The sequence below is a fragment of the Paenibacillus intestini genome, assembly GCF_030803945.1.
Classification (GTDB): Bacteria; Bacillota; Bacilli; order Paenibacillales; family Paenibacillaceae; genus Paenibacillus; species Paenibacillus polysaccharolyticus.
In genome coordinates this window covers 288,358-346,028 of the sequence record NZ_JAURUN010000002.1, presented here as the reverse complement: position 1 = coordinate 346,028, position 57,671 = coordinate 288,358, and the positions used below count along the sequence as shown (strand labels likewise).

At 45.9% G+C, this 57,671-nt stretch carries 55 protein-coding genes (1 of these 55 running past the window's edge); all 55 read left to right on the top strand.

Features of this window, described 5'->3' with window-relative positions; all coding sequences use genetic code 11:
* Positions 1–884 carry the 3' end of a chemotaxis protein CheA gene (locus J2T16_RS06765; protein ID WP_253495433.1) on the top strand. 1,195 nt of this gene lie to the left of the window's left edge, so only the last 884 of its 2,079 coding nucleotides appear in the window; its start codon lies beyond the left edge, outside the window; its stop codon occupies positions 882–884.
* A 42-nt stretch (positions 885–926) separates the two neighbouring features.
* Positions 927–1,388, top strand: a complete 462-nt coding sequence (locus J2T16_RS06760) for a chemotaxis protein CheW (RefSeq protein ID WP_090923852.1) — start codon at positions 927–929, stop codon at positions 1,386–1,388.
* Between the two features lie 9 nt (positions 1,389–1,397).
* Positions 1,398–2,018, top strand: a complete 621-nt coding sequence (locus J2T16_RS06755) for a chemotaxis protein CheC (RefSeq protein ID WP_221790553.1) — start codon at positions 1,398–1,400, stop codon at positions 2,016–2,018.
* On the top strand, positions 2,011–2,508 hold the full coding sequence (locus tag J2T16_RS06750) for a chemotaxis protein CheD (protein ID WP_090923851.1): 498 nt from the start codon (positions 2,011–2,013) through the stop codon (positions 2,506–2,508). Before J2T16_RS06755 ends, J2T16_RS06750 begins: the two co-directional genes overlap by 8 nt.
* 3 nt (positions 2,509–2,511) lie before the next feature.
* Positions 2,512–2,952 (top strand): hypothetical protein, encoded by a 441-nt coding sequence (locus tag J2T16_RS06745; protein WP_090923850.1) that lies wholly within the window; start codon positions 2,512–2,514, stop codon positions 2,950–2,952.
* Positions 2,953–2,967: 15 nt separating this feature from the next.
* Positions 2,968–3,756 (top strand): FliA/WhiG family RNA polymerase sigma factor, encoded by a 789-nt coding sequence (locus J2T16_RS06740; protein WP_090923849.1) that lies wholly within the window; start codon positions 2,968–2,970, stop codon positions 3,754–3,756.
* A 59-nt stretch (positions 3,757–3,815) separates the two neighbouring features.
* A complete protein-coding gene (locus J2T16_RS06735; protein ID WP_221790551.1) occupies positions 3,816–5,225 on the top strand; it encodes a flagellar assembly protein A in 1,410 nt (469 codons plus the stop codon).
* A 51-nt stretch (positions 5,226–5,276) separates the two neighbouring features.
* Positions 5,277–5,591 carry a hypothetical protein gene (locus J2T16_RS06730; protein WP_221790549.1) on the top strand — a complete coding sequence of 105 codons (315 nt, stop codon included), beginning with the start codon at positions 5,277–5,279 and terminating at the stop codon, positions 5,589–5,591.
* A 63-nt stretch (positions 5,592–5,654) separates the two neighbouring features.
* Positions 5,655–6,236: a hypothetical protein gene (locus tag J2T16_RS06725; protein WP_221790547.1), complete on the top strand. Its 582-nt coding sequence runs from the start codon at positions 5,655–5,657 to the stop codon at positions 6,234–6,236.
* 2 nt (positions 6,237–6,238) lie between these two features.
* The gene (locus tag J2T16_RS06720) at positions 6,239–6,829 is read left to right on the top strand and encodes an endolytic transglycosylase MltG (protein WP_154886353.1); all 591 of its coding nucleotides are present in this window, start codon (positions 6,239–6,241) and stop codon (positions 6,827–6,829) included.
* A gap of 243 nt (positions 6,830–7,072) precedes the next feature.
* Positions 7,073–7,771 (top strand): 30S ribosomal protein S2, encoded by a 699-nt coding sequence (rpsB, locus tag J2T16_RS06715; protein ID WP_024630243.1) that lies wholly within the window; start codon positions 7,073–7,075, stop codon positions 7,769–7,771.
* Positions 7,772–7,894: 123 nt separating this feature from the next.
* A complete protein-coding gene (gene tsf, locus J2T16_RS06710) occupies positions 7,895–8,545 on the top strand; it encodes a translation elongation factor Ts (protein ID WP_056700641.1) in 651 nt (216 codons plus the stop codon).
* Between the two features lie 231 nt (positions 8,546–8,776).
* Positions 8,777–9,505: a UMP kinase gene (pyrH, locus tag J2T16_RS06705; protein WP_090923844.1), complete on the top strand. Its 729-nt coding sequence runs from the start codon at positions 8,777–8,779 to the stop codon at positions 9,503–9,505.
* Positions 9,505–10,059 carry a ribosome recycling factor gene (gene frr, locus J2T16_RS06700; protein ID WP_090923843.1) on the top strand — a complete coding sequence of 185 codons (555 nt, stop codon included), beginning with the start codon at positions 9,505–9,507 and terminating at the stop codon, positions 10,057–10,059. The genes pyrH and frr overlap by 1 nt, the downstream gene beginning before the upstream one ends.
* Before the next feature lie 89 nt (positions 10,060–10,148).
* A complete protein-coding gene (gene uppS / locus J2T16_RS06695) occupies positions 10,149–10,916 on the top strand; it encodes an undecaprenyl pyrophosphate synthase (RefSeq protein ID WP_090923842.1) in 768 nt (255 codons plus the stop codon).
* 16 nt (positions 10,917–10,932) lie between these two features.
* The gene (locus J2T16_RS06690; RefSeq protein WP_221790546.1) at positions 10,933–11,727 is read left to right on the top strand and encodes a phosphatidate cytidylyltransferase; all 795 of its coding nucleotides are present in this window, start codon (positions 10,933–10,935) and stop codon (positions 11,725–11,727) included.
* A 72-nt stretch (positions 11,728–11,799) separates the two neighbouring features.
* The gene (locus tag J2T16_RS06685; RefSeq protein WP_221790544.1) at positions 11,800–12,939 is read left to right on the top strand and encodes a 1-deoxy-D-xylulose-5-phosphate reductoisomerase; all 1,140 of its coding nucleotides are present in this window, start codon (positions 11,800–11,802) and stop codon (positions 12,937–12,939) included.
* 113 nt (positions 12,940–13,052) lie between these two features.
* Positions 13,053–14,324, top strand: a complete 1,272-nt coding sequence (gene rseP, locus J2T16_RS06680) for an RIP metalloprotease RseP (RefSeq protein ID WP_221790541.1) — start codon at positions 13,053–13,055, stop codon at positions 14,322–14,324.
* Positions 14,325–14,386: 62 nt separating this feature from the next.
* Positions 14,387–15,841: a proline--tRNA ligase gene (proS, locus tag J2T16_RS06675; protein WP_221790539.1), complete on the top strand. Its 1,455-nt coding sequence runs from the start codon at positions 14,387–14,389 to the stop codon at positions 15,839–15,841.
* 148 nt (positions 15,842–15,989) lie between these two features.
* Positions 15,990–20,312, top strand: a complete 4,323-nt coding sequence (locus tag J2T16_RS06670; RefSeq protein WP_221790537.1) for a PolC-type DNA polymerase III — start codon at positions 15,990–15,992, stop codon at positions 20,310–20,312.
* Positions 20,313–20,579: 267 nt separating this feature from the next.
* Positions 20,580–21,041 (top strand): ribosome maturation factor RimP, encoded by a 462-nt coding sequence (gene rimP / locus J2T16_RS06665; protein ID WP_090923836.1) that lies wholly within the window; start codon positions 20,580–20,582, stop codon positions 21,039–21,041.
* A 123-nt stretch (positions 21,042–21,164) separates the two neighbouring features.
* Positions 21,165–22,262, top strand: a complete 1,098-nt coding sequence (gene nusA, locus J2T16_RS06660; RefSeq protein WP_090923835.1) for a transcription termination factor NusA — start codon at positions 21,165–21,167, stop codon at positions 22,260–22,262.
* A 27-nt stretch (positions 22,263–22,289) separates the two neighbouring features.
* On the top strand, positions 22,290–22,598 hold the full coding sequence (gene rnpM / locus J2T16_RS06655; protein WP_090923834.1) for an RNase P modulator RnpM: 309 nt from the start codon (positions 22,290–22,292) through the stop codon (positions 22,596–22,598).
* Positions 22,591–22,920, top strand: coding sequence for a L7Ae/L30e/S12e/Gadd45 family ribosomal protein (locus tag J2T16_RS06650; RefSeq protein ID WP_154886347.1), 330 nt, complete (start codon positions 22,591–22,593; stop codon positions 22,918–22,920). Before rnpM ends, J2T16_RS06650 begins: the two co-directional genes overlap by 8 nt.
* Positions 22,913–25,492 carry a translation initiation factor IF-2 gene (gene infB / locus J2T16_RS06645; RefSeq protein ID WP_221790535.1) on the top strand — a complete coding sequence of 860 codons (2,580 nt, stop codon included), beginning with the start codon at positions 22,913–22,915 and terminating at the stop codon, positions 25,490–25,492. The genes J2T16_RS06650 and infB overlap by 8 nt, the downstream gene beginning before the upstream one ends.
* A gap of 25 nt (positions 25,493–25,517) precedes the next feature.
* Positions 25,518–25,883: a 30S ribosome-binding factor RbfA gene (rbfA, locus tag J2T16_RS06640; RefSeq protein ID WP_090923831.1), complete on the top strand. Its 366-nt coding sequence runs from the start codon at positions 25,518–25,520 to the stop codon at positions 25,881–25,883.
* A 19-nt stretch (positions 25,884–25,902) separates the two neighbouring features.
* Positions 25,903–26,880 (top strand): DHH family phosphoesterase, encoded by a 978-nt coding sequence (locus J2T16_RS06635; RefSeq protein ID WP_090923830.1) that lies wholly within the window; start codon positions 25,903–25,905, stop codon positions 26,878–26,880.
* Positions 26,874–27,797: a tRNA pseudouridine(55) synthase TruB gene (gene truB, locus J2T16_RS06630; RefSeq protein WP_154886344.1), complete on the top strand. Its 924-nt coding sequence runs from the start codon at positions 26,874–26,876 to the stop codon at positions 27,795–27,797. The genes J2T16_RS06635 and truB overlap by 7 nt, the downstream gene beginning before the upstream one ends.
* A 69-nt stretch (positions 27,798–27,866) precedes the next feature.
* Entirely contained in the window at positions 27,867–28,805 is a 939-nt protein-coding gene (locus J2T16_RS06625) for a bifunctional riboflavin kinase/FAD synthetase (RefSeq protein WP_418792738.1), read from the top strand.
* Between the two features lie 158 nt (positions 28,806–28,963).
* Entirely contained in the window at positions 28,964–29,233 is a 270-nt protein-coding gene (gene rpsO, locus J2T16_RS06620) for a 30S ribosomal protein S15 (protein WP_056700672.1), read from the top strand.
* A gap of 259 nt (positions 29,234–29,492) precedes the next feature.
* Positions 29,493–31,595, top strand: a complete 2,103-nt coding sequence (pnp, locus tag J2T16_RS06615) for a polyribonucleotide nucleotidyltransferase (RefSeq protein ID WP_336122382.1) — start codon at positions 29,493–29,495, stop codon at positions 31,593–31,595.
* A gap of 180 nt (positions 31,596–31,775) precedes the next feature.
* Positions 31,776–32,771 carry a polysaccharide deacetylase family protein gene (locus J2T16_RS06610; protein ID WP_499017991.1) on the top strand — a complete coding sequence of 332 codons (996 nt, stop codon included), beginning with the start codon at positions 31,776–31,778 and terminating at the stop codon, positions 32,769–32,771.
* Positions 32,772–32,867: 96 nt separating this feature from the next.
* Complete coding sequence (locus J2T16_RS06605; RefSeq protein ID WP_090923826.1) at positions 32,868–34,148, top strand: M16 family metallopeptidase; 1,281 nt, start codon at positions 32,868–32,870, stop codon at positions 34,146–34,148.
* Positions 34,114–34,557 carry a dUTP diphosphatase gene (dut, locus tag J2T16_RS06600; RefSeq protein WP_090923825.1) on the top strand — a complete coding sequence of 148 codons (444 nt, stop codon included), beginning with the start codon at positions 34,114–34,116 and terminating at the stop codon, positions 34,555–34,557. The genes J2T16_RS06605 and dut overlap by 35 nt, the downstream gene beginning before the upstream one ends.
* Before the next feature lie 184 nt (positions 34,558–34,741).
* Entirely contained in the window at positions 34,742–35,641 is a 900-nt protein-coding gene (dpsA, locus tag J2T16_RS06595; protein WP_090923824.1) for a dipicolinate synthase subunit DpsA, read from the top strand.
* A complete protein-coding gene (locus tag J2T16_RS06590) occupies positions 35,638–36,234 on the top strand; it encodes a dipicolinate synthase subunit B (RefSeq protein ID WP_123064494.1) in 597 nt (198 codons plus the stop codon). Before dpsA ends, J2T16_RS06590 begins: the two co-directional genes overlap by 4 nt.
* A gap of 303 nt (positions 36,235–36,537) precedes the next feature.
* On the top strand, positions 36,538–37,755 hold the full coding sequence (gene dapG, locus J2T16_RS06585; protein WP_499017988.1) for an aspartate kinase: 1,218 nt from the start codon (positions 36,538–36,540) through the stop codon (positions 37,753–37,755).
* A gap of 47 nt (positions 37,756–37,802) precedes the next feature.
* The gene (gene dapA / locus J2T16_RS06580) at positions 37,803–38,681 is read left to right on the top strand and encodes a 4-hydroxy-tetrahydrodipicolinate synthase (RefSeq protein ID WP_339838048.1); all 879 of its coding nucleotides are present in this window, start codon (positions 37,803–37,805) and stop codon (positions 38,679–38,681) included.
* Between the two features lie 512 nt (positions 38,682–39,193).
* Positions 39,194–40,843: a ribonuclease J gene (locus J2T16_RS06575; protein WP_373323207.1), complete on the top strand. Its 1,650-nt coding sequence runs from the start codon at positions 39,194–39,196 to the stop codon at positions 40,841–40,843.
* 258 nt (positions 40,844–41,101) lie between these two features.
* A complete protein-coding gene (locus J2T16_RS06570) occupies positions 41,102–41,866 on the top strand; it encodes a ClpP family protease (protein WP_339839376.1) in 765 nt (254 codons plus the stop codon).
* Entirely contained in the window at positions 41,863–42,093 is a 231-nt protein-coding gene (locus J2T16_RS06565; RefSeq protein ID WP_090923819.1) for a YlzJ-like family protein, read from the top strand. Before J2T16_RS06570 ends, J2T16_RS06565 begins: the two co-directional genes overlap by 4 nt.
* A gap of 90 nt (positions 42,094–42,183) precedes the next feature.
* On the top strand, positions 42,184–44,967 hold the full coding sequence (locus J2T16_RS06560; RefSeq protein WP_336122383.1) for an FtsK/SpoIIIE family DNA translocase: 2,784 nt from the start codon (positions 42,184–42,186) through the stop codon (positions 44,965–44,967).
* Positions 44,968–45,146: 179 nt separating this feature from the next.
* On the top strand, positions 45,147–45,980 hold the full coding sequence (gene sleB, locus J2T16_RS06555) for a spore cortex-lytic enzyme (RefSeq protein ID WP_090923817.1): 834 nt from the start codon (positions 45,147–45,149) through the stop codon (positions 45,978–45,980).
* Positions 45,981–46,106: 126 nt separating this feature from the next.
* Positions 46,107–47,390, top strand: coding sequence for an EF-P 5-aminopentanol modification-associated protein YfmF (gene yfmF / locus J2T16_RS06550; RefSeq protein ID WP_221790523.1), 1,284 nt, complete (start codon positions 46,107–46,109; stop codon positions 47,388–47,390).
* Between the two features lie 2 nt (positions 47,391–47,392).
* Positions 47,393–48,673: an EF-P 5-aminopentanol modification-associated protein YfmH gene (yfmH, locus tag J2T16_RS06545; protein WP_339838053.1), complete on the top strand. Its 1,281-nt coding sequence runs from the start codon at positions 47,393–47,395 to the stop codon at positions 48,671–48,673.
* A 91-nt stretch (positions 48,674–48,764) separates the two neighbouring features.
* Entirely contained in the window at positions 48,765–49,496 is a 732-nt protein-coding gene (gene ymfI, locus J2T16_RS06540) for an elongation factor P 5-aminopentanone reductase (protein WP_090923945.1), read from the top strand.
* A gap of 141 nt (positions 49,497–49,637) precedes the next feature.
* Positions 49,638–49,901, top strand: a complete 264-nt coding sequence (locus J2T16_RS06535) for a DUF3243 domain-containing protein (RefSeq protein ID WP_090923814.1) — start codon at positions 49,638–49,640, stop codon at positions 49,899–49,901.
* A gap of 197 nt (positions 49,902–50,098) precedes the next feature.
* The gene (locus J2T16_RS06530; protein ID WP_090923944.1) at positions 50,099–50,866 is read left to right on the top strand and encodes a DUF3388 domain-containing protein; all 768 of its coding nucleotides are present in this window, start codon (positions 50,099–50,101) and stop codon (positions 50,864–50,866) included.
* A gap of 66 nt (positions 50,867–50,932) precedes the next feature.
* Positions 50,933–52,015, top strand: a complete 1,083-nt coding sequence (locus J2T16_RS06525) for a helix-turn-helix domain-containing protein (RefSeq protein ID WP_154886337.1) — start codon at positions 50,933–50,935, stop codon at positions 52,013–52,015.
* Positions 52,016–52,088: 73 nt separating this feature from the next.
* A complete protein-coding gene (locus J2T16_RS06520) occupies positions 52,089–52,253 on the top strand; it encodes a hypothetical protein (protein WP_167375816.1) in 165 nt (54 codons plus the stop codon).
* A 149-nt stretch (positions 52,254–52,402) separates the two neighbouring features.
* The gene (locus J2T16_RS06515) at positions 52,403–52,894 is read left to right on the top strand and encodes a YajQ family cyclic di-GMP-binding protein (protein WP_090923812.1); all 492 of its coding nucleotides are present in this window, start codon (positions 52,403–52,405) and stop codon (positions 52,892–52,894) included.
* A 317-nt stretch (positions 52,895–53,211) separates the two neighbouring features.
* A complete protein-coding gene (gene pgsA / locus J2T16_RS06510) occupies positions 53,212–53,799 on the top strand; it encodes a CDP-diacylglycerol--glycerol-3-phosphate 3-phosphatidyltransferase (protein WP_090923811.1) in 588 nt (195 codons plus the stop codon).
* 109 nt (positions 53,800–53,908) lie between these two features.
* Positions 53,909–55,165, top strand: a complete 1,257-nt coding sequence (locus J2T16_RS06505; protein WP_154983872.1) for a competence/damage-inducible protein A — start codon at positions 53,909–53,911, stop codon at positions 55,163–55,165.
* Between the two features lie 240 nt (positions 55,166–55,405).
* Complete coding sequence (gene recA, locus J2T16_RS06500) at positions 55,406–56,470, top strand: recombinase RecA (RefSeq protein WP_336122386.1); 1,065 nt, start codon at positions 55,406–55,408, stop codon at positions 56,468–56,470.
* A gap of 185 nt (positions 56,471–56,655) precedes the next feature.
* Positions 56,656–57,426, top strand: coding sequence for a regulatory protein RecX (locus tag J2T16_RS06495; RefSeq protein ID WP_418792740.1), 771 nt, complete (start codon positions 56,656–56,658; stop codon positions 57,424–57,426).
* Positions 57,427–57,671 lie beyond the last annotated feature (245 nt).

Below are 57,671 nucleotides of genomic sequence, written 5' to 3'. Positions count from 1 at the left end.
ATCTCGTCATTACAGGTGCTGAAACAGAGCTGGACAGAACGGTTATTGATGAAATCGGAGATCCGCTTGTGCATCTGTTGCGTAATGCGGTTGACCATGGTGTTGAATCGATCTCGGAGCGGGTTGCGGCTGGAAAACCGGAAATGGGCACAGTTAACCTGCGAGCTTTCCACAGTGGTAACCACGTGTTTATTGAGATTGAAGATGATGGTAAAGGGATTTATCGTGACAAACTCCTGCAAACAGCGATCAAACGAGGCGTTGTGACGGAGGAGCAAGGTGCGAAAATGAGCGATGATGAAGTCAATCAATTGTTGTTCGCCCCTGGATTTAGTACAGCTGATAAAATCTCGGATATTTCAGGCCGCGGAGTAGGTCTGGACGTTGTAAAATCAAAAATCACTTCGCTTGGCGGTAATGTAACGATTACGTCGACTCCAGGCAAAGGGACTAACTTCTCCGTACAGCTTCCATTGACACTGTCTATCATTGCAGCCATGCTGGTACGACTTGGTTCAGAGAAGTATGCAGTTCCATTGTCTTCCATCGTAGAGACCGCGATTGTACAGCGTGAGCAAGTTCGTAATATCCATGGTAATAAAATGATTACGTTCCGCGAGTCTTTGATTCCTTATCTGTCATTAAGCGAAGTTTTCGGAGTGCCGGATTTCAACGATGCGGATGAGAAAGAAACTGAGATTGTTGTGATTCGAAAAGGAGAGCGTCTGGCAGCTGTCGCTGTTGAAGAATTCATTGGTCAGAGCGAAATAGTTCTGAAGTCTATGGGCACGTATCTTCCTGCGATTGAAGGAATCTCCGGTGCGACGATACTTGGAGATGGACAAGTGGCTTTGATTCTTGATCCAAACGCATTTATTAAATAAGCATAGTGATGGAGTTTTAAATCGAATAGGGAGGTTTTTTACATGGAAGAAGAGTTGAAGGTCATCGTCTTTAAATTGGGAACCGAAGAGTACGGAATTGAGGTAGACAAGGTTCAGACTATTGAGCGCATGATGCCCATTACCCGCGTTCCCAAAACACTTTCATTTGTAAAAGGAGTTATCAACCTGCGTGGTGTTGTTATTCCGGTTATTGATCTCCGCGGACGCTTCTCCCTTGCGGAAACGGAATATACAGATCAAACGCGGATCGTCATTGTTGGTGTTGACGATATGCAGGTTGGTTTTATCGTTGACTCTGCCAATGATGTTATCGACATTAAAAGCAGTTCGATCGATACTCCGCCTGAAGTGGTTGGTGGCGTGAAAGCGAGATATCTTCGTGGTGTTGCAAAATTGGATGATGGCCGCTTGTTGATTATGCTTAACCTTAACGAAGTATTAAATAAAAGCGAGATTGTGCAGCTGGAAAGTGTTGAGGGCTAGCACGTGGAGATGTTTAACCGATTTGAGGGTTTCCAAATGGATGTGCTCAAAGAGGTCGGTAATATTGGAGCAGGCAACGCCGCTACGGCGTTGTCTCAACTCCTTAACAGACCGATTGATATGGGCGTACCCACCGTTCAGATGCTTCCATTTGAGGAGATTGCTGAAAAAGTGGGTGGTGATGAGCGCATTGTAGTCACAATATTTCTTCGTGTAGAAGGTGAAGCGCCTGGTAATCTCTTCTTTATGATGACACCAGAGGCTGCTAAATTGTTGTTGAACCGCCTCGCTGGTTTTGAGCTGAAAGAAGGTTTGGCGTTCACTGAAATGGAACATTCAGCTCTATCTGAGATCGGAAACATTCTGGCTGGATCTTACCTGTCTTCTCTGGCGGATTTCACAAAGTTATCGATGTACCCAACGGTGCCGGGGCTTGCGATTGATATGGCGGGAGCAATCCTTAGTTATGGACTGTTGCAATTTGGAGAGATGGGCGATGCGGCATTGTTAATTGATACTTCTTTCTTTGAAGGTAGAGATCAAGTAGAAGGGCAATTTTTCCTGATTCCTGATCCGCCGTCATTTGCAAAGATTTTTGAATCGCTAGGGGTGCCACTGGACCATGATTGAGGACAAAAGCATCGTTAAAGTCGGTATGGCGGATCTGAATATCGCTCAACTTCCTGGCGTAATCCGTACAACTGGCTTAGGGTCGTGTGTGGGGCTAACGATGTATGACCCACAGTTGAAACTCGCTGGAATGGCACATGTCATGCTTCCGAGTTCAGAGATTGCCCGGGAGGGTAATTTGAACACGGCCAAATACGCGGATACAGCATTGCCAGAATTGCTTGAGAAGATGCTGAAAATGGGCGCGTCTCAATCGCGAATTGTATCTAAGATGGCCGGAGGTTCGCAGATGTTTGCTTTCTCGGGTGCAGGAGATACAATGCGAATTGGACCGCGAAATGCAGACTCCTGTCGAGAAATGTTGGAACAGCTCAAAATTCCACTTTTGGGCGAAGATACAGGAGGAAATTACGGTCGAACTATCGAAATGAATTGTGAGACAGGACTTTTAACTATTCGCAGCGTACAAATGGGTGTAAAGGAATTATAATACATGATAGGAAACTACCGCATTAATCTTGGAGCAGGCATAGTCGGATTCGTTCTGACTTTTTTTGTAGCATTCAGCAGCAATGTGTTGATGACCAGTTTAATACGCGGATTAATTGGATTCGCAGCCTGGTATGTTCTTGCATATGGTCTGCGTTGGGGATTGGGCATATTGTTTAGCCCTCATGTAGAAAATGGATCTGGTTATGCTTCAGAGGGTACTCAAGATCTAAGAGGTTCACAGGTGGACATCAAACTCGAAGACGATGGACAAGAGCTGAATGACTTGCTCAAGAACGGACAGAGCGACTCCGCCGGGGCTAATCATCCGCCATCTGAGACGAAAGCTCCAACGGGATTTGCTCCCTTGGATCCGCCTAAACTTGTCCGGACCAAGGACCCGGAGGAGTTGGCGCAGGCCGTTCGTCACCTGACAGACAAATAAGGAGGGTGAAAGCAATTGAACGAGCGTAAAGCTTCACATTTGAACCATTCAGATCTGTGGGAAAAGTGGAAAGAATACGGAGATCTTGAAGCAAAGAAATTGTTGATCGAAAAATATCTTCATATTGTTAACTATGTGTCAGGCCGTCTGGCCGTTGGTTTACCCAAAAACGTTCCGAAAGATGACTTGGAAAGCAACGGGGTAATGGGTCTAATTGATGCACTGGAAAAATTCGATTATGAACGAGGCTTGCAATTCGAGACATATGCTTCATGGAGGGTTCGCGGAGCCATACTCGACGGATTGCGTCAAGGAGACTGGGTTCCCAGATCTGTACGTGAAAAAGCGAAACGGATAGAAGATGCCTACCAGCAATTGGAGCAGACCTATTTGCGTTCTGTGAGTGATGAAGAAATGAGCCAGTATCTGGACGTGTCAACAAAGGATTTTCAACATATGCTTCAGGAGGTAGCAGTTATGTCGCTCTGCTCGCTGGAAGATCCGATCCGGGAAGAAGAGTCAGAGACACGTCTGTCTTTAATGGTAGATGAAAAAGCCAAAAATCCGGATTATAAAGTCAATGAATTTTATTTAAAAGAAGCGCTGGTCCAAGGGCTTGAGAAGCTGACAGTGAAAGAACGAACGGTGGTCTCCCTTTTATATTACGAAGACCTTTCTTTAAGTGAAATTGCAGAGGTCATGTCTCTTTCGCCGTCTCGTATCTCCCAACTACATTCCAAAGCTATATTGCGGCTTCGCGGCACACTGGATAAACAAAAAGATCTACTGATGCGTAAAGACTAGAGAGCAGAAGTTAAGATTCGTATAGGGAGTGGACAGGCTAATAAGGAGGAAGATCTGCGTTGACACAACGGACTGTTATGGAAAAATCACTAAACGTTGTTTTATCCGATGATAAATGCATCGCCTATCTTGAATATTACAACGAAGAAGAAGGCTTTTCCTGTACCACGGAAGAGCTTGAACAATTTGTGGAGAGCAAGGGCGTTAAGCATGGTCTATTGCGAGAAGCATTACTAGTATTTGTGAATAACCCGTCTGCCTACCTGAAAGATAAATGCAAGATAGCCGAAGGCGTTTCTCCTGTACAAGGGATTGATGGATATATTCAAGTTTTGATTGGTAAAGAAGATGACAGAGAGCAACGGCCACTTGAAGCAGAAGATGGAAAAGTGGATTACAAAGAGCTGATACAGTTAGACAATGTGCGCAGTGGTCAGATCATTGCAAAGCGTATCGATCCTGTAGATGGCACACCAGGTAAAGCAGTGACTGGTGAAGAAATCCCTTTTCGTTCCGGAAAAGAAGCCCGATTCAAAGTTGGAAAAAACGTTGTTGTCAGTCCTGACGGTTCTGCGATGTATGCTGCAATTGACGGCCTGGTGAGCAGGACAGATGGAAACAAGCTTAACGTATTTCCAGTGTACGAAGTCAATGGTGATGTCGATTATAAGCATGGAAATATTGACTTTGTAGGTAATGTCGTGATTCGAGGCAATGTACTAACTGGCTTTAAGGTAAAAGCGGCAGGTGACATTCGTGTCGTCGGAGGTGTCGAAGGAGCAGAGCTGGAGGCAGGTGGCTCTATCGAAATTACCGGTGGCATCATCGGTTACAACAAAGGTTTAATTCATGCCGGGCATCATGTGAAATGCACATTCATTCAAGAAGGCAACGTTGATGCAGGTGAAGATGTACTTGTATCCCAGAGTATTATGCACTCCAATGTCCGTGCGGGTCATGCTGTAATCTGTGCAGGAACAAAAGGACTTATCGTTGGCGGCTCAACACAGGCCGGAGAGCACGTATCTGCGCGTGTTATTGGTAACACGATGTCTACAGTCACCTCGATTGAGGTTGGCGTGTTACCAAGACTCCGTAACGAAATGAATGAATTGCGTAAAGAAATGAGAGAACAGATGGACTCCTTGGATAAAACCAAGAAAGCATTGACTCTACTTGATCAGCTGGCTGCAGCAGGACAACTAACGCCAGACAAGATGGCGATGAGAATCAAATTAAACTCAACTCAAAAAGCGGCTCTTCATCAGAGTGAAGAAATGAAAATGCGTATCTTGGAAATTGAAAAGGTACTTGAAGATACAAGCAGAGCTCGTGTTGATATTTTGAAGATGATCTACGGGGGCTCTAAAATAGTTATCGGCAGATATACGAAATTTATTAAAGATCCCGTTAGCCGAATGTCATTTTATTATCAGGACGGAGATATTACCATGGTGCCGTACGTTTAAAACCAGCAACATCCTTTTGAGGAAATCCATTCGAAACCGTGAGGTGAGCGTATGAGTTTCAAAGCAGTGGAGTTGCAGATTGCGGTACCGCGAACGAGTGAAGCAGGACGATATCAAAGTGAAGCCCAGCAGAGACCGGTTACTGACCAGAATCTGCTCGCCGAACAGACGAATAAAGAAGCCAATGAGGCACGGCAGCGCAGTGAAGCCATGGCTGAGACATCGCATACTTCGGTACGAGATGGTCATGCAGACGGGCGAGACCAGCATAGTGGGACTGATGGACGGGAGACGATGGATGAGCAGGAGCACTTGAAACTTGCTGAACATCCCTACAAAGGTAAACATATTGATCTGTCTATGTAAAAGACTACAAACATGCTGGAAGCTTGCGCCCGAGGGTGGTCGTAACAAAAGGAGAGAAGCAATTTGTCACCATGGATCATTATTGTCATATTAGGAGCTTGCGCAATTGCTTATGCTTTCATAATGCCTCGTAAGGACAAAGTACAGCAACCATCGCATCAGTTGGTGCAGGAGATGGAGTCAACGCTTGAACATTATATGACAGAGATTGAACAAGATAACGATGCTCTTATTCAACGTGTGGCTGAACTCAAAGGTGAAGCCACCGCAGCAGATCATCGGATGCAGTCACAGCTTCAGGAATTACAACAACGGCTTGACCAGCTGGAGCAGCAAAAGGTTAAGACAACTGAACTCAGCACTGCAGAGAACATAATGGGCCAGAGATCAGAGGGTTTACAAGCACAAAGCCTCATGGACAGTGTCAGGGTTGAAACGAATCAACAAATTGCATCAGCATCAAAGCTACAAGATAACCCGCAGCAAGAAGAAGATCAGAAGGGTGAATCGATTAAAGATCGTTACACAGAGCTTTTTAGGCTACATGATGAAGGAAAGTCTATGGATGCTATTTCTAGACAAACAGGCATACAGCTTGGTGAGGTGCAATTAATACTGCAGCTTGCAGAGCGGGAGGAGAGCTGACCATGGACAAGCGATCTTTGTGGATTGGTATAGGAAGTGGCATGATTACAGGAGCAATCTTGCTTCAACTAGCTACGGTGGGGCAAAAAGCCCTGTCTGACAGTAATTTGGAACCGGTACAACGTGACAATTGGACGAAAGAACAATTGGAAACAGCAGCAAAGAGTCTGGATATGAAACTGGTTGGTACTCAGGACGAGTTATATACTGAAGCCGAATGGGTGTCAAAGAAAAAGCAGGAAAGCAGCCAGATGCAAGGGAAGTCAGCTGAAAAACCACAGCAAACCACCTCTGCTGCAGAACCGACAGAACCAACGCAGCCACAGACAGATCAACCCAAGACGAATACACCTGTGACGCCAACTAAACCTAATGGACCGGCCGTAACATTTAAGGTTCGTTCTGGAAATAGTTTGGTTATGGTTGCCGAAAATCTGAAAGAAGCCGGTATTGTGGACGATGCACAAGCCTTTATCAAGGCAGGGAAGTCTCAAGGTATTAATAAAAAAATTCAAGTGGGCACGTACTCTCTTGAAAAGGGTGAGAGTTTTAAGTCGATTATCGCCAAAATTACCAAAGAACCGTCAAGCTGAGCGTACATGCTCGGACTGGACGGTTCTTTTTGATGGTAGGTGGATTATTTTTGATATAATGTAACTATAAAATTTAGATTCAGATAATGTTGCAACAGACTGACACTTATGATATATTAGATAACGGTGTTAAAACACACGCTGTGCTAATTTTGTTGAGGGTGCTTTCCTAATGGAGAGTCTTAGCGAAAAATGATGCTGGCGGAGGACACAATAAAAAACCATATTAGGAGGTGTGTGAAGATGGCAGTAATCTCCATGAAGCAGCTTCTCGAAGCTGGGGTACACTTCGGTCACCAGACTCGTCGTTGGAACCCAAAAATGGATCGTTATATCTTCACTGAAAGAAACGGAATTTACATCATCGATTTGCAAAAAACGGTGAAAAAAGTCGAAGAGGCTTACAACTTCGTTAAAGGAATCGCAGGCGAGAATGGTACTATTCTTTTCGTAGGTACTAAAAAACAAGCTCAAGACTCCGTTAAAGAAGAAGCTGAACGCGCTGGTCAATTCTACATTAACCAACGTTGGCTCGGCGGTACCCTGACTAACTTCTCTACTATTCAAAAACGTATTGATCGTTTGAAACAGTTGGAAGCTTGGGAAGAAGACGGTACTTTCGCTGTTCTGCCTAAAAAAGAAGTTATCTTGCTTCGCAAAGAAAAAGATCGTCTCGAGAAATTCTTGGGCGGTATTAAAAATATGAAAGGCCTGCCTAGCGCCCTGTTCATCATCGATCCACGCAAAGAGCGTATCGCTGTTGCTGAAGCTCGCAAATTGGGTATCCCAATTGTTGGTATCGTTGATACTAACTGCGATCCAGACGAGATCGATTATGTTATCCCAGGTAATGACGACGCGATCCGCGCTGTTAAATTGCTGACAGGTAAAATGGCTGATGCCGTTATCGAAGCTAACCAAGGCGAAGAAACTTCCGCTTAATAGTTTTCGAACATAACATTCATGAATTAAATGAAAAGGGTGGTTGGTAGGTGGATAACCTCTCACTGCCCTTTTTTTAGAGTGTACGTGTACGTACAATACTTAATCTGGAGGGAATTTATAATGGCAGTTAATGCGAGTGCAGTAAAAGAACTTCGCGAAAGAACGGGCGCTGGTATGCTCGATTGTAAGAAAGCACTGGAAGAAGCAAACGGTGATGTAACGAAAGCGGCTGAATTGTTGCGTGAAAAAGGTCTTTCTGCAGCAGCAAGCAAAGCAGGTCGTGCAGCTACTGAAGGCGCTGTAGAATCTTACATCCACGCTGGCGGACGTATCGGTGTCTTGGTTGAAGTTAACTGCGAAACTGACTTCGTTGGTAAAACGGATCAATTTAAGGATTTCGTTAGAGACGTAGCTATGCAAATCGCTGCAGCTAATCCTAAATATGTTACACGCGAAGAAGTTCCTACAGATGAGTTGGAAAAAGAAAAAGAAATCTTGAAAGCTCAAGCTCTTAACGAAGGTAAACCAGAAAAAATCATTGAGAAAATGGTTGAAGGCCGTATCGGTAAATACTACGAAGAATATTGCCTGATGGAACAAACTTTTGTTAAAGATCCAGATAAAACAATTTCCCAATTGTTGAATGAAAAAATCAGCCAAATTGGTGAAAACATCTCCATCCGTCGTTTCGTTCGTTACGAACTGGGTGAAGGTTTGGAGAAAAAAGTGGATAATTTCGTAGAAGAAGTTATGTCCCAAGTTAACAAATAAGACGTTATCAAGCCGACAAAGCAGGATTGATTTTCGAAGATATAAGAATGATGAAACTTCGAAGCGTAAACTCCCTTATATCTCAGGAAAACAATGACTGAACGGCAATTTGTTTTTCCTAAAAGAGCGGAACACTTCTGTGTTCCTTTCTTTTTAAGCAGGAGTCCATGCGCGAGAAGTTTTGTTGGTTGGACACTGGAAGGTGTTCAATTCAAAGTGGAGGGTGAACAATTGGAACAGCCAGTATTTAAACGTGTTGTCTTAAAGGTGAGCGGAGAGTCTCTTTCCGGTCAAAACGGCTATGGCATTGATGCAGTAACGATCTCATCCATTGCCCAGCAGGTAAAAGATGTAGTTGCGCTTGGCGTACAGGTTGCGATTGTATGCGGCGGAGGAAACATCTGGCGCGGTATTGCTGGCAGTGAAAACGGGATTGATCGTGCAACTGCGGACTATATGGGTATGCTCGCGACGGTGATGAACTCTCTGGCGCTGCAAGACGCACTTGAACAGATTGAAGTGCCAACTCGTGTGCAGACATCAATTGCTATGCAGCAGATTGCTGAGCCGTACATTCGTCGTAAAGCCATTCGTCATCTGGAGAAAGGCCGTGTCGTTATTTTTGCAGCAGGTACAGGTAATCCGTTCTTCTCCACGGATACAACAGCAGCACTGCGCGCAGCGGAGATTGAAGCAGAAGTGATCTTGATGGCCAAAAATAAAGTGGATGGTGTCTATTCGGCAGATCCATTCAAAGACAGCACAGCTGAAAAGTTTGAGCAGTTGACATACCTGGATGTACTTAACAAAAACCTTGGCGTAATGGATTCAACGGCGTCCTCGCTCTGCATGGATAACAACATTCCGTTGATTGTATTCAACATTACTGAACAAGGTAACATCAAACGTGTTGTTCTGGGCGAGCGTATCGGAACAATCGTTAAAGGGAGTGTAGATTAATGCCACAAGCAGTTAAACAACATGCTGAAGAGCGTATGGAAAAAGCAATTCAGGCATTGCGCCGTGACCTAGCTACGTTGCGTGCAGGTCGTGCAACGCCTGCTCTTCTGGATCGTGTGCAAGTTGAGTATTATGGTGCAATGACACCTCTGAACCAATTGGCAAATATCAGTACACCGGACTCCCGGACACTGATGATTCAGCCTTGGGACAAATCAGCGATGAGTGATATCGAACGTGCGATTATGAAATCAGACCTGGGTCTGACCCCGGCTAACGATGGCAGTATGATTCGTCTCGCTATTCCGCCGCTGACGGAAGAGCGTAGAGCTGAGCTTGTCAAACTAACCAAAAAGTTTGGCGAAGAAGGTAAAGTTGCGATTCGTAACATTCGCCGTGATGCGAATGATGATATTAAGAAAATGGAAAAGTCCGAGATTTCCGAAGATGAATCCCGGAGACATCAGGACGACATCCAAAAGTCGACTGATAAATTTATCGCTGAAGTCGATAAGGTACTTGCTGCCAAAGAAAAAGAAATCATGGAAGTGTAAGACAAGCGCAGCCCCTCCAATACGGTGGGGTTTTGTCTCTTTTTCCAAGCTTCAGATGAAGAAACTTCAGGGATTTTGGAGGAACAGGAATGATCAAACGGGTTCGGTCGTGGTGGAATGGGGCTGACAAGCAGGAAACGCTGACTATATCCGAGGATAATATCCCGCAGCACGTCGCCATCATTATGGACGGCAATGGACGATGGGCCAAACGTCTGGGTCTCCCGCGTATAGCTGGACACCAGAACGGCATGAAGGCAGTCAAACGTGCAACCATCGCGGCGGATGAACTGGGCATCAAATATCTGACGATGTACGCTTTTTCGACAGAAAACTGGACGCGTCCAAAAGAAGAAGTGGATTTTCTGATGAGACTTCCGCAAGAGTTTTTGGCTATTGAGTTAGAAGAACTGATCGAAAAAAATGTACGTATCCGTATGATGGGACATGAGGAACATCTGCCTTCACATACGGTTAATGCTTTGCGGGAAGCTATTCGTCTTACGGAGCATAACACTGGTCTGGTGTTGAACTTTGCAATGAACTATGGAAGCCGCCGGGAGATGACGGAATGTGTGAGAGACATTGCTCTGCAGGTAAAGTCGGGGGAACTGGCTGCAGAAGATATCACACCTGAACTTATTGACAAACATATGCTGACCGCAGATATGCCAGATCCGGATCTGTTGATTCGAACGAGCGGAGAACTGCGACTGAGCAATTTTATGTTATGGCAGCTTGCATATAGCGAATTATGGTTTACGGATATATACTGGCCCGAATTTGGCAAACAGCATCTGCTTGAAGCAGTAGCCGAATATCAGCGCAGAACAAGGCGTTACGGCGGTTTGAAATAGATGGAGGATGAAGCCGTTGAAACAGCGATTAACGACTGGAATTATTGCAGGTGTGTTGTTTTTGGGTTTTTGTATGCTTGGCGGGCCTTGGTATCACGGATTGGTCTTGCTTATGGCTCTCATCGGTTATTATGAATTTGTGAAAATGACCGGGGTGAAGCCGTTTTCGGGTGTAGCCCTAATCGGATATGCTGGAATTGTTTCTATGGTATTTCCTTGGGAAATGGTATGGGATGTAAGACCGTTATCCTTGTTTCAAATTTCGTGGATCATCATGCTCATTTTGATGACCGCTTCGGTTGTCACTAAGAACAGATTACCAATTAATACAGTCGCTATGCTTTTCATCGGCGTGTTGTATATTGGAACAGGATTCTATTACATCGCAGAGTCTAGACATTTACATCATGGTTTATTCTGGACATTCCTTCTGCTAGGTTCGATCTGGGCAAGTGATGCCGGAGCATATTTTGTAGGTAAGTGGATTGGGAAAAACAAACTTTGGCCTTCGATCAGTCCAAACAAAACTGTGGAAGGCGCACTCGGCGGCATTGTTATTGCGATTGCCACCGCGGTGGTGTTTGCCTTGGTATCAGATGGCTTGCTCTCCTGGCAGAGAGCAATTCTCATCGGGATTGCTTGTGCGGTAGTTGGTCAGATGGGTGACTTGATCCAGTCAGCCTACAAACGCGTTTACAACATTAAGGATTCAGGCAATCTTCTTCCTGGGCATGGTGGTATTCTGGATCGGTGCGACAGTTGGATTGTGGTGTTTCCATTTGTACATATACTGATGCTACTGCCTTATTAGAAGAAGACGGCTTAAAGATGACTAAGGTGGCTCGCCCACAAGCATTGGATTCGTTAGAGGTGAGGTGCATTAATGAAAAAAATAGCGATTCTTGGTTCGACAGGGTCGATTGGGACACAGACATTGGATGTTGTTGATATGCATCCAGAACACTTTCAAGTGGAAGCACTAGCTGCAGGGGGCAATACAGATTTGCTGATCGAGCAAGCTAGACGTTATCAGCCTAAAAAGATTTCGGTAGGATCAAAAGAGTTGGCTGATAAGATTGCTCCACATGTACCAGCAGGTACGAAAGTGTATTACGGTTCAGAAGGTCTCATCGAGGTTGCTGCAGGAACAGATGCAGACACGGTTGTTACGGCTGTTGTAGGAAGTGTTGGGCTGGAGTCTACGCTTGCAGCGATCGAGTCCGGAAAACAGATTGGACTTGCCAACAAGGAGACTCTGGTTACAGCTGGACACATCGTTATGGAAAGGGCAGTAGCCAAAGGAGTTTCTATTTTACCTGTTGACAGTGAACACTCGGCAATTTTCCAGTGTTTGAATGGAGAGAATCGCTCCAGTGTGGCTGGAATTACATTGACTGCATCAGGTGGTTCATTTCGACATCTTACACGTGAGCAACTACAGCAGGTGACTGTAGAGGATGCACTCAAGCATCCAAACTGGTCCATGGGTTCAAAAATCACGATTGACTCAGCAACGATGGTTAACAAAGGCCTTGAAGTCATTGAGGCACATTGGTTGTTTGGTCTTGATTATGAACAGATTGATGTACTACTTCATCCAGAGAGCATCATTCATTCTTATGTGGAATTTGAAGACACAAGTATCATTGCGCAGCTTGGTACTCCGGATATGCGTGTCCCAATTCAATATGCTTTGACCTATCCTGACCGTATGCCTTCTCCGGCAAAACGGTTGTCTCTTGCCCAAATTGGACAACTTCATTTTAGGGAGATGGATATGGATCGTTTCCCGTGTTTAAGAATGGCATATGAATGTGGTAAAATGGGAGGGACTGCAACGACGGCTTTTAATGCAGCCAATGAGGTTGCTGTAGCACGTTTCTTGCGGAAAGAGATTTCATTCCTTAAAATAGAAGATATCATTGCCTCAGTGCTAGAAGCGCACCAAAATGTGGACAACCCTGATCTGGAGCAAATTGCTGCCTGTGATCAGGATAGCCGCAAGCTTGCTTCCGTGCTGTAATCTCTTTTTTTGAGGTAAACGGAACGAAGCGATTCTCTTGTGCGGGATTAGAGAATAATGATAGTCTAGAGGGACAGACTGCGGTACGTGCCGTGAAGGAGGATGAATAGGGATTGGAAACCATACAAGTGGTATTTCTAACGGTGCTTATGTTCTTTGTCATCGTAACGGTGCATGAATGGGGGCATTATTATTTTGCCAAGCGCGCCGGCATTCTTGTACGGGAATTTGCGATCGGTTTTGGTCCCAAATTATTCTCATATAAAAGAAATGAGACGCAGTTCACACTGCGCTTGCTGCCTTTTGGCGGATATGCACGGATGGCAGGAGAAGACCCGGAACTGATTGAGATTCAAGAAGGACAGACCATAGCGGTACGAACTGTGGACGATCAGGTCAAAATGATCTATTTGGACCAATTGGATAACCGTAAAAATGTGATTCGCGGTGAAGTGATCTCCATTGATATGGAGATCGCGCTTAAGTTACAACTGGATGTGGATGGCGAAGTGCAGCATTATCAAATACATCCACGAGCAATGTTGGTCAGCCGAGGCAAGCAGACACAAATTGCGCCTAAAGATCGACAGTTCGGCAGTAAAACGGTTGCTCAACGCGCTATGGCAATTTTTGCAGGTCCACTCATGAACTTTATTCTTGCTTTTGTTCTGTTCGCTGTTTATGCACAGATGGCAGGCGTTCCGGTGGAAAATCCAAAGAATTTGCAGATCGGTGAAGTGTTTAAAGGCGGAGCGGCAGATCAAGCGAATCTACAAAAGGGCGATATCATTGAAACCATTAACGGTACAGTTATCGGTACGGATTCTAAGAAGATGGTATCCATGATTGCTGAGTCCAAAGACAAGCCGATGGAATGGACTCTGCGCCGGGGGAACGAGACATTTAATGTCACGATTACACCTCGTGCGGTAGAAGGTCAGGAAGGCGGAAAGGTAGGCATTGCGCCTGTCTTGCCGACTCGTTCTGTTGGATTCGTGGAAATGTTCAAGTTCTCGGGAGTAGCTATGGTGGATACGACCAGGGTTATCTTTGAAGGATTCAGACATTTGATTAATCAGTTTAGCATGGATGACATTGGTGGACCTGTGCGTACGTTTGAGGTAACTGGTCAGATTGCCAAGCAAGGTATCGAGCAATTAACAAGATGGGCGGCGATTCTAAGCCTTTATTTGGGAATCTTCAATTTGCTCCCGATTCCTGCGCTTGATGGAAGCCGTCTCGTTTTCCTCGGAATCGAAGCGTTGCGTGGACGTCCGGTTGACCCTAACCGGGAAGGTATGGTGCATTTTGTCGGGTTCGCGATGCTCTTTGTGCTAATGCTGGCTGTAACATATAATGATATACTACGTTTAATTAACGGATAATTACGGTTTGACTATGTTCTGAGTATTCAGTACTAGTCGTTATGGGAGGACGCTGGAGTCTTATGTCAAAGGAAAACGATAAACAGTTCGTGACAGAAATTACACCGCAGGGTGAGGATTTCTCTCGCTGGTACATTGATGTTATTAAAAAAGCAGATCTGATGGACTACTCACCGGTTCGTGGCTGCATTGTATTTAAACCGGACGGCTTCGAAATTTGGGAGCATATCAAGGATGAGATGGATCGCCGTTTCCGCGAAACGGGCCATCGCAACGCGTACTTCCCAATGTTCATTCCCGAAAGCTTTTTCCAAAAGGAAAAAGAGCACGTAGAAGGGTTTAACCCTGAGTTGCCTTGGGTAACTGAAGCAGGCGGAGAAAAGCTCGAAGAACGTTTGGCGATCCGCCCAACTTCCGAAACGATCATTGGACATATGTACTCCAAATGGATTCAGTCCTATCGTGATCTGCCAGTATTGATTAACCAATGGGCTAACGTGGTTCGTTGGGAAAAGAGAACGTTGCCGTTCCTTCGCACGAGTGAGTTCCTGTGGCAAGAGGGGCATACAGCGCACGAGACAGAAGAAGAAGCTCGCGAAGAAACGATGAAAATGCTTGAAATCTACCGTGAAGTAGTCGAAGAATACCTTGCCATTCCGGTTATTACGGGGCAGAAGACCAAATCCGAGAAGTTTGCCGGGGCTGTGGATACGTTCTCGATTGAAGCCATGATGAAAGATGGACGTGCCGTACAGGCAGGTACTTCTCACTACATGGGAACGAACTTTGCCAAAGCCTTTGAAATTCAATATTTGAGCCGTAATAACGTTCTGGAACTTGCGCATACCACTTCATGGGGAACAAGTACACGTTTGATCGGAGCTTTGATTATGGTTCACGGAGATGACCGTGGTCTTGTGCTGCCGCCAAAAGTGGCACCAACGCAAGTGGTGATGATCCCGATTGGACCGCCAAAAACACGTGATGCCGTTGTAGGTCGTGCGGATGAATTGTTTGCTGAACTGAAAAAAGCAGGTATTCGTGTGAAAATGGATGATCGCAGTGATGTTCGTCCAGGCTGGAAGTTCAACGAGTATGAGATGCGTGGTGTACCGATCCGTTTGGAGATTGGCCCTCGTGATATGGAGAACGGCGTATGTGTTCTTGCCTCCCGTATTACTGGAGAGAAGAAAGTGGTTGAGCAAGCAAACCTCGTTGAAGAGATTCAAACGATGTTAACTCAAGTTCAGGCAGACATGCTTGATCGTGCTCGTACATTTATGTCAGACAACTTCTACTCCGTAGACACACTGGATGAGATGAAAGAACTGATGGAAAACAAACGCGGATTTACACTGGCTGGCTGGTGTGGGTCAGAAGTATGTGAAGATAAAGTAAGAGAAGTCACGGGTGCAACCAGTCGGAACATTCCGTTCCAGCCTGCGGAAGAAAAGCACATATGTCTGGCGTGTGGTGAAAAAGCGCAGCACACTGTTGTGTTTGCAAGAGCATACTAGTTGACGGCTTGATGAAGAGAGCTTATTCACCGGTTTAGTAATGAATGAAGAGCTTCTGTCGGATAAAATGGATCGGTGCGGGTTCGGATCGGGGACATTTTTGAATACAGAGGCTTTTCATGTTTTAAGGGGGCACAGGAGGAACACGATGAGTGGATTTGAGGAGAAGAGAAAACGGTTTGAGTTGTTGATGAAACAGGCAGAACTTCCGGTAGGTTTGACTGACCCTTATTTCCTGGATGGGTGGATTGAACAGGTCGAGACCAATCGTACGAATCGCGAATGGCATATTCAGATTGGAAAGGACACACTGGTGCCAGCGCCGATCTATCGAACGTTCAGTCTGCATATTCAGGAGAAGTTAAATCATATAGCTAAAATTACATTTGCTTTTAAATATACAGACAAGGTGCTGTCTAATGATATCGTAAATGAGTATTGGAACCTGTTTCTGGAATGGGTTACTCGTGAAATTCCGTCTGTAAATGGTTGGATGAATCGTGCGACAGTGGAATGTGAAGACGATCTGCTGCAACTGACGATGAGTGATTCCACATCTATGGAACTTGCTCGCAAAAAGCAGATTGACCAAGCTATTACTCGATTCTACGAGAAGTATTTTCACTTGCCACTGCGTATTAAAATACAGGTGGGTGAAGCGGGAAGCAACAAAGAGGCGATGGAGCAATTCCAGGCCCAGAAGAAAGTAGAAGAACGACAGGTAATCGAAAAAATGATGAGTGAAGTCATAGAGACGGAACTGCCGGAAGAAGAAGATCAAGGTGATGTGCGGTTGCAGATGGGGTATGAGATCAAAGAGCCGGCTGTTCCGATGCAGGAAGTTCAGGATGAGGAGAAGAAAATTACACTCCAGGGAACGATCTTTGGTCTGGACCGCAAGGAACTGCGGAATGGAAATACCTTATTCACCTTTTATCTGACAGACTTTACGGATTCAATGCAAATGAAGATGTTTGCCAAAACCAAAGAAGATGTCAAAATTCTCAGCTTGCTGGCGAATGGAAAATGGGTAAAAGTTCGCGGACGTGTAGAGTACGACCGGTTTATGCAAATTCCTGAGCTTGCTATGATTCCTTCGGATCTGACTGAAATCAAGGCACCGCCATCTCGTAAGGATACAGCGGAGGAGAAACGTGTAGAATTCCACTTACACTCTACGATGAGCACGATGGATGCCGTAACGTCCATTGATAAATATGTCAAAACAGCTGCTGATTGGGGACATAAGGCCATTGCCGTAACGGACCACGGTGGTGTTCAGGTTTACCCAGAAGCATCCAAGGCAGCCAAGAAAAATGGGATTAAGATGATCTACGGCCTGGAAGCGAATGTGGTGAATGACTCTGTAGCGGTTGTGCTAAATCCACAATCAATGGATCTGAAAACGGCGACGTATATCGTATTTGATATCGAGACCACGGGACTGTCGGTAACGCAGAACAAAATCATTGAGATCGCCGCTGTCAAAGTTCAAGAGGGCAAAGAGGTGGATCGTTTTGCTACCTTTGTCAATCCGCATGAACGAATCCCATACAACATTCAACAGTTAACCAACATTACAGATGAGATGGTAAAAGATGCACCAGAGCTTGAACCGGTTATTCGTGACTTTGTTGCTTTTGCCGGAGATGGTGTACTGGTCGCGCACAATGCACGGTTTGATATGGGCTTTATTCAGGCATCCCTCAAAAATCTGGACATGCCTGAGCTACCAAATCCGGTGCTTGATACCCTAGAACTGGCTCGTCTTTTATATCCAAAAATGAAAAATCACCGGTTGAATACACTGGCTGATAAATATAAAGTTGCACTGGAAAGCCATCACCGGGCGATCGATGATACGATTGCTTTGGCAGGCATTTTGAATGGACTCATCAATGATGCAGCCCAATTAAAAGGTCTGACGATGCTGGATCGTTTGAATGATTTCGTTGGGGTAGATTTGTCGAATACACGTCCTTTCCACTGCGGAATTTACGCGTTGAATGATGTAGGCAAGAAAAATCTGTATAAGCTGGTTTCCCTCTCACATACCGAATACTTCAAACGTGTTGCATGTATACCAAAGTCCAAGCTCGTAAGCTTGCGCGAAGGATTAGTTGTCATATCAGGCTGTGAAAAAGGAGAATTCTTCGAAGCTGTCCTTAACAAATCGGTGGAAGAAGCCGAGGAAATCGCCGAGTTTTACGACATTCTGGAGATCCAACCATTGACCATGTACATGCATCTGGTGGACAAAGGACTTGTGGCTACGCCAGAAGAACTAAAACTTGCGGTTCGTAAAGTCGTAGATATCGGCGCCAAATTGAATAAACCTGTCATTGCTACAGGTAATGTTCATTACTTGGAGCCGCGAGATAAAATTTATCGGGATATTACGATTCATGGGATTACCGGATTCAGTCCGCTTAAAGACCAGCGCAAACCGGATGCTCACTTCAGAACGACAGCCGAAATGCTGGAGGAATTCCAGTTCCTTGGACAGGATAAAGCGTATGAAGTTGTGGTTACCAATACCATTGAGCTAGCCGATCGTTTTGAGGAGATCAAGCTCTTTCCGGACAAACTCTTTACGCCGATTTTGGAGGGTGCGGAGGAGGAAATCCGTAACACCTGTTACAACACGGCCAAATCGATCTATGGTGAAGACCTGCCGGAAGTCATTATTGCTCGTTTGGAAAAAGAATTGCAGCCAATCATCAAATACGGATTTTCTGCCAACTATCTGATCTCGGAACGTCTCGTTAAAAAATCAAATCAAGATGGTTATCTTGTAGGTTCGCGGGGATCGGTGGGTTCGTCCGTCGTAGCAACGTTCCTGGGCATCTCGGAAGTTAATCCGCTTCCTGCACATTATATCTGCGTGAACCCTGAATGTAAGCACAGCGAATGGTTCCTTGACGGTAGTGTACCGAGTGGATTTGACTTGCCAGACAAACCATGTCCTGATTGTGGTGGGAAACTCAAAGGGGAAGGACAGGATATTCCGTTTGAAACTTTCCTTGGGTTTAAAGGGGATAAAGTTCCCGATATCGACTTGAACTTCTCGGGGGATTATCAGCCCCATGCCCATAATTACACGAAAGTGCTGTTTAGTGAGAAAAGTGTGTTCCGTGCGGGTACGATCGGAACGGTCGCTGAGAAAACGGCGTTTGGTTTTGCGAAGAAATACGAAGAACAACATCAAAAGAAATGGCGCGGCGCCGAGCTGAATCGTCTGGCATCCGGCTGTACCGGTGTAAAGCGAAGCACGGGACAGCATCCCGGCGGAATCGTCGTTGTACCGGATTATATTGAGGTGGAAGATGTTACACCTGTCCAGTATCCGGCAGATGATGTTACAGCAGAGTGGAAAACGACCCACTTTGACTATCACGCATTTGAAGAAAACCTGTTGAAGCTTGATATTCTGGGACACGATGATCCGACGATGATGCGTATGCTGCAGGATCTTACGGGCGTTGATCCAACAACGATTCCGATGAATGATCCCAAAGTCATGAGCATGTTCAACTCCACGGATGCCCTTGGCGTAACCCCGGAGCAGATTCGCTCCCCTGTTGCGACATTCGGTGTGCCAGAGATGGGTACGAAATTCGTGCGTCAGATGCTTGTCGAATCTCAGCCGTCGTCTTTTGCCGATTTGTTGCAGATTTCGGGGCTTTCTCACGGGACTGGCGTATGGCTTGGCAATGCGCAGGATCTGATCAAGAACGGCACATGTAACATCAAAACGGTAATTGGCTGCCGGGATGACATCATGTTGTTCCTGATCTATAAGGCGGGAATGGATGCGAGTCTGGCCTTTAAGATTACAGAGAGTGTTCGTAAAGGACGTGGACTGCCACAGGAATGGATTGACGAGATGAAAAACTGCAAGGTACCGCAATGGTACATTGACTCCTGTCTCAAAATCCAGTACATGTTCCCGAAAGCCCACGCGGCTGCTTACGTTATTTCAGCTGTACGTACAGCATTTTTCAAGCTGTATCATCCGATTGAATATTACGCGACATACTTTACCGTTCGTGCAGACGAGCTGGATATTGAGCTGGTGTGCCAAGGTTATGATGCCATCTATCGCAAAATCGTAGAGATCGAACAGCTCGGTTTCCAGGCGCCGCCAAAAGAGAAAAACAGCCTTCCTGTTCTTGAAATGGCACTGGAGATGGCCGCTCGCGGCTTCTCGCTTAAACCGATTGATCTGTACCGCTCAGAAGCGACCAAATTCATTGTGGACGAGAAGTCTCTGATTCCTCCATTCTCTGCACTGGCAGGTATTGGGGATAACGCGGCTCGTAACATTGCAGCGGCCCGCGAGCATGGGGAATTTCTGTCGATTGAGGATTTCCAGCAGAAGTCCAAAGCAACCAAAACGATTGTGGAGTTGCTGACCAACATGGGATGTTTCCGTGGTTTGCCTGAAAGCAATCAGCTGTCCTTGTTCTAATTGACAGGCAATTAGCAGGATAACTTCATTTGTTATGTCTGAAGCCATACACTTCGATTTTTCCTTCATTAGTGTGGTTGGTATGCAAAGGTGGGTTACTTGTCACTATTACCAGACTATGTTATAATTTTTGAAGTGAACGAGATAGTACGAATTTCTGAAGAGTGGGGAAACCCACTCTTTAGTCTTTGGTATACAAGAATCTTGGGTATTTAATCATCTGCCAGCGATTATAGTTGGTGTGACCTAAGTTGGAGGTTATCGGTTTTGAGCACAACGAATATTAAATCTACCGTGGAAGAAATGATCCAACCCTACTTGAACGAACAAGGCTTCGAGCTGGTTGACATCGAATACGTCAAAGAAGGCAGCAACTGGTTTTTACGGGTGTATGTCGACAAAGAGGGTGGAATCGACATCGACGATTGTGTCTTGATCAGCGAAAAGCTGAGCGCCAAGCTTGATGAGAACGATCCGATCCCATCTGTCTATTTCCTTGAAGTGTCTTCTCCCGGTGCGGAGCGTCCACTGAAAAAAGCGGAGGATGTTGCCAAAGCCGTAGGCAAAAACGTATTTGTTACAACCTACGAGCCGGTGAATAAATTAAAGGAATTCGAAGGCAAGCTGCTTTCCTTTGATAATGGGGAGCTTGTGATTGAAGCAGGCAAGAAGCAGCATACCATTTCTTATGAAAAGGTTGCCAGTGCGCGCTTGGCCATTTTGTTTTAAAGTGCCTTGTTCACTTGATTAATGAAAAAGACACATCTCACGATAACGGCAAGGTGCTCACAAGTTTCGAGCCTTAGCCGTTTTACGTATGGGATGCCATGTTTGAAAGGGGGATCAACATTCATGAGTATGGATTTTATTGAAGCAATGAATGAATTGGAACGGGAAAAAGGGATCAGCAAGGATGTGCTGTTTGAAGCGATCGAGGCTGCACTTATCTCCAGTTACAAGCGTAATTTTAACACGGCGCAGAACGTACGTGTTGACATGAACCGTAATACGGGGGTTATTCGCGTATATGCCCGCAAACTGATCGTGGAAGAAGTCCTGGATTCACGCACTGAGATTTCATTGCCTGCTGCACGGGAAATTAATCCACACTTCCAGCTGGAAGATATTGCGGAGATTGAAGTTACGCCGCGCGACTTTGGACGTATCGCCGCACAAACGGCTAAACAGGTTGTAACTCAGCGGATTCGTGAAGCCGAACGTGGCCTGATCTACAATGCTTTCGTGGATAAGGAAGAAGATATCGTTACGGGAGTAGTGCAGCGTCAGGATTTGCGCAATATCTACATCGACCTGGGCAAAATCGAAGCGGCACTGCCACTCACAGAGTTAATGCCGAACGAGAAGTTTGTTCACGGTGACCGCATCAAGGCTTACATCACCAAAGTAGAGAATACGACCAAAGGGCCACAAATCATTTTGTCCCGTACTCATCCGGGCCTCTTAAAACGCCTTTTCGAACTGGAAGTGCCTGAGATATTTGACGGTGTAGTTGAGATTCGTTCGGTTGCCCGCGAAGCAGGATTCCGTTCCAAAATCGCAGTTCATTCTCGCAATGAGGAAGTTGATCCGGTTGGATCTTGTGTAGGTCCAAAAGGGATGCGCGTGCAGACCATTGTGGGTGAGCTGCGCGGTGAGAAAATCGACATCGTTCGTTATTCCGAACAAGTGGACGAATATGTGGCGAATGCACTGAGTCCTTCTAAAGTCTTGGAAGTTCACGTGTTCGAGGAGGAAAAGATGGCTCGGGTGATCGTTCCTGACTATCAACTGTCCCTTGCCATCGGCATCAAAGGTCAAAATGCTAGATTGGCAGCCAAATTAACGGGCTGGAAGATCGACATTAAGAGCGAGAGCCAGGCGGAGCAGGAATTCGGCAGAGAAAAAGATTCTTCTTCGGAAATGCATCAGGATTCCGTCTCCGTCGACTAAAGGAAAGCACGGAGGGGGCGCTGACGTATGAAACCTAAAAAAGTGCCGCTGCGCAAATGTGTGGCATGTCAAGAAATGATGCCCAAAAAACAACTGATTCGCATCGTTAAAACGCCTGAGGACGAAGTACTGATCGATTTGACCGGGAAAAAGTCCGGACGAGGCGCATATCTGTGTGGCAAAGAGTCTTGTTTCAAGCTTGCACTTAAAAATCGTGCGCTTGATCGTGCGCTGAAGAGTAAAGTTTCACCAGAAATCTATGAACAGCTCGCTGCCGATTTCGTTGCAGTTGAGGATGAATTCATTGCTGCACAGGAGCGTGAAGAGGATGAGTGATATGAAAGTGTTGTCTTACCTCGGTCTGTCCATGCGCGCTGGTAAACTGCTCACAGGTGATGAGATTGTGCATAAGGCGATCCGTTCGGGTGAAGCCAAGATGGTTATAGTTGCAGGCGACGCCTCGGCGAATACACAAAAGAAATTTCGCGACAAATGTGCTACTTACAAGGTTCCGCTTCTTATCGGATTGGATCGTGACCGTATTGGGTCAAGCATCGGTAAAGACACGCGGGTGGTTCTTGCAGTAACAGACCTTGGGTTTGCAAAAATGATCTCCAAGCAAGTCGGTATAATGTCGGAGGTGGAGTATATTGAGTAAACAGGAAAACAAGGAAAAATTGCGAGTTTATGAATATGCGAAGTCCCTTAACATGAGCAGTAAAGAAATTATAACCATTCTTAAAAAGCTGGATATTCCCGTTAACAATCATATGAGTGTGATGGAGAATGGTTCAGTCGGTAAAGTGGAACAATTTTTTAAAGATATAAAATCCACTGCCGCTTCGAAACAAGGTGGCGAAGCCAAGTCTGTTGCGACTTCGGCTGTGCGCAGTGACAAACCAGTGGACAGCAACAAGCCGGGCGGCGGAGTGAACACGCCGAATAACAGCACAACAGCCGGTAGTCCCGTACAAACAAAAATACAACAGGAAAAGCAGGTAGGTATGAACAATAGACCAAATTCCAACAATAACAATGGCACTCAGAGACCAAGCGGCCAAGACAGCCGTAACAGAACAAATTCTTCTTCCCAAGGTTCAAGCCAAGGAGGACAAACAGGAAATCGTCCAAGACCAGCTTCAAGCGGTCAAGGAAACACGGCTTCCCGCCCGCAAGGGTCCGGACAACGTCCGAACAATAGCGGTGGTCCAGGCAGAACTACAGGACCGAACACCGGTAGTAACTCTGCCAATAGCGCTAACCGTACTGGTGGCCAAGGGCAGGGACAAGGCGGCCAGCGCAGAGGTGGTCAAGGCAATTCCGGTAATAATAACAGCGGCAACCGTTCCAATAGTGGTGGCGGAGGCGGACGTCGTTTCGACGATAACCGTGGCGGTAACTTCCGTAATAACCGTGGTGGCAAGAACAACCGTAACAGAAATCAGCAACAATATGTACAACGTGAGAAAATCGATAACACGCCGAAGAAAATCATCGTTCGTGGTGATATGACGGTTGGTGAAACAGCGAAACTTCTTCACAAGGATGCTTCTGAAGTTATTAAAAAGCTGATTGGTATGGGTGTTATGGCAACCATTAACCAAGAGCTTGATATCGATACCATTCTCCTCCTTGCAGGTGAATTCGGTGTTGAAGTTGAAGTGAAAATTGTGCTTGAAGACGATCGTTTTGAAACCGTTGAAGAGAATGATGATCCTGCTGACCTTCAATCCCGTCCTCCAGTTGTAACGATTATGGGTCACGTTGACCATGGTAAAACAACATTGCTGGATGCCATTCGTTCTACGAATGTAACTGGCGGCGAAGCGGGCGGAATCACTCAACATATCGGTGCATATCAAGTTGAAATTAACCACAAGAAAATCACGTTCCTGGATACTCCGGGTCACGAAGCATTTACAGCAATGCGTGCCCGTGGAGCACAAGTTACAGATATGACGATTATTGTAGTCGCTGCCGATGACGGTGTTATGCCACAAACGGTTGAGGCGATTAACCACGCGAAAGCGGCAGGTTTGCCAATCATCGTAGCGGTTAACAAAATTGATAAGCCGGGCGCTGATCCTGACAAAGTAAAACAGGAACTGACCAACTATGAACTCGTTCCGGAAGAGTGGGGCGGAGATACGATCTTTGTAAACGTATCTGCGAAACAAAGAATGGGTCTGGAAGGTTTACTTGAAATGATTCTGCTCGTTGCAGAAGTAAATGAATACAAAGCAAATCCGGATAAACGTGCCCGGGGTACGGTCATTGAGGCTGAGCTTGATAAAGGACGTGGACCAGTTGCACGTATCCTTGTACAGCATGGTACACTGAAAGTCGGAGATGCGTTCGTAGCGGGTAACTGTTTTGGTCGTGTACGTGCAATGGTCAATGATAAAGGCCGCCGTCTGAAAGAAGCAGGACCATCTACACCGGTAGAAATTACAGGTTTGACTGAAGTGCCAGGAGCAGGAGATCCGTTCATGGTGTTCGAAGATGAGCGTAAAGCTCGTTCCATCGCTGACAAACGTGCGATTACGCAGCGTGAATCCGATCTGGGTACGAACACACGTGTAACTCTGGATGATCTTTTCCAACACATCAAAGATGGTGAGATCAAAGATTTGAACGTGATCATTAAAGGTGACGTACAAGGTTCGGTTGAAGCATTGAAAGGTTCCCTTGCGAAAATCGAGGTTGAAGGTGTACGCGTGAAGATCATTCACAGCGGTGCTGGTGCGATCACGGAATCCGACATCATTTTGGCTGCAGCTTCCAATGCCATCGTGATCGGTTTCAACGTTCGTCCTGAAAACCAAGCCAAAATTACTGCGGATCAAGAGCAAGTAGACATTCGTCTGCACCGCGTCATCTACAGTGTTATCGAAGAGATTGAACAAGCAATGAAAGGTATGCTTGATCCGATCTACAAAGAAAAAGTGATTGGCCATGCTGAAGTACGTAATACCTTCTCCATCAGTAAAGTGGGTACCATTGCGGGTTGTATGGTTACCTCTGGCAAAATCACTCGTTCTGCGGAAGCTCGCCTGATTCGTGATGGTATCGTCCTTTACGAAGGTAAGCTGGATTCCCTGAAACGCTTTAAAGATGATGCCAAAGAAGTGGCTCAAGGTTACGAGTGTGGTATCACATTGGATAAATACAACGATCTCAAGGAAGGCGATGTAATTGAAGCCTTCATCATGGAGACCGTACAACGATAAGCAAGGAAGTTTGAGGTGAACAACAATGGCTAAGATTCGTACAGGTAGAGTGGGCGAGCAGATCAAGAAAGAACTGAGTCTGCTCATCCAGTCAGAACTGAAAGATCCACGCATCGGTTTTATTACCGTGACAGGAGTTGAAGTAACTGGCGACTTGTCGCAAGCCAAAGTTTATCTGAGTGTCTTCGGTGAACAGGAGCAAAAGGATAACTCGCTTAAAGCACTTGCAAAAGCAAACGGCTTTTTGCGCACGGAGCTGGGCAAACGTATCCGGTTCCGTCATGTTCCCGAGTTGATATTCAAGATTGACGAATCAATTGCATATGGTAGCCGAATTGAAAAGCTGCTTGGCGATATTGGTTCTGACAACGACAAAAACGAATCCCAGTAACAGAATAGAGGAGACGGCAATGCACACTTATGAACAGGCGCTCCAGGCAGGAAAACAATTCTTGCTGGAGCATGACGATTACCTGGTCGTGTCGCATGTACAGCCGGACGGTGACGCAGTCAGCTCGACGGTAACGATGGGCTGGCTGCTGTCATGTCTGGGAAAAACATTCACAATGATTAATGAGGGCGAAATCCCATCACGCATGCGTTTTCTGTATCATGCGGATGCCATTGTGAACATGACCGAACAACCCCCGGAGCGTAAGTTTAAAGCGATCATTTGTGTTGATTGCGCTGACTTTGCAAGAGTGGGGCTTACCCGTCAATATTTTGAAGAAGACGCCATTATTTTGAATATCGATCATCATCCTACGAATAACGGATATGGTTCAGTTAACATTATAAAATCCGATGCAGCAGCAACGGCCGAAATTTTGTTTGAATTGCTACAACTATTTGACATTACATGGGATAAGGATATAGCTACGGCAGTATATACAGGCTTGCTAACAGATACGGGTGGATTCCGTTATGCGAATACAAGTCCCAATGTGATGACTGTTGCTTCCCGCTTACTGGAGCATGGTGTAGATGGGCCTTATTTGGCACAAACGCTACTCGAAGAGGTGACGCTCCCGCAGATTCGCATATTGAACAAGGCACTGTCCTCTTTGCAAATGTCAGAAGACGGTAGAGTTGCCTGGGTTGTTATTACACCAGAAGATATGCAGGAGTGTGGAGCAGCCAACGAAGATCTGGAAGGGATCGTCAACTATACCCGTAACATTCGTGGAGTAGAAGTGGGCATCTTTTTCAAAGTGATCAACGATAATGCTGTTAAAGCTTCCTTGCGTTCTGCCGGTAAAATAGATGTTGCAGCACTGGCACAAACTTTTGGTGGCGGCGGACATGTTCTCGCAGCTGGATGCCGACTGGAAGGCAAAGTCGAAGAAAGCGTGGAAAAAGTGTTGAAGCAGGTGAATACACAATGGTAAAACCGTTTGAAGGTATTCTCCCGGTATACAAACCAGCGGGATTTACTTCCCATGATGTTGTAGCCAAAATGCGTCGGATTTTGAAAATGAAGCGCATCGGTCACACGGGCACGCTCGATCCGCAGGTAACTGGCGTTCTTCCGTTATGCCTTGGGCGAGCGACACGGGTGGTGGAGTATATGCAGGAACTTCCGAAGGAGTATCTGGCGACACTAAGGCTGGGCCTTGCTACAGACACCGAGGATCTGACGGGGGAAGTTATTGAACGTTCGGAATCCCCTGTAGAAGTAACTCAGGATCAGGTGGAAGAGGTGTTACAGAAGTTTCTGGGTACCATTTCGCAGGTTCCGCCGATGTATTCAGCAGTAAAGGTCGACGGAAAACGGCTATATGAGCTTGCCCGCGAGGGTAAGACTGTAGAACGCAAGAGTCGTGAAGTCACCATCTACGAGCTTGAGCTTATCGGGATCGAAACCCATGATGGCACAACGGATATATCGTTCCGTGCCTTGTGCTCAAAAGGGACGTATATTCGCACATTATGTGTAGACATCGGTCGTGAACTTGGTTTCCCTTCCACCATGGTTAAGCTGGAGCGCACCATATCTGCTGGTATCTCGGCAGATCATTGTCTTCGTATCGAAGACGTGGAACAGCGTATGAACGAAGGGACTCTCTCTGAAGCATTGATTCCCGTAGATGAAGCGATCTCTTCCATTCCAGCCCATAAAGTTGGAGAAGAACAGACGAAGGGCGCTCTACAGGGCCAAAAGCTGTCAGCACGTTTACTGGAGCCACCTGTGGAGAAGCCAGGGCTACTCCGTCTATACGCTCAAGATGGAACGTTTCTAGGTATTTTTGAACGGGATGAATCGAAACCAACCGTGAGGGCTGTTAAAGTCTTCTTACCGGAATAAAGAGGCAATGGCTTGGCGTGATGACGAGGTTCAAGCTTGGCCTATCAAGTGAAATGCAGGTGAATGATTGTGAAAACCGTAATGCTAACCTATCCGCAAACATTGCAATCGGCGGAACTGAGTACACATCCCCAAGTGCTGGCTATCGGTCAATTTGACGGGTTGCATCTCGGACATGCAAGCGTCATTCTATCCGCTGTTCGCATCGCTAGGGAATCGGATATGAAGGCGGCCGTCATGACCTTCCACCCACATCCGAAGGAAGTTATGCGCAAAGGGGATTACGAAGGTTATCTGACGCCTCTGAGAGACAAAGAAGAAATTTTGGCTGGCATGGGCGTAGACATACTCTATGTTGTTGAGTTCAATGAATCATTTTCACAGCTCTCGCCAGAGCAATTCGTTCATGAACTGTTGCTTCCTCTCCAAACGCGTACAGCGGTTGTTGGATTTGATTTCCGGTTCGGGCACAAAGGTGCTGGGGATGAACAAATGCTTCGTGCGCTCGGGGATGGAGAAATGACAGTAGAGACCGTGCCTCCGTTCTTGCTGGGCGGGGAGAAAGTAAGTAGCTCGCTGATCCGTGCTCTTTTGAAGCGTGGTGAGATGGATGAGGCAAGCCAGTGGCTTGGACGTCCTTATAGTGTCAGAGGTACTGTGATTCACGGAGAGAAAAGGGGACGGACCATCGGTTTTCCTACCGCCAATCTCGAACTTACCGATCACTATGTTACACCAGCCAAAGGTGTATATGCTGTACGAGTAAACGTTGGCGATCAAGAATTGACAGGTGTGATGAACCTTGGTGTCAAACCTACCTTTCACGAGAATGGAATGAGACCGACGTACGAAGTACATCTGCTTAATTTTGACGGCCAAATCTATGATCAGGAACTGAAAGTAGAACTGGTGCATTACATTCGAAATGAACGAAAATTCGATTCCATCGATGCTCTGATTGCTCAGATCCGAGAAGATGTACTGACCGCAGCTCGCTTACTGTCCTAAAAACTTTAATAAAATGGATGTTTACATTTACTTTGTCCGGGCAAGTATGGTATAATGTACTACGTTGTCGAATGAGGCAACATTAACCTTAGCTTGGTTACACGCTCTCACCGGCGGTGACGAGGCTAATGGCGATTATAATGAAGGAGGTGAATAGGATGGCATTGACTCAAGAACGTAAACAACAACTGATCGACGAGCACAAAACTCATGAGTCCGATACTGGATCACCTGAGGTGCAAGTTGCTATCCTTACGGAAAACATCAGAAGTTTGACAGACCACTTGCGTACGCATAAGAAAGACCACCACTCACGTCGTGGACTTTTGAAAATGGTAGGTCAACGTCGTAAGCTTTTGGCTTACGTGAAAAACAAAGATGTTAAACGTTACAGCGCACTGATCGAAAAACTCGGATTGCGTCGTTAATTATCGTACATGTTTTCAAAATCAACCTGGCTGTTATCCGCTTTTCTTTTGTCTAAAAGGACAAGCGGAGCTTACAGCCGGGTTGTTTTGTAGATGAACATGTTGCCATATATTTGTAGCTGAGGGCTCCGCAAGGAGCTTTTGTTTTGCAAGTCAGTCTCCGGCCTGTCCAACTATAGTTAATGAATGCTGGACAAGCAGGAAATACTGTGAATATGCAGAATCCATTGTGATAGGAACGAATTAAAGGAGGGATTTCATGGAACAGCGTGTTGAAATGCAGCTTGGTGGAAGAAAGCTTACGCTTGAAACCGGGCGTTTGGCCAAGCAGGCAAATGCTGCCGTAAAGGTAACATACGGGGATACCGTCGTATTGTGTACCGTGACAGCATCCAGTGAGCCGAAAGATTTGGACTTTTTCCCACTAACGGTGAACTATGAGGAAAGATTGTACGCTGTTGGTAAAATCCCAGGTGGATTTATCAAGCGTGAAGGTAGACCATCCGAGAAAGCAATTCTGGCAAGTCGTCTGACAGACCGTCCGATTCGTCCATTGTTCCCGGAAGGTTTCCGTAACGATGTACAAGTTCTGAATATTGTTATGAGCGTGGATCAGGATTGTGAACCACAAATCGCAGCAATGATTGGTACTTCAGCAGCACTGAGCATTTCCGATGTACCTTTCAGTGGGCCAATTGGCGGTGTGAAGGTGGGCCGTATTGATGGAGAGTTCATCATTAACCCAACAATTGCACAGCTTGAAGTCAGCGAACTTGAACTCGTGGTTGCAGGAACTAGAGATGCAATCATGATGGTTGAAGCGGAAGCGAATGAATTGCCAGAAGAAGTAATGCTTGAAGCAATCATGTTCGGACATGACGAGATCAAAAACATCGTGACGGTCATCGAACAGCTTGTACAAGTTGCCGGTAAAGAAAAAATGGAAGTCAAACTGCATGCGGTTAATGCAGAAGTAAACAGCAGCGTTCGTGAGTATGCAAGCGCACGTCTGGTGGAAGCAGTTAAAATTGCCGAGAAACATGCACGTCAGGATGCCATCGATGCAGTGAATGACGAAACCGTTGCTCACTTCGAAGAGAAGTATCTTGAAACGCCTGAATTGCTCAAAGATGTGAAAGAAGTGCTGCACGATATCGTCAAAGAAGAAGTGCGCCGTCTGATCACTCACGATAAAGTACGTCCGGATGGACGCGGCCTTGCTGAAATTCGTGCAATTGAATGTGATACTTCACTGCTTCCGCGTACACATGGTTCAGGTCTGTTCACACGTGGACAAACGCAAGCACTGAGCATCTGTACACTAGGTGCACTGGGTGACGTTCAAATTCTGGATGGCATCAGTTTGGAAGAAACGAAACGTTTCATGCATCACTATAACTTCCCGCCGTTCAGCGTAGGTGAAGCTCGTCCGCTTCGTGCGCCAGGACGTCGTGAAATCGGACATGGTGCCCTTGGTGAGCGTGCATTGTCTAAGGTTATTCCTTCTGAAACGGACTTCCCATACACGATTCGTTTGGTATCTGAAGTATTGGAATCCAACGGTTCTACGTCCCAAGCAAGTATCTGTGCAAGTACACTTGCCATGATGGACGCAGGTGTACCAATCAAAGCACCGGTAGCTGGTGTGGCGATGGGTCTGATCAAAGACGGAGACCATGTATCTATCCTGAGTGATATTCAAGGTATGGAAGATCATCTGGGCGATATGGACTTCAAAGTAGCAGGAACACCTGAAGGCGTAACAGCGATTCAAATGGATATTAAAATTGATGGAATCGATCGTCAAATCTTGTCCGAAGCGCTAGCTCAAGCCAAAGAGGGACGTATGCACATTTTGGGTAAAATGACCGAAGTGATGAAAACACCTCGTGAGCAATTGTCCCAATATGCGCCTAAAATTACGACTATGCATATCAATCCGGACAAAATCCGTGATGTCATCGGCGCTGGTGGTAAAATCATCAATAAAATCATCGAAGAAACCGGTGTTAAAATTGATATCGAGCAGGATGGACGTGTCTTTATCGCTTCTTCCAATCAGGAGATGAATGATAAAGCCAAAGCGATCATCGAAGGCATTGTACGCGAAGTACTTGTTGGCGAAATCTATGTCGGCAAAGTAAAACGCGTTGAGAAATTCGGTGCATTCGTTGAAGTGTTGCCAAACAAAGAAGGTCTGGTTCACATCTCCCAATTGTCTACTGAGCGTGTAGCGAAAGTAGAAGATGTTGTGGCGATTGGTGATTCTATTACTGTAAAAGTAACCGAGATTGATCCGCAAGGTCGAATCAACTTGTCTCGTAAAGCAGTACTAACAGCAGAAGCTCCTGCGCAATCCTAGGTTGCTGACGTTGGTTTGAATAACATAAGCATGATTGAATGAAGAGACAGAATGTGAATTTCTGGCTCTTTTTTTAACGTTTAAACAAAAATACGTTCCATTCATAAGATTGCAGTTTTTATTCATATTCCTGTCCTTGTCCTCATATGATGGGGACAAAGACGGCAGGAGGATGGAGCTGTGAGAAACCAATCCAAAAAACTGGCGGTTGTTCTTGCGGGTGTGGCGGCGGTCATGCTAATCGGACAAGTGGACAGTGTACGTACATACATTACGGAGATCCGTGATGGTCCGGGAACTCAGAATGCTTTTGACATGTTTAAGGAAGTGACCGGAGAAGAGTCATTGTTATCTGCGATCAAGGATAAGGCAGCTGAAACTCGAATTGCACCGGTGAATGCGAGAGTTGATCGAGTATGGAAAGCGATCCCGGGTTATAACGGCCTGGAGATCGACGTAGAAGCTACGTATCGCAAGGCGCTGGGTGGCACGCTGAATACCAAAATTCCATATGTCTATCGCCAGACCGAGCCGGAAATTCAGTTAAAAGACCTGGGGGCACATCCGATTTATCGAGGCAATGAGAGTAAACCCATGGTTTCTTTTATGATTAATGTCGCTTGGGGCAATGAATTCCTTGTTCCAATGTTGGACACGCTTGACGCGGAGAAGGTGAAGGCTACATTTTTTCTGGATGGAAGTTGGCTGAGCAAAAATGCAGAACTCGCCAAGGAAATTCAGAAGCGTGGACATGAGCTTTCCAACCATGCATATTCACATCCCGACATGAGTCGTTTGAGTGCAGAGCGAGCCCGATTAGAAATTAGCAAAACCCAGGATCTGTTGCAACAAACCCTTGGAGTGGAAAATCGTTGGTTCGCTCCGCCTTCGGGTGATTTTAATCAAAAAACGGTGGATATCGCGGCATCTATGGGGCTAAAAACCGTCTTGTGGACGGTAGATACAGTGGACTGGCGCAAACCCAGCCCAGACTCTGTCATAGCCAAAATTGCCAATAAAACCGAGGCCGGATCGTTAATTCTCATGCATCCAACCGCATCCTCCGCAGGAGCACTGAAAGGTATGATCGATTCCATCCATGCTAAAGGACTGTCGTTAGGAACTGTAAGTGAAACGTTGTCTTCTGAACGGGTGCAAGGCCATACGGTTGAGTGAACGCCGTTTTTTTGTTAATATCAAAAAGTTGGAACCAAATGTCGATTTCATCATTATTGAAATCAGGGCAATTATAGAGATGTAGGAGGGCCAACCGTGAAAAAAATTCAGCTGGGCAATGGCCTCAGAGTTGTGATGGAACAAATCCCGACCTGTCGTTCCGTGTCATTTGGAATCTGGGTCAAAACAGGTTCGCGTAATGAGCGAACAGAAAATAACGGGGTATCCCATTTTATTGAACATATGCTTTTTAAGGGGACGGATCGGTTTGATGCGAAGGCGATTGCGGAGCAGTTTGATGCGATCGGCGGTAACGTAAATGCATTTACCTCCAAGGAATATACCTGCTATTACGCAAAAGTGTTGGATGAGCATCTGCCTATTGCGGTGGATGTGTTGTCCGATATGTTCTTTCGCTCCAAAATGGACGACGGTGAACTCGTCAAAGAGAAAAATGTGATTTTGGAAGAAATCTCAATGTACGAGGATACGCCTGACGACATGGTTCACGATTTGATGGCGCTCGCTGCATATGGAGAGCATCCACTGGCATATCCAATCCTGGGAACCGAAGAACGTCTTAAAGCGATGGATTCCAGTCATTTACGTGCATATATGAAGGAACATTACACCATCGAGAACACCGTGATCAGTATTGCGGGTAACATTGACGATAGCGTGATTGATCTGATGGAGAAACACTTTGGTGCGTTTGATGTTAACGGTGTAACCGAGGAAGTAAACATTCCGGCTTTTCAAAGCGGTCAGCTCTTCCACAAAAAGAAAACGGAGCAGAATCATATCTGTATTTCGTTTCCAGGTTGCAAAATCGGAGACCCGCTACAATTTGCGATGGTTGTTCTTAACAATGCGATTGGTGGCGGTATGAGCTCCAGATTGTTCCAGGAAATCCGTGAAAAGCGAGGGCTAGCTTACTCCGTTTATTCTTATCACAGCTCTCATGCGGACAGCGGACTATTCACGATCTATGCGGGTACAGCGCCGAAACAGACCAAAGAAGTACTGGATCTAACCAAAGAAGTGCTACGTGATCTGGCTGTAAATGGATTATCCGAAGATGAACTGCGTAAAGGCAAGGAGCAGCTGAAAGGTAGTCTGATCCTGAGTCTGGAGAGCACGGGCAGCCGTATGAACCGACTGGGAAAAAATGAATTGATGCTTGGCAGACATCATACGCTTGACGAGATGATTGCCAAGATTGAGCAAGTCACGATGAAAGACATTGACGCTGTGCTTGATCTGATGTTTGCAGAGCCGTTTGCGCTCGCGATGGTAGGAGCATCAGACAAGACGATTGCTGGACTTAGAAGGGATGATTTGGTTGCATTACGTTCAAATAAAGAAATTACCGGGTAACGAAGATATTAAACTGCCGCAAAAGATGTCCGAGCTGGCTGCTGGCTTTGATGTGGTGGCGGCATTGGAAGAAGAAGTTGTGCTAGAGCCAGGGCAGCGTACATTGATTCCGACTGGTCTTGCGATGGCGATGCCTGCCGGGCTGGAAGCTCAAATTCGTCCACGTAGCGGACTTGCTTTCAAACACGGGATTACTTGCCTGAATACACCGGGAACCATTGATGCGGATTATCGTGGTGAGGTGAAGGTGTTGCTCATTAATTTGGGTCAGGAGCCCTTTACGATTGTGCGTGGGGAACGGATTGCTCAAATCGTGTTTCAGACGGTGCCTGCCATCGAATTGACGGAAGTGGCTGAACTTTCGGAGACCGTGCGGGGCGAAGGCGGATTCGGGCACACAGGTAAATAACAATACCGATTTCTTTTTTTCAAATATATAGTTGGATAACTATAATAATATCGTGTTTTTCCCAGCCGTCCTTTACAGGGCGGCTTTTTATGTTGAACAAGGATTTCATTCCTTTATTGTTTCACCCCCCTGTAGGCCACTGCATACGATAAGGCATACATGTGGTGAAAGGAGTGACGTCCCGATGCTGACCGGAGTCCGGATAGTCGTTCTTGGCGGAGATGCAAGGCAACTTGAAGTCATTCAAAAATGCGCCGAGCTCGATGCGACGGTAAGTGTAGTAGGCTTCGATCAACTGGAGCAAGTGATTCCGGGCATTGAGCACCGCGAACTCAAGGATGAAGTATTTGCTTCTGCAGATGTACTGGTACTGCCTGTTGTGAGCTGTGATGATCAAGGAAAAGTGAGCTCTTCGTTTAGTGGTGAACCGATTGTTCTGAAAAAGGAACATATGGCCGCCCTGCCGGAGCATTGCACCGTATTTACTGGTATGGCAAAGCCGTTTTTGCGTGAACTTTGCGAGGAGAATGGCCTTCGGCTTGTGGAAGTGCTTGATCGTGATGATATCGCACTATACAACTCTATTCCGACAGCGGAGGGAGCCATCGCCATTGCAATTAAAGAAACGGATTTTACGATTCACGGGTCTGAATGCATCGTGCTTGGCATCGGTCGAACAGGGTTTACGCTAGCCAAAACATTGCAGGGACTTGGAGCTAATGTACGAGTGGGAATTCGGCGGAATGAGGATGTTGCCAGAGCAACAATCATGGGCTGGAAGCCTTTCATGACAACGGATTTGGCCGCTCAAACCGGGGAAGTTGACTTGCTTTTTAATACGATACCGACTATGATAATCACAGCACAAATCCTGTCCAGAATGCCTCAAAAAGCGGTTATTATTGACCTTGCATCCGCCCCTGGCGGCTGCGATTTCAGATATGCCGACAAACGTGGCATCAAGGCACTGCTCGCACCAGGCCTCCCCGGCATTGTTGCTCCCAAAACGGCTGGCGGCATTATTGCCGACGCGTTAATCCGTTTGCTTTTGGAAGAACAGAACGCACGGGAGGTTAAATCATGAACTGGCAGGGTAAAACGGTAGGTTACGCAATTACGGGGTCTCATTGTACGTTTGAAGAGGTTATGCCAGTCATTAGCCGCTTTGTATCCGAAGGCGCGAATGTCGTTCCGATTATTTCGAACTCGGTACTGACGACGGATACACGTTTCGGTACAGCGCAGAATTGGCAAAAACAATTGAAAGATATAACGGGTAATGATATCATCTCTACAATTGTTGAGGCGGAGCCTTTAGGGCCCTCTAAGCTGCTTGATGTGCTGGTCATTGCTCCATGTACGGGGAATACCACAAGCAAGCTGGCGAACGCGATGACGGATAGTCCGGTGCTTATGGCTGCAAAAGCGCAGATGCGTAATCAGCGTCCGCTTGTGCTGGCGATATCGACGAATGATGGACTTGGTTTGAATGCAGCAAATATAGCTAAATTATTAGTGGCCAAATATGTATATTTTGTACCGTTTGGTCAAGATGATCCAATGAAAAAACCAAACTCGTTAGTTGCCAAAATGGAACTTATCCCGGAGGCTTGCTGGAGTGCACTAGAAGGAAAGCAATTGCAACCGATGATTGTGGAGCGTGCTCCACAGGCTTAAGGATGGCATTAGGGCAATAACGGCAATGCGCTTGGAGAAATGAAGAAGGGTACGAGAGACAAAGAAAATCATGGGGGACGATAGCTGGTCTATACAGCTACCTCTAAACACGTTCCTGTTCATAAGGGCATTCCTGCTTGCATATGATCTTCATGCAGCAAGCAGGAGAGATGTATTTGATATACATGTCATACATGCCGTATACATTGCTGAGATTATCGCATCGGAACGCTCCCAAGGGTTATGCATTTGTTGATTTGACCCGTGTCCAGTCTTCTTGCGTACACAAATGGAGGAATAAAGATGCGTATTATGGTACAAAAATTTGGAGGTACATCGCTCTCTACAGTGCAAGCGAGAGAGCATGTGCTCCGGCATGTTAAACGTGAGCTCGAAGCGGGTTTTAACCTCGTTATTGTGGTTTCAGCTATGGGCCGCCGCGGTGAGCCGTATGCTACGGATACACTTTTGGACTGGGCTGCACAGAACGGAAATGCTCTATCTGCTCGGGAAAAAGATTTACTGCTGTGCTGTGGTGAAATTATTTCTGCAACAACGCTCAGCAGCTTGCTTGAACATGAAGGCATTCCAACTTCAGTGCTGACCGGCGCACAAGCGGGTTTTGTGACGGACGACAATTTCGGGAATGCCCGGATATTGGATGTCCGTCCTGTTCGTGTGCTGGAACAGCTTCAACTTGGTCGTGTTGTCATTGTAACTGGATTCCAGGGACAAACGGAAAAAGGCGATTTTACCACACTCGGACGCGGAGGCAGTGATACATCCGCTACAGCTCTGGGTGCAGCACTACAAGCTGAGATGGTGGACATCTACACGGACGTTAACGGGATATTAACGGCTGACCCTCGGATTGTTGAAGATGCTCGTCCACTAACCGTAGTAAGCTATGCAGAAATCTGTAACATGGCTCATCATGGGGCAAAGGTTATTCATCCGCGTGCCGTCGAGATTGCGATGCAATCGCAAATTCCTGTGCGGGTAAGATCTACTTTTGCCGATACAGAAGGTACGCTTGTTACCCATCCGGAAGGGTTTCAGGATGTACAGACAGGCATTATTGACCGCTATGTAACCGGTATTGCTTATGTGAGCAATGTTACGCAAATTACGGTGGATGTGCCTGGTGGGACGGATCGACTGCAATTAAAAGTTTTCAAAACGATGGCTGAAAATTCAATTAGCGTTGATTTTATTAATGTTACCCCCTCGGGAGTCGTCTATACCGTATTTGATAGTGATTCAGAGAAGGCTATACGCGTATTGCAGGAGATCGGTCTAAAGCCTCAAAGTCTGTCCGGCTGTGCCAAAGTATCTGTTATTGGCGGAGGAATTAACGGTGTGCCTGGAATTATGGCCCGCATTGTGGAGTCACTGACGCTCGCAGACATTCAGATTTTGCAATCAGCGGATTCCAACACGACGATCTGGGTGCTTGTCAAAAAAGAAGATATGGTTCAGGCCTTGAGGGCACTTCATACCTCATTCGAACTTCACTTGTAACTCACCCATGTTAGCGGACCCAGACTTGTTTTGAGGGAGGAATCGAATTGGACTTTGGAAGATTGATTACAGCAATGGTCACTCCGTTCAATGCACAAGGAGAGATACATTGGGAGGAAACGGCACGTCTCATCGATTATCTGATCGTTGATCAAAAGTCGGAGACTCTCGTGATTTCTGGTACAACAGGGGAGTCGCCAACACTTAGTGATACAGAGAAAGTTCAATTATTCGAATTTGCAGTGAAACATGCGGCTGGAAGGTGCAAGATTATAGCCGGGACGGGTAGCTACAATACAGCGCATTCTATCCATCTGACAGAGGAAGCTGAACGTGTCGGGGTAGACGGGGTATTATTAGTTGTACCGTACTACAACAAACCTAGCCAAGAAGGTATGTTTAGACATTTTGAAGCGATTGCTGCTGCAACGACGTTGCCAGTGATGCTGTACAATGTACCTGGACGTACTGTCGCAAACCTGTCTGCCGCAACCACATTGCGACTGGCACAAATCCCGAATATTGTGGCGACGAAGGAATGTGCATCCATGGAGCAGGTGACTTTAATAGCAGCGGGTGCGCCTGACCATTTCAGAGTCTATACAGGGGATGACGCAGCAGGTCTGCCTGCTATTGCAGTCGGTGCTCACGGTATTGTTAGCGTGGCGAGTCATGTCGTAGGTGCGGAGATGAAAAATATGATCGATGCCTTTTATGGCGGCGACCCTCTACAGGCGAGACGCATTCATCAGAAGCTCTTCCCGCTCTTCAAAGGGCTGTTTGAGTGCCCACAGCCTTTGCCTAATCCGGTAGCGGTAAAATATGCATTAACTTTACGTGGACTGAACGTAGGTTCAGTACGTCTGCCTTTGATTCCGCCTACTACGGAGGAGCAGGATTACATTAAAAATCTGCTTCAATTGTAAATAAAAGTTGGATTCTTTAGACGTTTATTAATGATAAGCATGAGCGCTTTGTTTAACGAAAGAACCGCACCTCTCAAGTTGAGGCAGCGGTTCTTTTTTTGACGAGCGATGTAAGGTTTCTTTTTTTGCAGGAAGGGAAACCTACAGGTTAACGAGAGAGTGACTTGTTTTTTCTGTTTTTAATCATGTATAATGATGTCAAGTGACTGGGTGCGGTATTTTTTTGAAATTGAAAGCGACATCGTTTCGTTGGTGTGGCTTTGCGGTGAAAAAGGAAGGAACGGCTAAGAGGGGAAATTCGGATCCAACCTGTTGGTGATGGGGTATAACTTCGAAGAACTTCTTCCAGATATCGTGAATAAAGGTGTTCTTTTGCATTCATCCCTAATTCTTAGGGGTGTGATGTTTGAACTACTTTTCTTAACTTACAATAAATAATAAGGTACGACGTCCAACTACCATAGGAGGTTCAGATTCATTTGTCTAAGAAAAATAATAATAACGAGAAGCTGATGATTTTTGCATTGGGCGGCGTAGGCGAGATTGGTAAAAATATGTATGTTATCCAATACGCGAACGACATTGTAGTCGTAGACGCTGGTCTTAAATTCCCTGAAGAAGATATGCTTGGTATTGATATTGTCATCCCTGACATTTCGTACTTGACTGAGAACCGTGATAAAGTACGCGGCATTATTTTAACTCACGGACATGAGGATCACATCGGCGGTTTGCCATATGTCCTCAAACACTTGAATGTTCCTGTTTACGGAACAAGACTTACACTTGGTCTTGTCGAGAACAAACTGAAAGAAGCTAATTTGCTTGGTGAGACGAAACGTATCCTCATCAACGCAGATTCAGAGCTCGAACTGGGAACAACGCTGAAAGCATCATTCTTTGCTACTAACCATAGTATTCCGGATTCCGTCGGGGTATGTGTAGAAACGCCGGAAGGCGCAGTTGTTCACACGGGAGACTTTAAATTTGATCATACGCCAGTGAATGGTCAGTATGCAGATCTTCAACGTATGGCACAGATCGGAACCAACGGCGTACTTGCGTTGCTCTCTGACAGTACCAATGCGGAGAAACCTGGATTCACTCCATCTGAGAAAAACGTAGGCATTGTGCTGGAAGATATTTTCCGCAAAGCTAGCCAACGTGTCGTTGTCGCAACGTTTGCTTCCAACGTGCACCGTATTCAACAGGTTATCAATGCAGCAGAGGTTACTGGACGAAAAGTTGCAGTGATCGGACGTAGCATGGTAAATGTGGTGGGGATTGCTTCGGATTTAGGTTATCTGGAAATTCCAGACGGAATGATCATTGAGCCGGAAGAAGTTGGCAAAATGGCTGCAGATCGTGTAGTTATCCTTTGCACAGGTAGCCAAGGTGAGCCAATGTCCGCATTGACACGTATGGCGCGTTCTACGCATCGTAAAGTGGACATCCTTCCTGGAGATACTGTTATCATTGCGGCAACACCAGTACCAGGAAACGAAAAGTATGTAGGCCGTACAATTGACGAACTGTTCCGTTTGGGAGCTAACGTACATTACAGCGGTGCTAACAGTGGCGTTCACGTATCTGGTCACGGAAGTCAGGAAGAATTGAAGCTTATGCTCAACCTGATGAAACCGAAATACTTCCTGCCAATTCACGGTGAATTCCGGATGCAACGTCGTCACGCGGTTCTCGCTGAATCTGTAGGCATCGACCCGGACAATATTTTCATTACGGATATCGGTGAAGTTGTCGAGATTCAAGGCGGAGCTGCACGTAAAGCAGGTAAAGTAACTGCAGGTAACGTGTTGATTGATGGTCTGGGTGTAGGTGATGTTGGTAACATCGTATTGCGTGATCGTAAGTTGCTGTCGCAGGATGGTATTCTGGTTGTCGTGGTAACACTCAGCAAGCAGGATGGTAAAATCGTCTCTGGTCCGGATATTATCTCCCGCGGATTCGTGTATGTACGTGAATCAGAAGGACTGCTGGATGAGGCTAATCGCATTGTAAGCAGTACTTTGCAGAAGCTGATGAGTGAAAATGTAAACGAGTGGGCATCACTTAAAACAAATGTTAAAGATGCTTTGGGACGTTTCCTGTATGAGCAAACGCGTCGTAGACCGATGATTTTGCCAATCATTATGGAAGTTTAAAATAAGTTTAATGAAAAACATATAATCAGGCACACAGTCGCCCCTTCTCTACGAGTAATATTGGACGGTTCCTCGTAGAGAAGGGGCTTTTTTGTGTTTTTAAAAGGGAGTATGAGAGGGGAGCAAAAATTTCAAAGACGGATTGATGGAAATGTTTGTTCAGGGAAAGTATAAGGTCGTTGACAGATTCCCCATACTAAGGAAAAGACAACAATTATATTTTTCAGGAGAAGGAGACAGCATTTTATGAATGAGCAGATGAATAACAACAAACGAATGCCAAAATCCAATCAGTCGGAGGCCGAAGCTCCAGATATTCCGGTGCAGGAGGAGAAGCAACTTTCTCCAGTCACAGAATCCATTCAGCAGTTCGGGCAAACACAGTCACCAGCCAGTGAATCTAATATTTTCTGTATGACCATTATCGGTCAGGTAGAGGGACATTTGATTTTACCCCCACAGAACAAAACAACCAAGTATGAGCATATTATCCCGCAGCTGGTAGCGGCAGAACAAAATCCGAAGATTGAAGGCATTTTGATTATTCTCAATACGGTAGGTGGCGATGTGGAGGCTGGACTTGCTATTGCTGAGATGATTGCCTCTTTGAGCAAACCAACGGTGACCGTTGTCATTGGAGGAGGGCATAGTATTGGTGTACCTATTGCAGTTGCTTCCACGTACTCGCTTATTGCGGGAAGTGCCACAATGACGATTCACCCGATACGTATGAACGGACTTGTCATAGGTGTACCCCAGACGTTTGAATACATGGAGAAGATGCAGGAACGTGTTGTACGGTTTGTAACTTCGCACTCTAACATTTCCGAAGACATGTTCAAAGAATTGATGTTCAAGACAGGAGAATTGAATCGGGATATTGGAACAGCGGTAGGAAGTGCGGACGCAGTGAAGTACGGTTTGATGGATGCTGTTGGTGGTATTGGTCAAGCCATTGCACAATTGAACAAGCTTATGGGAGATAAAAGACAGTCGATGCAGGCGGGAGGATACACGCAATGACAATGTATACTGTGATGCCTCCAGAGCAACTATGGTCAGGCATGTGGACAGAGGCGGGGGATACGAAAGAGATTCGAATGAATGGTTTATTAATGCAGGTCAGACCGGTAAACGACACCGAGGCTGTTATTGTGCGTTTACTTGACTGCCCACTTGAAGCGTATCTGGACCCGTCCAATCTGCCGGGCGCAACCGTTCCGCTTTCGGGTAACACAAGTCCAACATAACGCGACGAATTCAGACAAATGGTGCAGAAAAAGAACATATGTACGGAATATATTTGTATGGTATAATATTCTTCTGGGGGTGACCTGATTTTGGCCAGAAGAAAAAAGAGGAAAAAAAAGGGTGCCGGATTTAGTGGCGTCTTAAAATATGAAATTTATGGCATTGTGCTAATCACGCTGGCAGTTATAGCACTATCGGGTGAAGCTACAGTGGGACGCTCGCTTTCCAAGATGTTTGGACTGATGCTTGGCAAGTTTTATTTTGCGATTCCGCTTGTGGGCATATATTACGGTTTGATGGTGATGATTCATCGGAAGTGGCCGAGTGGCTGGACTACACGCAAGACTGGTTTGGTACTGCTCGTCTTTGCGTTAACCTTGATGAGCACCATATCCGCCATGCATCAGAAGCTGCTTCCGGTTGACGCACTTGAACCAGGTGCGGTGCTGACCCAGGTACATAATGATATGCAAATTGAACTATTGACACCTGCTGCCTCTGGAGAACGGGATTCCATGCTGGGTAAGGATATTAGCGGCGGGTATCTTGGTGCAGGACAGTTTGCTTTATTTTTGTGGTTATTTGGCAGTCTAGGCGCAAGATTGATCATGATCGTCATGTTTGTGATTAGCTTTATGCTTGTTACGGGATTGTCCTATGTTGATTTGATACGCATATTCCGAACAAAGATTTGGGATGCTGGCAGCTCGATGTACAAAAAGCTGGAATCCAGACCAGCAAAACGTTCCGCTTCCAGTGTGGCGGGGATTAAGAAAAACAACGCACGTAAACTCGCAACTGTACCCGTTGATGATGAGGAAGAGGATGACGAATATGATTCTCCCGACTCCCAAGAAGGACAGCTGCCCAAACGTAAGGCACCGATATTCTTCCAGTTGTTTGGAAAATGGGGGGCGGATCGTCAGTCGTCGACGAAGCAGGCTGATGAATCATCGCAAACAGATGTGCTTGAATCGGAACAGGTCGTTTATCGTGCTGGGCAGGAGTTGCCAACCGAGGCATGGTCTGGGGAGCCTGAGTCACTTGTGATCAAAGGTTCTGTTGTAGCAGCTGTTGGTGCAAGAGCATCAGTAACGCAGACCAAGGCAGATTCGGCACCGATCATTCGTGACTTCTTTGAACATGTCAGATCAGATGGCTCTGACAAAGATGATGATCTGGATGATGCATATCCGTTTCCGGACGATCTGAATCATAACGACAGTACTCTGGATCAGGTAGACAAAGCGGATATTAAATTTACAGATGAACTGGTAGAAGCTGAGTGGACTGATGCGCATGACGCAACAGACAAGCTTCAAGCCGATCTTGAGCAAGAGATAACGGATGGAGCAGACGGACCGAGTGAAACGTTGAACTCAGGAACGGAGCAGGATGGTGTGACAGGAGAGAATGCGCAACCGGTCGTACCGCCACCACCACCGCCGAAACCATACAAGCTTCCTTCATTCCGTCTTTTGTCCAAGCCTAATAATAATGGAAAAGGCGCAGACCAGAAGGATTATATGCAGACAGCACGCAAGCTGGAAGCGACGCTAGAAAGTTTCGGTGTACGTGCCAAAGTTCTGGAGGTTGTCCGAGGTCCAGCGGTCACAAGGTATGAAATTCAGCCAGATATCGGGGTCAAGGTTAGCCGGATCGTCAGTCTTACCGATGATATCGCTCTAGCTCTGGCTGCGAAGGATATTCGGATGGAGGCACCAATTCCAGGAAAATCGGCAATTGGCATTGAAGTTCCGAATGGCGAGGTATCCGTTGTGACCATGCGTGAAGTGATGGAAACAGCCACGTTCCAGGATGCTGAATCCAAAGTAACGATCGCATTTGGACGTGATATATCAGGTCAGACGATCATTGGCAACTTGGCTCGTATGCCCCACTTGTTAGTGGCTGGTGCTACCGGATCAGGAAAGTCGGTATGTATCAACGGCATTATTACCAGCATTTTGTATAAAGCAAAGCCGGATGAGGTCAAGTTTCTAATGGTTGACCCCAAAATGGTTGAGTTGAATGTTTATAACGGAATTCCGCATCTGATGGCACCCGTTGTGACCGATCCGAAAAGAGCGTCGCTTGCGCTCAAAAAGATCGTAGTCGAGATGGAGAAAAGGTATGAGTTGTTCTCCAAATCAGGTACACGTAACGTTGAGGGATATAACAATCTGATGAAAGATAATCCGGCGGCGGTACTGCCTTACATTGTGGTTATTGTGGACGAGCTCGCTGATTTGATGATGGTAGCTGCTGGAGATGTAGAGGATGCGATTGCGCGTCTTGCGCAGATGGCTCGTGCAGCCGGCATTCACCTGATCATTGCGACGCAGCGTCCTTCCGTTGATGTTATTACAGGGGTAATCAAAGCCAATATTCCTTCACGGATTGCATTTGGCGTATCCTCACAAGTCGATTCACGGACGATCCTGGATATGGGCGGAGCGGAGAAACTGTTAGGTCGGGGCGATATGCTGTTCATGCCAATGGGTGCTTCCAAGCCAATTCGTGTTCAGGGTGCGTTTATGAGCGATGAGGAAGTTGAAAATATTGTGAATTATGTCCGAGGTCAAGGTGAAGCGCAGTATGATGAATCCCTTGTACCTGAGGTAGATGATTCCAATCAAGCAACGGAAGAAGTACAGGATGAGCTATACGAACAGGCTGTACAGATCATTCTGGAAGCGAAGCAGGCTTCGGTGTCACTCTTACAACGTCGAATGCGGGTAGGTTATACGCGTGCAGCGCGTTTGATTGACTCGATGGAAGCCAGAGGTGTGATTGGGCCATATGAAGGCAGCAAACCGCGCGAAGTCCTTGTTTCGCTGGAACAGTATCAACAGAACAAAATAAGCTCATAGCGAAGCATTAGAAAACCTTCAACCGTTATGGTTGAAGGTTTTTTGCTGTTTCACAGCTTTTGAGGTTTTGCCATTTGATCCAGAGTTCGGATCGTTTGGTGCATAGGAAACAACACTGCTTGTCATAATAACGGTAGCGATTCTGTTAAATCCCACAAGAGAAAGGTAGAGCATAGTCTATGCGAAAAATGAACCTATGGCTTTTCACTGCTATTTTGCTGATAACCGCGCTTGGAATCCGTTATTTGCTTCCTGAGCATACAGCACCTCAAAGTGCTGCTCAGAACAACCCTCCAGTAGAGGAAAAAGCAGTGCCGACCTTCAGTAACAATACCGTGAAATATGGCAGTTACGGTCAGGATGTCTACGAGCTTCAGGGACGATTGAAGTATCTCGGTTTTTACAATGGCAAAATCGATAGTAATTTCGGCAGTAGCACGCTAAAATCAGTGAAATGGTTTCAATCTGAATTTGGCATGAAGGCAGATGGCGTGGTTGGAGCCAAAACGAAGCTAAAGCTGTATAACGCCAGCACCAAATGGTCCCCTACCGAGCCTCCTTTGCACAAAGAAGGAGCATCTGGCGGAGACACAGGCGGAGGTGGAGAACCTTCAAGTAATGAGAAGGACAATATGGGTTCTGCCAATGCGCTCGGACTCTCCGAGAACGAGCTTAAAATTATGGCGAATGCCGTATATGGCGAAGCGCGAGGAGAACCGTTTGAAGGTCAGGTAGCCGTAGCCGCTGTTATTCTGAATCGCGTAAACTCAACAAGTTTTCCATCTACGCCTTCTGGGGTCATCTTTCAACCGGGAGCCTTTACAGCCGTAGCAGATGGACAGATTTATCTGGAGCCCAATGCACAGGCGAAAAAAGCTGTAGAACAGGCATTGAACGGGTGGGACCCTTCCGGTGGATGTTTGTATTATTTTAACCCGAAGACAGCCACATCCAAATGGATATGGACTCGTCCGCAGGTGAAAACGATTGGGCAGCATATATTCTGCATGTAATCGGGCGGGAAGCAACCAGAAGGCATGACTTCGGTTGCTTCTTGGCTTTTGGATGGTTTAAAATGGTGGTTACGTTTAAGCTTGAGGAAATGTTATCTAAATGACGCCGTAAAGGGGTTTTGACATTTGAATACCGTAGCATTTGAACGAGGTAGCCGTAAACAGCTACGTATCCATGTGCTTCCAACCAAACGTTTCAAGACGTTCGCTATCTCACTGTATGCTGGAGTTCCGCTACGCGAGGACACCGTTACTCCCGTGGCACTGACACCGTTTGTTTTAAGAAGAGGGACGGAGTCGTATCCGGAAACAACGCAGTTTCGAGAGCAATTGGAGCACTTGTATGGAGCAGGATTTGGTTTTGACGTCTATAAACGCGGTGATTATCAGATTGTGCAGTTTCGTATGGACACCATTAATGATTCGTTTGTCGGAGGTGGGGAGCAGCAACTTCTGGATCGTTCGTTTGCGTTTCTTGGAGAAGTATTGACCAAGCCCGCGAGGGAAAATGGACACTTCAAAACGTCGTATGTACAGGCAGAACGCGAGACGGTTCGTAAAAAGCTGGAGTCGATTGTGAACGATAAAATGCGTTATGCAGCTGAACGGTGTATCGAAGAAATGTGCAAGCATGAACCTTACCGGCTTCATCCCTTGGGTGAACGAAAAGCACTGCCAGCCATTGAACCTCCTGAATTAACAGCTACTTATGAAAACTGGCTAAAAGAAGCCAGTATGGACTTGTATGTGGTCGGGGATACAACTCTGGAAGAAGTGGAGGAACTGGTAGAGCGTCATTTTAACCTTGAACGCAAGACTTCCTCTGACTATCAGGCTCAGAAGTCGGTGCGTGGGGATGAGGAGCCAAATACGGTCATTGAACGGCTGAACATTGGGCAGGGCAAGCTGAACCTGGGGCTTCGCACTTCCATTACCTATGCAGACGATAAATACGCATCAGCGCTAATGTATAACGGTATTCTGGGTGGATACCCGCATTCGAAGCTGTTTGTCAATGTTCGTGAAAAAGAAAGCCTCGCCTATTATGCTTCTTCCAGATACGACGGGCACAAAGGCATTGCTACTGTTCAATCCGGGATTGAAATTCCCAATTATGAAAAAGCAGTGACCATCATCAAGCAGCAACTTGAGGAAATGAAACTTGGCCATATCACAGATCTGGAGATGTCCCAGACGAAAGCGATGATCCGTAATCTGTTAAAAGAAATGCAGGATGCTGCTTTTGAGATGATTGCTTACGATTTTAACCGTCAGTTGTCTGGTAAGGAAAGAACGTCTGAAGAGCTACTTGCACAAATCGAGCAGATTACCAAGCAGGATGTTCGTGAGGCCGCAGAGCAGTTCCGTCTGGATACGATTTATTTCTTGCGGGACGAGAAGGAGGAATAGTCGTGGAGAGCATTCGGTATGAACATTTGCAGGAGACATTATATTACGAAGTAATGGCGAGTGGACTGCATGTCTATGTTTTGCCTAAACCGGGTTTTCAGAAAACATATGCCACCTTTGCGACCAAATACGGGTCAGTGGACAATCACTTTCAGGTGGAAGGGCAAGCCGAGGTAAAGGTGCCCGACGGTATTGCTCATTTTCTGGAACACAAAATGTTTGAGGAGCCAACGGGTGATATTTTTGCAACATTTGCTTCTCACGGTGCTTCTGCGAACGCTTTCACAAGTTTTGATCAGACCGTTTATTTGTTTTCGGCAACCGAAAATATGAACGAAAATATACAAACATTAGTTGATTTTGTGCAAAATCCGTACTTTACTGATCAGAACGTCAATAAGGAAAAAGGCATCATCGAACAAGAAATTAATATGTATGCCGATAATCCGGACTGGCGTGTTTATTTCGGGTTGATTGAAGCAATGTATCAAAAACATCCGGTGCATATTGATATTGCGGGCACGGTCCAATCCATTAACACGATCACCAAAGAAACGTTGTATACGTGTTATAACACATTTTATCACCCAAGTAACATGCTCTTGTTTGTTGTCGGCGGTGTTGATCCTGAGCAGGTCATTAGCATGGTTCGTTCCAATCAGGAGCAGAAAAATTTCGAGCCGCAGGGCCCGATTTACCGTTTCTTTGAACCAGAGCCAGAGCAGGTGGGGGAGGCCAGACGAGAGGTCAAATTATCCGTTTCTCTGCCGAAATGTTTGTTTGGATTCAAAGAAACGGATGTTGGACTTACAGGAGAGCCACTTTTGCGCCGGGACACGACCTCGCAGCTGATGATGGATCTGTTGTTTGGTTCCAGCACACGTCTGTTTCAGAAGCTTTATGATGAAGATCTGATCTCGGATAGTTTTGGACATGACTATATCAGTTCACCACAATATGCCTTCTCTGCAGTCGGTGGGGATACGAAAGACCCGGATCAATTGTTGAAACGGATACGCCAAGAAGTCGAAGCGATTATGCAAAAAGGATTCGATGCTTCCGATTTTGAACGTGCGCGCAAAAAGAAAATTGGCGGTTATTTGCGCATGCTCAATTCACCAGAAAACATTGCGAATGAATTCACACGGCAGCATTTCCGTGGCGGTGATTTTTTCAATATGATTTCATTGTATGAAACGATTACACTTCAAGATGTGAATCAAAGATTGAAAGAGCATATTCGTTGGGATCAGCTCGCTGTATCACTCGTTGTTAGTCCTTAACCATGGAGAGGGAAAGGGACAGCGATCGAAGGGTTCACCAGATTGAGAGTGAAAGTTATGGGGGGAACACATTGTGAAAGCTATAGGGGAAATGACTGTTCTGGTTACCGGGGCAAGCGGAGGCATAGGAGCTGCAATTGCAGAGCGGTTTGCCAGTGTAGGTATGAATGTTGTGTTGCACTACATGAAATCGCATGAAGCAGCCAATGAAGCGGCAAGACGTTGTATGGAGCGAGGAAATGGACGTATCATGACGGTTTCAGCTGATCTTCGCAGCAGGGAACAGATTCAGCGTATGCGGGAAAAATTGGCTGCTCACGAGTTGTTGCCGGATATTCTTGTGAATAACGCTGGTATATCTCACTATGGTTTGCTAGCGGATGTGACAGAGGAAATATGGGATGAAGTGATGGCAATTAATCTGAAAGGTACTTTTCTATGTACACAAGAGATGATGCCACATATGATCTCCCAAAGATACGGTAGAATTATTAATGTGTCATCCATATGGGGGCTATCTGGTGCATCTTGTGAGGTGTTGTATTCCACAACCAAGGGCGGGGTAAATGCCTTCACGAAGGCACTTGCTAAAGAGCTTGCTCCCTCCGGCGTTACGGTGAATGCCGTTGCCCCAGGGGCTGTTCAGACCACGATGTTAGACCATCTGGATCAGAGTGAGTTGAAGATGTTGGAAGAGGAGATTCCTGCGGGGCGACTGGCGCAGCCGGACGAAATTTCGTCACTGGTTTATTTTCTCGCGCTACCTGAGTCGGGATATATCAATGGACAGATTATCAGTCCGAATGGGGGCTGGCTGACTTAATGCCGTGTTCAAGTTGCAAGTCAGTGGATTGTGAACTTACAGCTTGATTTTAATTTTAAATGCTCGTATATAAAATGTCCCGAAAGCACATATTACAACTGTTGATTTTAAATCTCATGCGTCAGCCAAGGAGGATTTATCATGTCAACAGACAAAACAGTGGTTTCTAACTTCGACACATGGAAGAAGTTCCTGGGTGATCGCGTACTGCAAGCTGAGAGGATGGGGATGAGTGAAGAAACCATCAACAAACTGGCATACGAGATCGGCGACTTTCTGGATGAGAAAGTTGACCCGGCGAACCATTCCAACCGAGCATTGAAGGAACTATGGGATGTCGGCGATGCGGATGAGCGTCGTACGATTGCGTGCCTGATGGTCAAATTGGCCAAACAAAACGCATAAGACTAGAGATGAAGAGCTCCCGCAAGGGGGCTTTTCTCTAATGATTACAAACGGATTACAGAGCTGTTCTTGTAATTCATTTTCATTTTATATATCATTAACGTGACCCATTTTTAGAAGATGACCCGAAATAGCGTCCAATGGACACGTTCGGATGTTGTCGAATAATGTGGAATAATGCATTACGGGGTGTATACATGGAAACTAAACAATGGTATATGGAATATAAAATACATAAGAACAGACCTGGTCTTTTGGGGGATATCGCCTCCATGCTAGGGATGCTTGAAGTCAATATATTGACCATCAACGGTGTTGAAGGCAAAACACGGGGCATGTTGCTCGAGTCAGATGATGACGAAAAGATTCGTCTGCTGGGAGAGATGCTTGGTAAAGTCAACAGCATTACGGTATCTGCATTGCGTCAACCTAAATTGGTGGATATTCTGGCTGTACGTCACGGTAGGTACATTGACCGGGATTCAGATGATCGCAAGACATTTCGTTTTACTCGGGACGAACTTGGGTTACTCGTTGATTTTTTGGGTGAAGTATTTAAAAGAGAAGGCAATCAGGTCATCGGCTTGCGGGGTATGCCGCGAGTTGGTAAAACAGAGTCAATCATCGCAGGCAGTGTATGTGCCATGAAGCGTTGGACTTTTGTATCTTCTACCCTTCTTCGCCAAACGATACGTAGCCAGATGTCAGAAGACGAGTTAAACCCGAATAATGTATTTATTATCGATGGGATTGTCAGTACGATTCGCTCCAGTGAGCGGCACTATAATCTTTTGCAGGATATCATGTCGATGCCTAGTACGAAAGTGATTGAGCATCCGGATATTTTTGTGCAGGAATCCGAATATGATTATAATGATTTTGATATTATTATTGAATTGCGTAATAATCCTAACGAAGAAATTATTTATGATACGTTTACGGCAAGCTATACCGACGAACTGTAAAGCTCCGTACGGAATCATGGAATAGATCAGCAACAACTGAAGAGTTAAACATAAGGAGGAGATGGCATGTCTGAACTGGGTCAGCAGTTAAGAGAGGCCCGGCTGCAAAAAGGGATGAGTCTCGACGATGTACAGGAAATGACAAAAATTCGCAAGAGGTATTTGGAGGCTATAGAAGCAGGGGATTATAAAGTGTTACCCGGCAGCTTCTATGTGCGTGCATTTATAAAAACCTATGCGGAAACGGTGGGACTTAATGCCGATGAGCTGCTGGAAGGACACAAAAAGGACGTACCTGCGGAAACGGCGGAAGCAACGATGGAGCCGGTAATCCAGAAGCGCTCCAGCCGGCCGGCGGAGCGGAGCAACCGCTGGATGTCTGTTGCTCTGATGTGGACTTTCCCTATTCTGATTATCGTGCTCTTGTATCTGTATATGGCAAACAACAAGGGCGATGACACCAATCCACAAGGGCTGGATGATACAAAGATTACGGACAGTCAAAAACCTGCTAATGACAAACCTGATCAACCATCCGATAACGGGCAAACTGCAACTCCGCCTGCAACCGATTCGGGATCGAATGATGCCGGTAAAGGTGATGCTGGCGGAAACGGCGGCGGTAATGAAACGAATGGTCAGACCGACGGAGAAAATAAAGGTCAAACCGATGGACAAACCGATGGACAAACGGATGGCCAAACAGGTGAGACCCCAGAGGGAACACCACCAACCACACCTGGTTCTGTTACTGTTTCTGAAGATGGAAAATCAGGCAATATTACAAACTTCAAAGTTAGCGGAAGCACGGGTCAGCCTGTAACCGTGACGATCAAGGCGACAGGTCATAGTTGGCTTGAAGTGTATAAAGGTGAGAATTCAAGCGGTGAGAAACTCGAGTATGGCAATACTGCTGACGGTGACACGTTCACATTTACATTGGACAGCGCTGGCATGTACATTAAATCCGGTTATGCGGCGGCAACAACAATTGATGTTGGCGGTCAAGTCGTAACGGACGGCAAAGCAACCAACCGCATTCGTCTTAAACTGGATACAGATAGCGCGGCTACTTCCACGGGAACTGAAGGCATGACAGGCACAACGACCAGTGGTTCCTCGGAAGGCGGAAGCTCCAGCAGCGAATAACCTGGCTAACTGCAGGGGACAATAATCTTGTCTTCAATTGCAGTTAACTTATGGTGAAGTGAGGTGGAAGGCCGTGACAGTCAGCTGGATCGTAACCGGTTTAGGGATCATTGTCAGCCTCCTGGGTTATTACCTGACTCCAAATGCCTGGGGTTACGGAATATTGGGCTTTGGACTTGCGCATATCGTGCTCGGTGTGCTCGATATGTTCAGACAGCCTAACCGTAGCCGGTATTAAGGTAGCTCGACCAGCAAGCATTTTTGGTGACCGAATGGTACTCCAAAAATGCTTTTTTCTATGAGTAAACATGACTAAAATTAGACTTTTGCTTGAAGTTTACTCTATAATGTTACAGAACATATGATTAATTGAAAGGGTGACTTGGTTTGAGTTCAGAAAATTCATTTGATATTGTGTCCAAAATGGACTTGCAAGAATTGACCAATGCCGTTACGCAAACGGAAAAAGAAATTGGTGCTCGTTATGATTTCAAGGGCAGTAAAAGTAGCTTGAAACTGGATAAGGATGCTCTTACGATTGTGTCTGATGATGAGACCAAATTAAAAGCGGTTATTGAAGTTTTACAATCCAAAATGGCAAAGCGTGGGCTTCCGCTGAAAAATATGGATTACGGGAAAGTGGAGCCAGCTTCTTCCGGTACTGTTCGCCAGCGTTTGAATTTCAAGCAGGGCATTGATCAAGATGTGGCTAAAAAAATCAATATCCTCATCCGTGATTCCAAACTGAAGGTGAAGAGTCAGATTCAGGGAGACCAGCTTCGGGTGACAGGTAAGAGCAAAAATGATCTGCAAGCCGTTATGCAACTTCTTAATGGAGCTAACTTGCCACTGGATCTGCAATATACTAATTTTAAATAAAATTCTTGTACAGAAATGTCTTTTTGACACTGTATTGGTACGTATATTATACTGAATGTGCATTGCTGGCAGTCATGCATCAAGTCCAGTCTTCATCGTTAGCTGACTTTGTGAAAAGCAGTACACTTCTGGAAGTCACCGGAGCGTTTAAAAGCAGTTTTGCGTTTGAGCGGTAGACTTTATTTTTTGCGTTTCTACATAGGCTTTTATGTAAATATAAGTCGACGTTTCAATCGTTCATTTCTTGCTTCAGATGATGAATACGGAATGTAAGATGATTGTTTGAAGTAATGGAGGATACAAAGGGAGGGCGTCTTGTGAATTTACCCAACCGGATTACGCTTGCACGAATTTGCTTAATCCCTTTTTTGATGGTGTTTCTGCTCGTGGATTTTCCGTTTTATCCAGAGCCGTTACATCTCGGGAGCTTTACGCTTCCGTATAATCAGTTAATTGCTGCTTTTATTTTTATCGTTGCTGCAAGCACGGATGGAATAGACGGCTATCTTGCAAGGAAAAACAATATGGTCACCAATCTGGGCAAACTGCTTGATCCTCTGGCAGACAAGCTTCTGGTTACCGCTGTTTTGATTTCATTGGTTCAAATGGGTAAGCTGGATTCATGGATTGCAGTCGTTATTATCAGCCGTGAATTTGCCGTGACCGGCCTACGTCAGATCGCCTTGTTGGACGGTTCGGTTGTAGCTGCGAGTGCTTGGGGTAAACTGAAAACAGTAGTACAGATTGTAGCCATTGTTTTGCTACTGCTGAACAATTTCCCCTTCTCATACACGGGTATTCATGTCGATGAAATTGCGGTATATGTAGCGGCTCTGATCACCATCTGGTCTGGAATTGACTACTTTATCAAAAACAAAAACTTGCTTCATTTATCAAAAGCGTAATGATTTAAGCTGAATCGGGTAATGATGAAAGACTCATTGGGTCAAAGGGCAATAGGAACTCATCCTATTGCCCTTTGACTACTCCACATATGTACAGGAGGAAGCCAAAATGAAGGCAGAGATTATTGCAGTTGGGACAGAGTTACTACTGGGACAGATCGTAAATACCAATGCCAGATACCTTTCCCGTGAACTTGCTGCAATGGGGATTGACGTATATTTTCAAACGGTAGTTGGAGATAATCAGAATCGGCTTAGTGAAGCGATACGCATCGCGCAGGGCCGTGCAGATATTATTTTATTTTCTGGAGGCATCGGTCCAACGCAGGATGATTTGACTAAAGACGCACTGGCTGCAGTGTTGAATCGGAAGTTGCATATTGACCGTATGGCTATGGATAAAATTGAAGGTTTCTTCCGCGATCGGAATGTGGAAATGACGGAAAATAATCGGCGCCAAGCCATTGTGCTTGAGGGTGGAACCCCTCTGGCGAATGAAACCGGACTTGCTGCAGGAAACGCGATTGCGGATAACGATAAATATTATGTTGTTATGCCTGGGCCACCTAAAGAATTGATCCCAATGTTCGAGCAGGAAGTCAAACCTTGGTTGCTTCAGCATGCTCTTACAGAAGAAATGCCGATTTATTCACGAATGTTGAAATTCGCAGGCATTGGAGAATCTGCTCTGGAGGACCGTTTGCTTGACTTGATTGACGGACAGACAGACCCTACGATTGCTCCTTACGCGAGTGAGGGAGAAGTAACCGTACGTGTGTCTACCAAGGCTCCGAGCGAAGGAGAAGCCAAGCTAAAGCTGGATGCGATGGAAGTGCAGATTCGTGAGCGTTTATCTGAACATCTCTACGCTAACGAGGATGTGCCTATAGAGTACACGATTGTTACAATGATGTCTGATATGGGGCTGACTCTGAGCGCGGCTGAAAGCTGCACAGGAGGGCTTGTGATGCAGAGCTTAACTTCGGTGCCTGGAAGTGCCTCGATGTTAAAAGGTGGCATTGTATGTTACTCTAATGAGATCAAAGAAAAGCTGTTAAATGTGCCTCACAGTTACCTGGAGGGTGAAGATGCACCAGGTGCCGTTAGCCCAGAGGTGGCAAAAGTGCTTGCAGAGCAGATCCGTATGATCGGGGATGCTGATTTTGGATTGGCGATTACCGGAGTAGCCGGTCCGGGATATTCGGAACGTAAACCACCAGGCCTCGTGTTTATCGCTTTGGCTGAGCGTGGGAAGGATACGGAGATTCATGAACTCCGGATTAACGGTAACCGGGAAACGGTTCGCATTCGCTCGGCAAAAGCCATTCTGTATCGGTTATGGCAAAAGTTAGTCGCTATTGATTGATGATTACGCAGGCAGATTGCATTTGCATAATTGAGGAAGTATAATGATTGTAGACGGAAGAACCGTAAAATGTGGCTTTACAGCCTTGTTTACGGTTCTTTTTCTGTTTTTTCATCGATTTCTATGAGGAAGAGGCGCCTCGGCCTGAACAAAAAAACGAATGTATGTTCGAAAAAAAGCTTGGCAAACGAGTTAAAACAAGGTATCATTATATTATAAACAGTAAAGGGTGTGAGTTTATTGTCAGACCGTCGTGCCGCGCTTGATATGGCGCTCCGTCAAATAGAGAAGCAATTTGGTAAAGGTTCCATCATGAAATTGGGTGAGTCAACTCATATGAATGTGGAAATCATTCCCAGCGGATCTTTGGCTTTGGATATTGCATTAGGAACAGGCGGCTTGCCGAAAGGCCGTATTGTTGAAATATATGGACCTGAATCTTCAGGTAAAACAACTGTGGCATTGCATGCCATTGCTGAAGTCCAACGTGTAGGTGGACAAGCTGCGTTTATCGATGCTGAGCATGCGCTTGATCCGAATTATGCAAGCAAACTGGGCGTTAACATTGATGAATTGCTCTTGTCACAACCGGATACAGGTGAGCAAGGATTGGAAATCGCCGAGGCTCTTGTACGCAGTGGTGCAGTAGACATCATTGTTATTGACTCGGTAGCAGCGCTTGTACCAAAAGCGGAGATTGAAGGAGAGATGGGAGATTCTCACGTTGGTCTGCAGGCTCGTTTGATGTCTCAGGCACTCCGTAAATTGTCCGGTGCAATCAGTAAATCTAAAACGATTGCCATCTTCATCAACCAGCTTCGTGAAAAAGTTGGTGTTATGTTTGGTAACCCGGAAACGACACCAGGTGGCCGCGCATTAAAGTTCTATTCCACGGTTCGTCTAGATGTACGCCGTATTGAGAGTATCAAATCGGGAAATGACATTACAGGTAACCGTACCCGTATTAAAGTTGTTAAAAATAAAGTGGCACCTCCGTTCAAACAAGCGGAAGTTGACATTATGTATGGTGAAGGTATTTCCAAAGAGGGAAGTATCATCGATATCGGTACAGAGCTGGATATCGTCAACAAAAGCGGTGCTTGGTATTCGTATGAAGGTGAACGTTTAGGGCAAGGCCGTGAGAACGCGAAGCAGTTTATGAAAGAACATAAAGAAATTGCTGATGTGATTGAGCAGAAAATTCGTGAAGCCAGCAATTTGACAACGGCTGTTCCTGCTCCATCGAGTGAAGAGCAAGAAAAAGAAGCGGCTGAAGAACAGGAATTATTCGAAATTAATGAGTAATCTTTCTCTACAGGGGAAGGCACTTTGTATTCTGACGTCCTAAAACCTGTAATAAGCGGGTGCTAATGCTTATGAAGCTAAATAGGATTGGTTCTCGCCAGCTAACAGCCTCTGTCCATTCCGGACAGGGGCTGTTAGCATCTATGCCATCTGTAACCTAAACAAAGGGGAGCGTGAAGATCATAGTGAAATATCGCCAAAAGGAGCAAGAATATAATGTGCATGATGATGACGAAGAATTGCAAGAAGCAGCAGAATTAAATGGGTTCTCCCAATTTCCAGACGATGAAGAACTTATCATCACCAGAGTAGAGCGGACGAAGAGTCGTGAAGCACGCTACCGGATTTCATTTGGTCACTATTCGCTTACGGTTCTGGAAGATGTGATGATTAAGTACAGGATGACACGTGGCAACATTTTTATGAAGAAAGATCTGGAGGAAATCATTATTGCGGATGAACGCCAGAGGACGTACGTGCAATCGTTACGTTTTTTGGAGTTTAAGCAGCGGACACGTCATGAATTGCGGCAAAAGTTAAAGCAAAAGGAGTTCGCGGCACCGATTATTGAAGAGGTCCTCGATCGGCTGGAGCAAGAAAAGCTTGTCGATGATGACCTGTTTGCCAAGGAATGGACAAGACAGCGTATGGAGGGACAGCGGAAGGGAAAACTGTGGATAAGGCAAGAATTGCGTCAAAAAGGAATTACAAATGAACTTATTGCGGAGGTACTGGATGATGTTAGTGCAGATGCAGAATTCGACACGGCATTAACAGCTGGCCGTAAGAAGTGGAAACAAGTTCGAGGAGACGTGCAGGAGAAGAAACGTAAAACGTTCCCGTACTTGATGCGACGCGGTTTTAGCATGGATCTGGTGCGCCGAGTCATGAATCGTTTAATGGAAGAGGATGGGGCAGAAGATGCCAAAGAGGATGAAGCATTGTTATGGGACTAGACGAGGAGACTAACAATACTGCATTCTCTTGACAATTTCTTTCGTCAAATACTAAAATGGACATGAGTCTGTAAGAAATGGACAACCCTTTTTCCTTCCAAAAAAGCGGTTTCGGTTTCTTCAGATTTAGTCCATTCCTGATTATGGGTTCACTGGAAACAGTGGATAGTACATGTAATCATGTACATGTGAAATGAAAATCGGCGGGGGATCGCCGTGAGTATTCGTTATTCCCAAACATATGT

What these genes read in the sequence shown, in the direction of transcription:
- J2T16_RS06760 (WP_090923852.1), top strand. Translation starts at nt 927, where the DNA reads ATGGAAGAAGAGTTGAAGGTCATCGTCTTTAAATTGGGAACCGAAGAG.
- J2T16_RS06755 (WP_221790553.1), top strand. Translation starts at nt 1,398, where the DNA reads ATGTTTAACCGATTTGAGGGTTTCCAAATGGATGTGCTCAAAGAGGTC.
- J2T16_RS06750 (WP_090923851.1), top strand. Translation starts at nt 2,011, where the DNA reads ATGATTGAGGACAAAAGCATCGTTAAAGTCGGTATGGCGGATCTGAAT.
- J2T16_RS06745 (WP_090923850.1), top strand. Translation starts at nt 2,512, where the DNA reads ATGATAGGAAACTACCGCATTAATCTTGGAGCAGGCATAGTCGGATTC.
- J2T16_RS06730 (WP_221790549.1), top strand. Translation starts at nt 5,277, where the DNA reads ATGAGTTTCAAAGCAGTGGAGTTGCAGATTGCGGTACCGCGAACGAGT.
- J2T16_RS06720 (WP_154886353.1), top strand. Translation starts at nt 6,239, where the DNA reads ATGGACAAGCGATCTTTGTGGATTGGTATAGGAAGTGGCATGATTACA.
- rpsB (WP_024630243.1), top strand. Translation starts at nt 7,073, where the DNA reads ATGGCAGTAATCTCCATGAAGCAGCTTCTCGAAGCTGGGGTACACTTC.
- tsf (WP_056700641.1), top strand. Translation starts at nt 7,895, where the DNA reads ATGGCAGTTAATGCGAGTGCAGTAAAAGAACTTCGCGAAAGAACGGGC.
- frr (WP_090923843.1), top strand. Translation starts at nt 9,505, where the DNA reads ATGCCACAAGCAGTTAAACAACATGCTGAAGAGCGTATGGAAAAAGCA.
- uppS (WP_090923842.1), top strand. Translation starts at nt 10,149, where the DNA reads ATGATCAAACGGGTTCGGTCGTGGTGGAATGGGGCTGACAAGCAGGAA.
- J2T16_RS06685 (WP_221790544.1), top strand. Translation starts at nt 11,800, where the DNA reads ATGAAAAAAATAGCGATTCTTGGTTCGACAGGGTCGATTGGGACACAG.
- proS (WP_221790539.1), top strand. Translation starts at nt 14,387, where the DNA reads ATGTCAAAGGAAAACGATAAACAGTTCGTGACAGAAATTACACCGCAG.
- J2T16_RS06670 (WP_221790537.1), top strand. Translation starts at nt 15,990, where the DNA reads ATGAGTGGATTTGAGGAGAAGAGAAAACGGTTTGAGTTGTTGATGAAA.
- nusA (WP_090923835.1), top strand. Translation starts at nt 21,165, where the DNA reads ATGAGTATGGATTTTATTGAAGCAATGAATGAATTGGAACGGGAAAAA.
- rnpM (WP_090923834.1), top strand. Translation starts at nt 22,290, where the DNA reads ATGAAACCTAAAAAAGTGCCGCTGCGCAAATGTGTGGCATGTCAAGAA.
- J2T16_RS06650 (WP_154886347.1), top strand. Translation starts at nt 22,591, where the DNA reads ATGAGTGATATGAAAGTGTTGTCTTACCTCGGTCTGTCCATGCGCGCT.
- rbfA (WP_090923831.1), top strand. Translation starts at nt 25,518, where the DNA reads ATGGCTAAGATTCGTACAGGTAGAGTGGGCGAGCAGATCAAGAAAGAA.
- J2T16_RS06635 (WP_090923830.1), top strand. Translation starts at nt 25,903, where the DNA reads ATGCACACTTATGAACAGGCGCTCCAGGCAGGAAAACAATTCTTGCTG.
- truB (WP_154886344.1), top strand. Translation starts at nt 26,874, where the DNA reads ATGGTAAAACCGTTTGAAGGTATTCTCCCGGTATACAAACCAGCGGGA.
- rpsO (WP_056700672.1), top strand. Translation starts at nt 28,964, where the DNA reads ATGGCATTGACTCAAGAACGTAAACAACAACTGATCGACGAGCACAAA.
- pnp (WP_336122382.1), top strand. Translation starts at nt 29,493, where the DNA reads ATGGAACAGCGTGTTGAAATGCAGCTTGGTGGAAGAAAGCTTACGCTT.
- dpsA (WP_090923824.1), top strand. Translation starts at nt 34,742, where the DNA reads ATGCTGACCGGAGTCCGGATAGTCGTTCTTGGCGGAGATGCAAGGCAA.
- J2T16_RS06590 (WP_123064494.1), top strand. Translation starts at nt 35,638, where the DNA reads ATGAACTGGCAGGGTAAAACGGTAGGTTACGCAATTACGGGGTCTCAT.
- dapG (WP_499017988.1), top strand. Translation starts at nt 36,538, where the DNA reads ATGCGTATTATGGTACAAAAATTTGGAGGTACATCGCTCTCTACAGTG.
- J2T16_RS06575 (WP_373323207.1), top strand. Translation starts at nt 39,194, where the DNA reads ATGATTTTTGCATTGGGCGGCGTAGGCGAGATTGGTAAAAATATGTAT.
- J2T16_RS06570 (WP_339839376.1), top strand. Translation starts at nt 41,102, where the DNA reads ATGAATAACAACAAACGAATGCCAAAATCCAATCAGTCGGAGGCCGAA.
- J2T16_RS06565 (WP_090923819.1), top strand. Translation starts at nt 41,863, where the DNA reads ATGACAATGTATACTGTGATGCCTCCAGAGCAACTATGGTCAGGCATG.
- sleB (WP_090923817.1), top strand. Translation starts at nt 45,147, where the DNA reads ATGCGAAAAATGAACCTATGGCTTTTCACTGCTATTTTGCTGATAACC.
- ymfI (WP_090923945.1), top strand. Translation starts at nt 48,765, where the DNA reads ATGACTGTTCTGGTTACCGGGGCAAGCGGAGGCATAGGAGCTGCAATT.
- J2T16_RS06535 (WP_090923814.1), top strand. Translation starts at nt 49,638, where the DNA reads ATGTCAACAGACAAAACAGTGGTTTCTAACTTCGACACATGGAAGAAG.
- J2T16_RS06530 (WP_090923944.1), top strand. Translation starts at nt 50,099, where the DNA reads ATGGAAACTAAACAATGGTATATGGAATATAAAATACATAAGAACAGA.
- J2T16_RS06525 (WP_154886337.1), top strand. Translation starts at nt 50,933, where the DNA reads ATGTCTGAACTGGGTCAGCAGTTAAGAGAGGCCCGGCTGCAAAAAGGG.
- J2T16_RS06505 (WP_154983872.1), top strand. Translation starts at nt 53,909, where the DNA reads ATGAAGGCAGAGATTATTGCAGTTGGGACAGAGTTACTACTGGGACAG.